We start from the raw sequence: 57,237 nt of genomic DNA, 5'->3' as shown, positions 1-57,237 counted from the left end.
CGAGGTCCTCACCTGGGACCACCTGCGCGAGGGCTACGGCAAGGTGGTCACCTGGTGGTGGCGGATGGTGAACGACCCCATGCTGGACGACCTGGTGGCGTTCTGCCGGGAGTGGGGACCCGACCTCGTCGTGTGGGAGCCGTCGACGTACGCGGCCCCCCTCGCCGCCGAGCTGTGCGGCGCCGCGCACGTGCGGCACCTGTGGAGCGTGGACCTGTTCGCCCGGGTCCGGGCGCGGTTCCTGGCGCGGATGGCCGAGCAGCCCGAGACAGACCGGGAGGACCCCCTGGCCGCCTGGCTGGGGGCGCGCGCCGCCCGGTACGGCGTCGAGTTCTCCGAGACCCTGGTCCACGGACAGGCCACCATCGAGCAGGTCCCCGCGTCCCTGAGGGTGGACACGCCCTCCCACCTGGACTACCTGCCGATGCGCTATGTGCCCTACAACGGCAGGGCCGTGGTCCCCGACTGGCTGCGCACCCCGCCGGAACGCCCCCGCGTCGGGCTCAGCCTCGGCACGAGCGCGAGCCTGAGGCTGGGCGGCTACACGGTCGACGTGGGCACCCTCCTGGAGGGGCTGGCCGCTCTGGACGTGGAGGTCGTGGCGACCCTGCCCGCCCACGAGCAGGCCAAGCTCGGCGCCGTCCCCGCCAACACGCGTCTGGTCGAGTACGTGCCCCTGCACGCACTCGCCCCCACCTGCGCCGCCATGGTCACCCACGGCGGCCCCGGTACCGTCCTGACCGCGCTGAGCAGCGGGATCCCGCAACTCCTGGCGCCGCACCCCCGGATGTTCGACATCCCGGTGCTGTCCGGCCTGGTGCGGGACCGGGGCGCCGCCCTGCTCCTGCCCCCCGACCGCGTCACCCCCGAGGCCGTCGCCGACGGCGTCGGCGCCCTCCTGCGCGACCCGTCCTTCACCCGCGCCGCACACACCCTGCGACACGACATCGCCGCCATGCCCACACCCGCCGACCTCGCCCACACCCTCACCGGCCTCGCCGACCGGCGCTGACCGGTCCGACCCCTCAGGCCCCGCCGGCGCCCCGGAGGGCGGCGATCCGCTCCAGGGCCGGGACCAGCTGGTCCGGGGCGGGGGCGGACAGGGTCTCGTCACGCATCCGCTCGGCCGCCTCCCTCACCCCGGGACCGTCGAGGACGGCGGCCAGGTGCTGGTCGACCCCCTCGGACAGGGCCGAGGCGAGGGACACAGAGCGCAGGGCGCCCCGGTCCTGGAGCGCGCGCGTGATCAGGCCCCCGTCGAACTGGTCGGCGTTGAGCACGACGAACTGCGGGAGCCCCTCCACCAGGGCGTTGCAGTACGAGTCGAAGCCCCCGCCGTGCACCAGCAGCGAGCACGACCCCATCAGCAGGTGGGCGGCCGCCGTGTCGGCGACCCGGACCTCCGGCGGGAGCGCCGGCAGCGCGTCCTCCCAGGAGCGCGGGGAGAGCACGACCGGCTCGGCCCCCAGCTCCATCAGCGCGTCGACCACGTCGACGAACGAGGCGGCGCCCTCCGGGGACTTGCTCCAGGAACCCCAGTCGACGAGCACGCGCCGGCCCTTGGGCTCCTCGCGGGCCCACGCCGGCAGGACCGCGCTCCCGCCGTAGGGCACCGGGCGCACGCTCAGGTGCGTCCCGGTCTCCAGCTCCCGCAGCCGCAGCGCCTCGGGGAGCTGGTGCACGGAGAACTGGCCCAGGACGAGGTCCTCGGAGAAGTCCACGCCGAACGCGGCCGCGGCCTCGGTGAGCCAGGCGGTGAGCGCGTCGGGTACGGCCGGGTCGGGGTCGGCCGCCCGGTAGAGGCCGCGCAGGCGCGCGAAGAGGTCGACGCTCCACAGGAACCGCCCGTGGGCCGCGCCGCACGCCTCGGCGGCGATCGCCCCGGAGTAGGTGCTCGGCTCCCACAGGACCAGGTCCGGCTTCCACTCGCGGCAGAACGCCACGAGGTCCTCCGCCATCGGCTCGTTGACGAGTTTCCACCACCAGGTGACGTGGTCCTCGTAGGCGTCGCGCAGGCTCTCCTCGCCCAGCCGCTCCGGGCGCTCCTCGGAGAGGTCGAAGATGGACTCGCCCGGCTCCTCGCGCCCGTGGGCCACGACCTCGGCGAGGGTGTGGTCGCCCCCGACCGGCACCACGGTCAGGCCCGTCTCGGCGGCCGCCTCGGTCATGGAGGGCTGGGTGGCGATCCGCACCTCGTGTCCGGCGGCACGCAGCGCCCACGCCGTCGGCACCATGCCAAAGAAATAAGCCTTGTCCGCGTATGCCGCGACGACGATTCGCAAGGTGTTCCCCACTTCCGGGATTTCGATGGTCCGATCGGTGAAAGCCGACACCGCTCCTTGACAAGCCCGGCCCGCTGCATGTTCATTGCGGGTGTTGCACTCCGAACCTGTTCTCCTCTTCCGAGCCGGCGTGGCGGTACGGTTGTGTCGATCCCTTCGGAAGAGGTTCTGGGAGCCTAGCACCGGTGCTGGATCCAGGCCGGTGGGCGTAGCGCAGCGGTATGTTCGCGCCGTACTTGCCCGGCAATATCGATGTTCGGACCTCTCTGGGAGTCACCATGAAAGGTATTGTGTTGGCGGGTGGCACTGGCAGCCGCCTGTTTCCCGCTGCCCGAAGTATTTCCAAACACCTTTTCCCGGTTTACGACAAGCCGATGTTCTACTACCCGATCTCCGTGCTGATGACGGCTGGAATCCGCGAGATCCTCCTGATCACCAATCCCGAGAGCCTTCCCCTCATCCGTCAGGTGCTCGGCACCGGGAGTTCGCTGGGGATCGAGATCCGGTACGCGACCCAGCCCGAGCCCAAGGGGATCGCCGAGGCGCTGATCATCGGCCGGGACCACATCCGGGGGAGCCGTAGCGCCCTCGTCCTGGGGGACAACATCTTTCACGGCGAGGGCTTCGGCGGACTGCTCGACCGGGCCGCGACCTCGACGTCCGGGTGCACGCTCTTCGGATCCAGGGTGAGCGACCCCCGGCAGTACGCGGTCGCGGGATTCGGGGACATGGGCAGGTTCGAGAGCCTGGAGGAGAAGCCGGCCGCCCCGCGCTCGGACTGCGCGGTCACGGGCCTCTACTTCTACGACCAGGACGTGGTGGACATCGCCGAGAGCATCGTCCCCTCCGCGCGGGGCGAATTGGAGATCACCGATGTCAACCGCGTCTACCTGGAAAGGGGCCGGGCCGAACTCGTGACCATGGGGAGCGAAATAACCTGGCTCGACCTCGGCACCGAGGAATCCCTGTTGGAGGGAAGCCGATACGTTTCCACCACGGCCCGGGGGACCGGTGTCCGGGTCGCCTGTCTTGAGGAGATCGCCTTGCACATGGGCTTCATCGGAGCGGACGAGTGCTATCGGCTCGGGGAAGAGATGCCCAATTCCCGCTATGGCGCGTACGTCATGGAGGCCGCCCGCAGGGCGGCGGGGGTGTGGCAGGGTGCGGGTGTATGAAGATCCTGGTCACCGGTGGCGCCGGATTCATCGGTTCCAATTTCGTCAGACGTGTCCTCGCCGGCTCCTATCCGCGGTACGCGGACGCCGAGATCGTGGTCCTGGACAAGCTGACCTACGCCGGCACGACGGAGAGCCTGGCCTCCGTGGCCGACGACCCGCGCCTGACCTTCGTCCGGGGTGACGTGTGCGACGAACAGCTCGTGCGCGAACTCATGGGCGGGGTGTCCCTCGTGGTGCACTGCGCCGCCGAGACCCACGTGGACCGTTCGATCTCGGACGCCGGCTGCTTCGTCCGCACCAACGTCATGGGCACCTTCCACCTGCTGGACTCGGCCCTGGCCGAGAACGTGGAGAACTTCGTCCTGGTCTCCACGGACGAGGTCTACGGGACGCTCGGCTCGGGGTCGTGGGTCGAGACCGACCCCCTGGAGCCCAACTCCCCGTACTCGGCCTCCAAGAGCGCCTCCGACCTCCTGGCGCGGTCCTTCCACCGGACCTACGGCATGCGGGTCTGCGTCACCCGGTGCGCCAACAACTACGGGCCGTTCCAGTTCCCGGAGAAGATGATCCCGCTCTTCGTGACCAACCTGCTGGACGGGACGCCGGTGCCCGTCTACGGGGACGGCGGCAACGTCCGCGAGTGGGTCCACGTGGACGACCACTGCGACGCCCTCGCCCTGGCGGCCGAGCACGGGGAGCCCGGCGAGGTCTACAACATCGGCGGATCGGTCGAGAAGCGGAACCTGGAGGTCACCGACGCGCTCCTGGAGCTGCTCGGGCACGACGCCTCGATGGTCCGCTTCGTCGCCGACCGCAAGGGCCACGACCGCCGCTACTCCGTGGACGGGACCAAGGCCGCCGAGCGGCTGGGCTACCGGCCCGCCGTCTCCTTCGAGGAGGGGTTGGCCCGCACCGTCGCCTGGTACACGGAGAACCGCGCGTGGTGGGAACCGCTGAAGAAGCGCCTCTCCCAAGCGGAGGACGGCGGCTGAGGCGTCCCCGCGCCCGGCCCGCCCGTCCCGCCGGCGGGACAGCAGACGACGCCGGCGCGGACCCGTATCCCCCGTCCCGGACCCCCGCCCGGGACCCGACCCCCGATCGGATCAGGACTCACGTGTCGGTTGACGAGCTCTCCCCCGGCGACCTCATCACACGGCTCCCCGCGGCGCCCGAACTCTCGGAACGGCCGTGGACGGTGCGCTGGGACGCGCTGGACGAACCGGCGGAACAGTTCCTCGGCCGCCTGCTGCCCCCCGAGACGGCGTTCACCACCTCGGGAAGCACCGGCCGTCCGACCGTCTGGCACCGCACCCGCGAGCAGCTCGTGTCGGAGGCGGGCCTGCTCGCCGCGCTGCTGGAGGACGCCCGCCCCGAGGCGGTCGTGTCCTTCGCGCCGCCGCGGCACCTCTACGGGATGCTCGCCAGCGTGCTCGTGCCCGCACTCCTCGGCGTGCCCGCCTGGTACGTGCCCCAGTTCGCCCAGCTGCCGCCCCCCGACCACCGCCGCTGGGCGGTGATGGCGATCCCCTGGACCTTCCGGATCCTCCTCGGCCGCACGAACTGGATCGACGCGGCCGAACGCCTCGCGTTCGTCCACAGCACGGCGGTGGTCCCGCGCAGCGCGAACGACCTGCTCTCCGCGGCGGGCGACCGCGCGAGCCTGACCGAGATCTTCGGATCCACGGAGACCGGCGGCGTCGCCCACCGCGAGTGGAACCCCCACAACCCGCCGTGGCACCTGTTCTCCGACGTCGAGTTCGGGCACGGCCCGGACCGCCCCGGGACGGAGGCCCCCCTGGTGGTCCGCAGCCCCCGCATCGCGCGGCCCGGGACGGGATCCCCGGTCGCGGAGTGCCGGATGGACGACCACGTGGTCCGGCTCGGCGACCGGACCTTCGGGTTCGCGGGACGCCGGACCCGGCTCGTCAACGTCAACGGGCGGCGCCTGGACCTCGACCTCATGGAGGAGAGGCTGGTCGACGTCCTCGACTGCGAGGACCTGGCGTGCGTCCCGGTGCTCGACCCGCTGACCGGGGAGCACTTCGACCTCCTGATCGTCCCGGCGTCGGCCGGGACCCCCGACGCGGAGGAGCTCCGGAGGGCACTCGACCGGATCGAGTACCGTCCCCGCAGCGTGCGGACGGTGGAGCGGATCGACCGCTCCGAGACAGGCAAACTTCGGCGCGTGCAGTCCGCGCGCGCCCGCCCCGAAGGAGTGGACAGATGACGCCAACGCCGACCAGCCTGGCCGAGGTCGTCCGCCGGGCCGCGTGGGACGCGAGCATCGGCTGGACCGACGACGACCTCTCGCGGATGCAGGCCAGCGCCACGACCATGGCCAAGCACCTGGCCGACGGCGCCGACGTCTACGGGGTCACGCGCGGCTTCGGCCCGCTCGTTGCCTTCCCCGCCTCGGAGTCCGCGGGCGAGCAGGGGGACGGGCTCATCGCCCACCTCGGCAGCGCGCAGGGGGAGCCGCTGTCGCCCGAGGTCAGCCGGCTCGTGGTCGCCCTCCGGCTCACGAGCATGCGCCGCGGCTACTCCGCGGTGTCGGTCGACTTCTGGCAGGAGCTCGTCGGGCTGTGGAACCGCGGTTTCACCCCCGTCATCCCGCGTGAGGGCACGGTGAGCGCCAGCGGTGACCTCCAGCCCCTGGCCAGCGCGGCTCTGGCGTTCGCGGGCCAGGGCGAGGCCTGGGTGCGCGAGGACTCCGGCGCCTGGTCGCGCAGATCCGCCGCCGAGGCCCTGGGCCGCCTGGGCGCGTCCCCGGTCCGGTGGAACGCACGCGAGGCCCTGTCCTTCGTCAACGGCAGCGGGGTCAGCCTCGCCGTCACCGTCGACAACCACCGCCAGGTCGAGGACGTGGTCCGCGCGTCGGCGCTGATGACCGCCCGGATGGTGGACCTGCTGGGGGCCAACCCCCAGGCGTACGCGGCGGGGATCGCGGAGGCCCGCGGACAGAACGGCCAGGCCGCCGCCGCCGCGTGGATCAGGTCCGGCATCCCCGCCGGAGCCGAGCGCGACGAGGCCAGGCCCCTCCAGGAGCCCTACAGCCTCAGGTGCGCGCCGCAGATCCTCGGCGCGGTGCTCGACCAGCTCGCCGCCGCGGAGCGCATCCTGCTGCGCGAGGCGGTGGGGACCACCGACAACCCCGTCAGCAGCGAGGGAGAGGTCCTGCACGGCGGCAACTTCCACGCGATGCCCGTGGGCCTGTGCTCGGACCAGCTCGGCCTGGCCCTCCAACAGGTGGCCTACATGGCCGACCGGCAGCTGTCCCTGCTCTGCGGCTCGGACACCAACGGCGGACTCCCGCCGATGCTCACCCCCCGGCCCGGGGCGGGGAGCGGCCTGGCCGGGGTCCAGGTCAGCGCCACCTCGTTCGTCTCGCGGATCCGCCAACTCGTGACCCCCGCCACCCTCACCGCCCTGCCCTGCAACAACGGGAACCAGGACCACGTGCCCATGGCGCTCAACGGCGCGAACTCCCTCGCCCAGGCCCTGGACCTGGCGTGGCTGGTCGTCGGCTCGCTCGGCGTGGGCCTGGCCCAGCTCGCCGCGCTCACCGGCAGGACCGGGGAGACGGGGCTGTGGGCCCGGATCGCGGAGCTGTCCCCGCCGCTGGACCGGGACCGCCCCCTCGCCGCCGAGGTGCGGGCCGTGCGCGACGCCCTCGCGGAGGAGGCCCGGGCCAGGTCCGGCGAGTGGGTGCACCGGGACGCCTGAGACCGGCCGCGCGGCGGACCGACCGTCCGCCGCCCGCCCGGCCCCACCCGCCCCGTCCGCGTCACGGACGGGGGGTTCGCATGACAGACGGGGCGTACCGCCAGGTCGCACCCCACAGGGAAGGGTTCGCCTTGCAGACGCCAGAACTATGGATCCGGGGCCTCGGTGTGTACCTCCCCGAGACCCGGGTGAGCGTGGAGACCGCCGTGGCCGAGGGACTCACCACGGCGGAGGAGGCGGCCGTCCACGACATGGCCGGCGCCGCCGTCGCTGGCGAGCTCCCCGCCCCGGAGATGGCGCTCCGCAGCGCCCGCGAGGCGTACGACCAGGCGGGGGCCGACCCCGACGACACGCGCGTCCTCCTCTACACGGACATCTGGCACCAGGGCCCCGACGTCTGGTTCCCGCAGTACCACCTCCAGCACCACCTCGTCCGGGGCGACGTCATCGCGGGGGAGCTGCGCCAGGGGTGCAATGCCCTGTTCACCGCGATGGAGCTGACCGAGCCGCACCTGCGCGGCGCCCCGGAGAGCGCCACCGCCCTCCTCGTCGCGGCCGACAACTTCAGCACCCCGAACGTCGACAGGTGGCGCTCGGGAGCCTTCGTGATGGGAGACGGCGCCTGCGCGGTCCTGCTGGGGCGGGCCCCCGGCCTGGCCCGGGTGCTCTCGGTGGGCTCGATGGTCGTCCCCGAGCTGGAGGAGCTGCACCGGGCGGGGGAGCCCGAGTTCCCCCCGGCGGCCACGACCGGCACCGCACTGGACCTTCGCGCCCGGGGGCGCGCCCTCACCAAGAAGGGGGAGGAGGACCCGGAGGTGGACCTCGCCTGGTTCACCCTCCAGCAGAAGATGATGCTGCTGGTCGGCCGCACCCTCGCGGAGGCCGGGGTGGGCTTCGGCGACATCGCCCGCGCCACCTTCAGCAACCTGGGCCCGGGAGCGGTGGAGCACCGCTGGATGGACGTCCTCAAGCTCCCCATGGAGAAGTCGACGTGGAGCCACGGCCGGACCATCGGCCACATCGGGGCCGCCGACCCCTTCATCGGGCTGCGCCACCTGCTGGACGAGGGCGGGGTCCGCCCCGGGGACCACGTGGTCCTGGGCGGACTGGGCTCGGGGGTCACGCTCTCCTGTGCCGTGGTGCGGATCGCCGACGCCCCGCCCGGCTCCTGAGACGCGGGAGGCGCCGGACGCGGACAGGCCCCGGGGCCCGCGTCCGGAGGACCGGCCGGCGGACGACCGCGTGAGGGGGACCGGGGGCCCGCCGGGCCCCCGGTCTCACCACGACCAGGCCTCGGGCGCGGGACCGCCCTTGCCCACCGGGGGGAACAGGGCGTCGATCCGTTCGGCGGTCTCCGCGTCGATCCCCGTCTCCAGGGCCCGGATCGCACCGTCGAGCTGGCCCAGGGTGCGCGGTCCGACGATGGTCGAGTTGACCCCCGGGCGCGAGAGCACCCACGCGATCGACAGCTCGGCCGGGTCGCGGCCCACGGAGTCGCAGAGGTCCTCGTAGGCGGCGATCGTGTCCCCGCGCTCGCGCAGCACCTCCATCGCCCGGCTCTTGGCCGTCTTGACGGCGGTGCCCTCGCGGAGCTTGCGGATGGCGCCGCCCAGCAGGCCGCCGTGCAGCGGCGACCAGGTCAGGATCCCGATGCCGTAGGACGCCGCCGCGGGCAGGACCTCCAGCTCCACGTGGCGCGTGACCAGGTTGTACGCGCACTGCTCCGAGACCAGGCCGAGGAAGTTGCGCCGGTTCGCGGCCTCCTGGGCGGAGGCCAGGTGCCAGCCCGCGAAGTTGGAGGAGCCCACGTAGCGCACCTTGCCCTGGTGGACGAGGATCTCCATCGCCTGCCAGACCTCCTCCCACGGCGCGTTGCGGTCCACGTGGTGCATCTGGAAGAGGTCGATCCAGTCCGTGCGCAGCCTGCGCAGCGACTCCTCGCACGAGGCGATGATGTGGCGGGCCGAGAGGCCGCGGTCGTTGGGCCAGTCGCTCATGGGGTTGAAGACCTTGGTCGCCACAATGGAACGGTCGCGGCGCCCCTCGCCCTTGTCGAACCATTCGCCGATGAGTTCCTCGGTCATTCCCTTGTGCACCTGCCACCCGTAGTGGTTGGCGGTGTCGAAGAAGTTGACGCCGTGTTCGAGCGCGCTGTCCATCATCGCGAAACTCTCGTCCCGCGGAGTGTTCACGCCGAAATTCAGCGTTCCCAGGCAGAGGCGGCTGACCTCCAGCGCGGTACGGCCAAGGCGTGTGTACTGCATTCTCTCCCCTGTTTCATGGTGTCTCGCAGAGAAAGCTGGACTCGGGGTCGAACGGAACTCGTGCGGGTGCGCCGGCCGCCGGATGCCGCCGTTATCGCTCCGGAAGGATCCGGAAAGGGCCTCGTGGAGAAGACTTCCACGTCCGGGCGGACCCCGCGCCGCTATGCTCGCGATCCGGCGGCGCCCGGCGGCGGAGAGGCCGCCCCGGCGCCCGCGGACGAAGGGCACCGTACCCCGCGACAACCGCGTCCCGCCGTGCCCGGAGCCCCTGCTCCCGCCGCCGCGCCGCACCCCACCGCCCGCCCCTCCCGGAACCGGCCTTCCGGCGGTTCCGGCTCCTGTCCGGAGATGCCCCCTTGCGTGTACTGCTCGCCTCCTACGCGGAGAAGACGCACTTCATCGGCATGGTGTCCCTCGCGTGGGCACTGCGTGCCGCCGGACACGAGGTCCGCGTCGCCAGCCAGCCGGAACTGACGGGGTTCCTGGCCCGGGCGGGGCTGTCCGCGGTCGCGGTCGGACGCGACCACCTCCTGAAGAAGCACTTCGAGGTGGTGACCCAGTGGGGTGAGGGAGAGGCCCCGGGGCTGTTCGACGTCGGCGAGGCCTGGGACGACGACCTGTCGTGGGACGAGCTGCGGTGGGGCGCGCGGGACACGGCGGCCTGGTGGTGGCGGATGGTCAACGACCCGATGCTGGACGACCTGGTGTCGTTCTGCCGCGCATGGAAGCCCGACCTGGTGGTGTGGGAGGCGACCACGTTCGCGGGGGCGATCGCGGCGCAGGCGTGCGGTGCGCCCCACGTGCGGTTCCTGTGGAGCCTGGACCTGTTCGCCGCCATGCGGGTGCAGTACCTGGAGCGCATGGGCGAGCAGCCCGAGGCCGACCGCGACGACCCCGTCCGCGCCTGGCTGGAGAACCGCGCCGCCCGCTACGGGGTGGAGTTCTCCGAGGACCTCGTCCGGGGACAGGCCACCCTGGACTACCTCCCCGACTCCCTGACCCTGTCCGCGCCCACCGGCGCCCGGCGCCTCCCCCTGCGCTACGTCCCCTACAACGGCAGGGCCGTGGTCCCCGACTGGCTGCGCACCCCGCCCGAACGCCCCCGCATCGCGCTGAGCGTGGGAAGCAGCACGACCGAGTGGTTCGGGGGGCACACGTTCTCGCTGGGCGAGGTCCTGCGGGGGTTGGGGGAGCTGGACGCGGAGATCGTCGCGACCCTGCCGCCGGAGGAGGAGGCCGGGCTCGGCCCGCTCCCCGACAACGTGCGGCTGGTGGGCTACGCGCCCCTGCACGTCCTGGCGCCGACCTGCGCGGCCATGATCACGCACTCCGGACCCGGCACCCTGTGCTCGGGGCTGTCCCACGGGGTGCCCCAACTGCTCGTGCCCGGGCCCCGGCTGGACGCGCCCCTGCTGTCGCGGCTGGTGGAGCGCCAGGGGGCGGGGCTGGTGGTGCTGCCGGAGGACGCCGGAGCCGTGAGCCTGCGGGACACCGCGCGCCGCCTGGTCGAGGACCCCCGGCACGCCGCGGCGGCGGGGCTGCTGCGCGAGGAGATGGCCGCCATGCCCTCCCCCGCCGAGACGGCGCGCGTCTTGGCCGACCTGGTGCGGGAGGGGTCCCTGGGGCCGACCTGAGCGGGGCGCCGCCGGCGGTTCGGGGGCGCCCCGCCGCACGCCGGAGGAGCCCCGGCCCCGTCCGGCCTCGCGCGACCCGCGCGGTGCCCCGTGGACCGGGGTTCGGTGCGGGGTCGGAGCCGGTCAGCGCCGGTCGGTGAGGGTGTGGGCGAGGTCGGCGGGGGAGGGCATGGCTGCCATCTCCTGGCGCAGGGCGTCGGCGGCTTCGGTGTGGCGGGGGTCGTCCAGGAGCGCTCGTATCCCGGCGGCCACGGCGTCGGGGGTGACCCGGTCGGGGTCCAGGACGAGGGCGGCGCCCCGGTCCCGCACCCGGCCCGACAGCAGCACGGTGTCGAACATGTTGACGTTGGGGGCCATGAGCTGGGGGGTGCCGCCGGTGAGGGCGGTCAGGACGGTGCCGGGTCCGCCGTGGGTGATCATCGCGTCGCAGGTGGGGGCGAGTGCGTGCAGGGGCACGTACTCGGTCAGGCGGGTGTTGGCGGGGACGGGGCCGAGGGCGTCCTGTTCGCGGGCGGGCAGGGTGGCGACGACCTCCGCGTCCAGGTCGGCCAGCCCCTCCAGTGCGTCCTTGGGCGAGAGCTGGTGCTCCCCGTACCACTCGGCCGCGCTGGTGCCGAGGGTGAGGGCGATGCGGGGGCGCTCGGGCGGGGTGCGCAGCCAGTCGGGGACCACGGCCCTGCCGTTGTAGGGGACGTAGCGCATGGGCAGGTAGTCCAGGTGGGAGGGTGTGTCCACCCTCAGGGACGCGGGGATCTGTTCGATGGTGGCCTGTCCGTGGACCAGGGTCTCGGAGTACTCGACGCCGTGGCGGGCGGCGCGGGCGCCCAGCCAGGCGGCCAGGGGGTCCTCCCGGTCTGTCTCGGGCTGCTCGGCCATCCGTGCCAGGAAGCGGCGGCGGGTGCGGGCGAAGATGTCGGCGCCCCACAGGTAGCGCACGTGGGCCGCCCCGCACGCCTGCGCCGCGATCGCGCCGGAGAAGGTGATGGGCTCCCACACGACCAGGTCGGGCCTCCACTCCCGGCACAGCGCCACCAGGTCCTGCTCCATGGGGTCGTTCACCATCCGCCACCACCACGGGACCATCAGGCGGTAGCCCTCCAGCAGGTACTCCCAGGTGAGGATCTCGTCCCGGTCCTCCGCCATGTCGAACTCGTCCTCCTCCCCGCCCGTCATCGCGTGGTACTGGCGCATGACCCGGCGCAGGAGGTGGTCCCGCCCCACGGGGACGAAGGGCAGACCCGTCGCCGCCACCGTCGGCCCCAGCGCGGGCTGGCTCGCCACCCGCACCTCGTGCCCGGCGGCCCGCAGGGCCCACGCCAGGGGCACCATCCCCAGGAAGTGGGTTCTCTCCGCCTGCGTCGCGATCAGCACGCGCACGGCCATCGCCTCCGTCCCTGTGTCGTCCGCCGGCCGCGGGAGCGGGCCGGGAGGCCCCCGGCGCCGCGGGTCCGCCCCGGCCGCGGCGTATTCTTTCCCGGCGGCCGAACCAATCGGCACGCGACCGGGTTTGCCAAGAGTTGCTTCCGCGCGCATATCATTGCCCACCTGAACCGGCCGGGGCCTCATTTATCTTCGGCAAGGGAGATTGTAGGGAAGTCGTTCGCCCCGCCTCCGACGAGGACTTCCCCGGTGCTGCCCCGTGCGCCCCGCGCGCATGAAGTAGATTCCCAGGCACCGGCCGATCCGCCGGACAGGTGAATGGCCGGATACTGGACCGATCCTTTCTCGTCAAGATCCCTCGGGACCTGTTTTCCCTGTGCCGCCGGGGTGAGAGTCGAATGGAGCTCATATGCGTTTCCTGCTGGATCGGGAGGACATCACCGTCTCGGTCGTCGGCCTGGGATACGTGGGATCGTGCGTCGCCGTCAGCCTGGCCGACAACGGGGTGGACGTCGTCGGCGTCGACGTCGACGCCTCCCTGATCGAGGAGATGGAGGCGGGCCGCTGTCGTCTCAAGGAGCCGGGGCTGCCCGAACTGGTGGCCAAGGGCCGGGGGTCCGGCCGCCTGCGCGTCACCACCGACTTCGCCGCGATCTCCGATACGGACGTGGTCGTGATCGCCGTCGGCACCCCGGTCCAGGAGGACGGCACGCTCGTCGAGACGCAGGTCGAGAGCGCCGCGACCGAGATCGGGCTGCACCTGCGGGCCGGACAGGTCGTCATCTTCAAGAGCACGGTCCCCCCGGGCACGACCCGCGCCCTCGTCGCACCGCTGCTGGAGGGCGGGGGCCTGACCTGCGGGGAGGACTTCGGGCTGGCCTTCTGCCCCGAACGCCTCTCCCAGGGCAGCGCGCTGGCCGAGATCCGCCGGCTCCCCGTGGTCGTCGGCGGCTGGGACGAGCGGTCCGGAGCCGCGGCCGAGCGGTTCTGGCGGGCCGGGCTCGGCGTCGAGACCGTCCCCTGCTCCTCCATCGAGGCCGCCGAGACGGTGAAACTCCTCAACAACTGGTGGATCGACCACAACATCGCCCTGGCCAACGAGCTCGCGCGCTACTGCGCGGCCATCGGGGTGGACGCCATGGAGGTCATCGCGGCGACCAACGAGGTGCCCAAGGGGAAGGGGAACATCAACGTCCTCTCGCCGGGCGTCGGCGTGGGCGGCTCCTGCCTGACCAAGGACCCCTGGATGCTCTGGCGCTCCGCCCGGGAACGGGGGGTCGACCTCAGCACCGTGGTCACCGCGCGCGAGGCCAACGAGGCGATGCCCGGCTACGTCGCCGGGCTCATCGTGGACGGCCTCGCCGCCCTGGGCACCCCCGCCGACCGGTCGCGGGTGGCCGTTCTGGGGTTGTCCTTCAAGAACAACACCGGCGACCTGAGGTCGACCCCCACCCTGCCCGTGGTCTCCGCGCTCCGCGAGGCCGGGGCCGACGTGGCGCTCTTCGACCCGCTCGCGGACCCCGACGAGATCCGCAAGGAGTTCGGCGTGGAGCCCTCGTCCGGTGTGGAAGGGGCGGCGTCCGGTGCCGACTGCCTCGCGGTTCTCGCGTGGCACGATGAGTTCGCCGAACTGGACATGGCCGCGCTCCGCGCGCTCACCGCCCCGGGATGCCTGTTCCTGGACGGCCGGGCCCACTTCGACGAGCAGACCGTCGAGTCCCTCACGGGGCTCGGATTCACCTACCGAGGGATAGGACGGTAGACGCCGTGGCGCGTGCCGTAGTGACCGGGGGAAACGGCTTCGTCGGAAGCCACCTCGTCGACCGCCTCCTGCGCAGGGGGGACGAGGTCGTCGTCTTCGACTCGAAGGGGGCGCGGCCCAAACCCGCGCCCTCCTGGACCGAGGTCGAGTACGTCCGGGGCAGTGTCAGCTCCGCGGACCAGCTCTCCGAGGCCATCACGAGCGGGGTGGACGTGGTGTACCACCTCGCCGCCGTCGTGGGGGTGGACCGCTACCTGGAATCCCCCCTCGACGTCATCGACGTCAACTTCACGGGGACCCGCAACGTGCTCGACCGGGCCCAGCGGGTCGGGGCCAAGGTGGTCTTCGCCAGCACCAGCGAGGTGTTCGGCAAGAACCCGGACGTCCCCTGGAAGGAGGACGCCGACCGGATCCTCGGGACGACGTCGGCCAACCGGTGGAGCTACTCCTCCAGCAAGGCGCTGGCCGAGCACCTGACGTTCGGCTACATGCGGGAGCGGGGCCTCAACGCCTCCATCGTCCGCTACTTCAACCTCTACGGGCCGCGCCAGCGCCCGGCCTTCCTCATCAGCCGCAGCGTCCACCGGGCGCTGCGCGGGGAGCCCCCGATCGTCTACGACGAGGGCAGCCAGACCCGGAGCTTCACCTACATCGACGACGCCGTCGACGCCACCATCGAGATCGGCACCCGGTCCGAGGCGGACGGGGAGTGCTTCAACGTCGGCAGCTCGGACGAGGTCACGATCCGCGAGGCGGTCGACCTCGTCGTGGAGCTCACCGGGGGGCGCGTCGGCCTCACGTCGATCGACACCCGGGACAGGTTCGGCGACTCCTACCAGGACCTCGACCGGCGCATCCCCGACGCCGGGAAGATCCTCTCCCTCCTGGGGTGGAAGAGCACCACCTCCCTGCGGGAGGGGGTGGCCCGCACCATCGAGTGGGCCGAGGAGAGCCCGTGGTGGCTCGAACAGCAGGAGAACACCACGGACTGACCCCCGCCCGTCGGGCGGCCGACCACCGGCCGCCCGACGATCCCGGGCCGCCGACCCCCGGCGTGCCCGTCCCACGACGCCCGCGAGGAGTTCAGGTTGGTCCCCACCACCACGTGCCGTGTCTGCCGAGGAACGGTCACCGAGTTCATGGACTTCGGCCGCCAGCCGCTGTCGGACGCCTTCCGCGAGCCCGACGACACCGGCGAGGAGTTCTTCTACCGCCTGGCCGTCGGCGCCTGTCCGGACTGTCAGATGGTGCAGTTGATGGAGGAGGTGCCCAGGGAGCGCATGTTCCACGAGGGCTACCCCTACTACTCCTCCGGCTCCACCGTCATGCGCGCCCACTTCGAGGCCACCGCGGAGAAGCTGCTCGCCGAGCACCTGACCGGGCCCGACCCCTTCGTGGTCGAGCTGGGCTGCAACGACGGCGTCATGCTGGAGACCGTGGCCCGGGCCGGGGTGCGCCACCTCGGGATGGAGCCGTCCGGAGCCGTCTCCGAGGTCGCCCGCTCCAAGGGCGTCCGCGTGCGCAACGCGTTCTTCGAGAAGGAGACCGCGCTGCGCGTCCGCGAGGAGGACGGCCCCGCCGACGTCGTCTACGCCGCCAACACGTTCTGCCACATCCCGTACGTGGACTCGGTCCTGGAGGGGATCGGGGAGCTGCTGGCCCCCGACGGGGTGTTCGTCTTCGAGGACCCCTACTTCGGCGACGTCAGCGCGAAGGCGTCCTTCGACCAGTTCTACGACGAGCACTTCTTCCTGTTCACCGCCACCTCCGTGCGCAACATGGCCCGGCGGTTCGGGCTGGACCTGGTCGACGTCGAGCGCCTGCCCACCCACGGCGGGGAGCTGCGCTACACGCTGGCCAAGGAGGGCGCCCGCACCCCCTCGCGGGCCGTGTCCGCGATCCTGGCCGAGGAGGAGGAGCGGGACCTGACCTCGCCGGAGGCGCTGCGCTCCTTCGGTGACCGGGTCAGGGGGAACTGCGAGAGCCTGACGAAGGAGCTGCGCTCCCTCCGCGACCAGGGCAGGCGCGTGGTGGGCTACGGCGCCACCGCCAAGAGCGCGACGGTGCTCAACTTCTGCGGGATCGACGCCGAACTCCTGGAGTTCGTCTGCGACACGACGCCCGCCAAGCAGGGGCGCCTCACCCCCGGCTCCGGCGTCAGGGTCCTCGGACACGAGGCCTTCACGGCCTCCTACCCCGACTACGCGCTCCTGCTGGCGTGGAACCACGCCGAGGAGATCATGGCCAAGGAGGTCGGCTTCCGCGAGGCCGGGGGCCGCTGGATCCAGTACGTCCCGGACGTCAGGATCGAGTGAGGGCCGGCCCAGCGCCCTCTCCCGCCGCGCCGGCCAGGTCCCGGGCGACGTCGGCGGGGGAGGGCATGGCGGCCATCTCCTCGCGCAGCCGCCCCGCCGCCCCCGCGTGGGCGGGATCGCCGAGCAGGCGCAGCACACTCTCACGGACCGTGTCCGGAGAGACCCGTGCCGGGTCCACGACCACCCCCGCCCCCTGCGCGGCCACCAGCGAGGCCAGGAGCGGCTCGTCGTACATGTGGTGCGGCACCGCGGCCTGGGGCACCCCGTGGGCCAGGCCCGTCAGGACCGTGCCCGCGCCACCGTGGGTGATCATGGCGTCGCAGGCGGGGGCGAGGGCGTGCAGCGGCACGTACTCGACCAGGCGCGCGTTGGGCGGCACGGCGCCGAGTTTGGCCTGCTCCGGCGCCGACAGCGTGGCGACGACCTCCACGTCCAGGTCGGCCAGCCCCTCCAGGAGGGTGCCCACGTCCACGGTGTGGCCGCCCAGGCGCCGTGTGGCCGTGATGCCGAGGCTGAGCGCGACGCGGGGCCGCGCAGGCGGGGTGCGCAGCCAGTCGGGGACCACGGCCCTGCCGTTGTAGGGGACGTAGCGCAGGGGGAGCCGACGTGTGCCGGTGGGCACGGGGACGCCCAGGGAGTCGGGGACGGGGTCGAGGGTGGCCCGCCCCCGGACGAGGTCCTCGGAGAAGCCGACGCCGTAGCGCGCGGCCCGGTTCTCCAGCCAGGCGCGGAGGGGGTCGTCGCGGTCGGCCCCGGGCTGCTCGCCCATGCGCTCCAGGTACTGCACCCGCATGGCGGCGAACAGGTCCAGGCTCCACAGGAACCGCGCGTGGGGCGCACCGCACGCCTGCGCCGCGATCGCCCCGGCGAAGGTCAGGGGTTCCCAGACGACCAGGTCGGGCCTCCATGCGCGACAGAACGACACCAGGTCGTCCAGCATCGGGTCGTTGACGACCTTCCACCACAGGGGGACGAGCACGTCGCGGTACCCCGCCCGGAGCGCCTCCCACGACGGCGGCTCCGCGGCGGCCACGCCCATCATGTCGAAGTCCGGCCGCATGTCCTCCCCCATCCGCCCCACCCAGCTGATGACCTGGGGAAGCAGGTGGTCCGTGCCCACGCCGACGAAGGGCAGGCCCGTCGCCGCCACGGTGGGGGCCAGTTCGGGCTGGCTGGCGACGCGCACCTCGTGCCCGGCCGCGCGCAGAGCCCACGCGAGGGGCACCATTCCGATGAAGTGAGCCTTCTCGGAGAACGTTGTGAACAAGATACGCATCGGCAATCCTCGCTGTTCTCGGGAAGGGTAGGGGAATCTAATCCGGGCGGCTATTTTTGTCGAGGACGCGCGTCCGCTTCCCTTGCAATGCCTTATGCGCCGGCGGTCCGGCGGCGAATCGGCGGGAGAAGTTTCGGCCAAAGAAAAGGAATCTGGTCCCACTTGCGTGACGCACCGTGAACAAATTATTGCTCAAGGTGTCTATTATTTGGGGGTTGCTGCTCGCTTGTCTATCTCATACGCTGTGTCCGCGGCCATGCTGGTGGATGTATCGGCGGCGGTGTGCAGGGTTGTTTCAAGCATGAATTCAACCGAGGGGGTACTCAGGTTCAGGCCTTGTTGTCGACCGCTTTGGTCTGGTTCAGGGTAATGCAAACGCGCTGCGCCCGCTGAGTTCCCTGTCGAGGGGTCGGTGTCTCCGCGCCGACAGCTCTCCGTTTCATGCGTGCTTTCTGCAATCCTGTTTTCGCCGCTTCTACGAGCTTTTGCCTCCGCGGTTCGAAAATCCCCCGCAGTGAGCCCTCTTACCGATGTCAGCCCAATTTTCCCTACGGGAGAATGATCCTGATCCGAGCGTTGATTTCTCTTGCCGAGCGGGAGGGTCGATGAGGGGACCACATGGAAACTATGACGAATCCGGGTCACACGAACGGAAGGACGAAGTCCCGGGGCGGGGTCGAGCACCGGCCCGCCGTGGACCTCGCCGGCCGGCGGACGGGGAGCAGGAACCCGACCCGGCGCACGAGCCTCCACCTTCCCGACGGCATGGCCATGGGCGACTGGGAGCGCTGGGGACAGCACATCTTCGTCATCTCCGACGCCTCCGCCTGGTGGCTGGGGGACTGGTTGATCTACGGCCAGGAGAACTACCCCCACCGGTACAAACAGGCCATAGAGAACACCTCCCTGGACTACCAGACCCTGCGCAACTACGCGTGGGTCGCCCGGAAGTTCATCCCCGGCCGCCGACGGGAGAAGCTGAGCTTCCAGCACCACGCAGAGGTGTGCGGGCTGCCCGAGAACGAACAGGAGAAGTGGCTCTCCGAGGCGGAGGCCGGCCGCTGGTCCCGAAACGAACTCCGCCGCCGGATCAAGCTCCACGCCCGGGGCGAGGACGCGGTTCCGGAGACGATGTATGTTCAGGTGGCCATTAACCCCGAACGCCGGAAACAATGGCAGGAAGCAGCGGAGAGCTCAGGTATGAGCCTTCCGGAGTGGGCTTCGGCGACGTTGGACATGGCGGCCAAGAAAATGGTCGAGGTCGGTTGATCCGGGGGCTCTGAACCTGCTCCCCCTCTGCTATGTATGTACCTCGCCCCGGTCGGGACCCCCCTCCCCACCGCACCTGCCGGCGGATTGCCCGCCGTACGCGCGGGGCGACACCTTGTGCCCACGACCCGGGTTCCCGGTTCTTTCGGCCGTGGAAGACCTGAAAACGGAGGAACACATGACGACCTATGTCTGGGGATACCTGGAGGAGTACGAGAAGGAGAGAGAGGACATCCTCGACGCGGTGGACACCGTGTTCAAGTCGGGGAAGCTCATCTGGGGCCCCTCCCTCGTCGCCTTCGAGCAGGAGTTCGCCGAGTACCACGGGGTCGCGCACTGCGCCGGCGTCGACAACGGCACCAACGCGATCGTCCTCGGCCTGCGCGCCCTCGGGGTGGGCGCGGGCGACGAGGTGATCACCGTGTCGAACACGGCGGCCCCCACGGTCCTGGCCATCGACCTGGTGGGCGCCAAGCCCGTCTTCGTCGACATCGACCCGGACACCTACCTGATGCGGACCGACCAGGTCGCCGCCGCCATCACCGAGCGCACCCGCTGCCTCCTGCCGGTCCACCTCTACGGCCAGTGTGTGGACATGGCCCCGCTGGAGGCCCTCGCCGCCGAGCACGGGCTCGTCGTGCTGGAGGACTGCGCCCAGGCGCACGGCGCCACCCACCACGGGCGGGTCGCCGGATCCATGGGCCACGCCGCGGCGTTCTCCTTCTACCCCACGAAGATCCTGGGGGCCTACGGCCACGCGGGCGCCACCATCACCTCCGACCCCGAGGTCGACGCCAGCCTGCGGCGCCTGCGCTACTACGGCATGGACCAGGAGCGCTACTACGTCGTCACCCCCAACGGCCAGAACAGCAGGCTGGACGAGGTGCACGCCGAGATCCTGCGCCGCAAGCTCGGCCGCCTGGACGAGTACGTCGCGGGCCGCAGGGAGGTCGCGCGGATCTACGACGAGGCGCTCGCCGACACGGACCTGGTCCTGCCCGCGACCGCGCCCGGCAACGAGCACGCCTACTACCTCTACGTGGTCCGCCACCCCGAGCGCGACCGGATCATCGAGGAGATGAAGGCGCACGACATCGCCCTCAACATCAGCTACCCCTGGCCCGTCCACACGATGTCCGGCTTCTCCCACCTCGGCTACGAGAAGGGCAGCCTGCCGGTGACCGAGCAGCTGGCCGGCGAGATCTTCTCGCTGCCGATGTACCCCTCCCTGCCGCGCGAGGAGCAGCGGCGGATCATCGAGGCGCTGACCAAGACCCTGGCCAGGCTGTGACCCACGCGGCCGACGAGGTCCGGTTCCCGCTCGCGGCGCCGGCCCCGGAAGTGCCCCTGGAGTCCGACGCCGATCTGGCCCGGTGGTGGGAGAGCAGGCCGCGGCACCGGATGCTCTCCGTCGGGCGGGTCGGCTTCGACCGCGGCGGACCCTGGTCCTTCGCCGAGGGGACAGGCGACCTCGTCCACGCCAGCGGGGGCTTCTTCTCGGTCCGGGGCCTGCGGGCCTCCGCCGGGGGGAGCGCCTTCCACCAGCCGGTCATCGACCAGCCGGAGATCGGCATCCTGGGCATCCTCGTCAAGGAGTTCGACGGGGTGCCCCACTTCCTGATGCAGGCCAAGTTCGAGCCCGGCAACGTCAACCTCCGCCAGATCTCCCCGACAGTGCAGGCCACGCGCAGCAACTACACGGGGGTTCACGGCGGCCGTCCCACCCCCTACGTGGAGTACTTCCGCGCCCCGCGCGGCGGGCGGGTGCTCGTGGACGTCCTCCAGTCCGAGCAGGGCGAGTGGTTCTGGCGCAAGCACAACCGGAACATCATCGTCCAGGTGGACGGGGACGTCCCCGAGCACGAGGACTACCGGTGGTTCACGCTGCGCCAGATCCAGGACGCGCTGCGCCGGGACAACCTGGTCAACATGGACGCCCGGACCGTGCTGTCCTGCCTCCCCGTGACCCGGGACGGGCAGCCGGAACCGGACGACCGCTTCGGCCGGGCGCTCCGGCGCTCCTACGGTGAGGAGTCCCGGCACACGATGACCGCGGTCGTCAGCTGGTTCACCGAGGAGAAGACGGTCGTCGACTACCGGTCGCAGATCCTGCCGCTCTCCGGCGCCGAGGGCTGGCACCGGACCGACGACGAGATCACCGCCGGCGACGGCGCCGGGTTCAGGATCATCATGGTCTCCGTCGAGGCCCGCATCCGCGAGGTCTCCTCCTGGGTCCAACCCCTGCTGGCGCCGACCCGGAACGGGTTCGCCGCCTTCCTGGTGCGCGAGATCGACGGTGTCCTCCACGTCCTGGTCCGCGCCCGCGCCGAACCCGGCACCCTCGACCGGGTGGAGATCACGCCCACCGTGCAGTACTCGGCCTCCGCCGCGGCGCTCGGGCGCCCCGAGCCCTTCGCCGACGAGACGGTCTCGCCGCCGGCCCACCGGGTGCGCTACGACGCGCTGCTCTCGGAGGAGGGGGGCCGCTTCCACCACGCCCAGACCAGGTACCGCATCGTCGAGGCGGACCCCGCTCTGCCCGTCGAGGCGCCGCCGGACTTCCTGTGGGTGACCGCCTCCCAGCTCATGCGGCTGGTGCGGCACAGCCACTACCTCAACATCGAGGCGAGAACCCTCCTGGTCTGCCTGCACTCCCTGACCTGAGCCGCGGGCGGCGCCCACCCGTTCGACACTTCCGCACCAAGGGGTCCACAGCCATGCGCGTCCTGATCGTCAGCCAGGCGGAGAAGACCCACCTGCTGGGCCTGATCCCCCAGGCGTGGGCTCTGCGCGCGGCCGGGCACGAGGTGCGGGCGGCCAGTCAGCCGGCGCTGGTCCCGACCATCGCGCGCACCGGGCTGCCCGCGGTCTCCGTGGGCCGCGACCACCTGTTCCACCAGCTGCTGGTCACGCTGAAGGGCCTGGGCTTCGGGGACACCGCGGGCTTCGACATGGCCAGGAGCGACGCGGAGGCAGAGGGGCTGGAGTACCTGTCGGAGGGGTACCGCGAGTTCGTGCGCCTCTGGTGGCACCCGGTCAGCGCGCCGATGCTCGACGACCTGACCGACTTCTGCCGCTGGTGGCGTCCGGACCTCGTCCTGTGGGAGCCGACCACCTTCGCGGCCCCTGTCGCCGCCCGCGCCTCGGGGGCCGCGCACGCCCGGGTGCTGTGGGGGCTGGACGTCTTCTCCCGCACGCGGAGCCGGTTCCTGGGCCGTCTGGCAGAACTACCCGCCGGCGACCGCGAGGACCCCCTCGCGGAGTGGCTGCAGAGTTGTGCCGAGCGTGTGGGAACCGACTTCTCGGAGGAGCTGGTCTCCGGCCAGGCGACCCTGGACCCCTATCCCGCGGGGCTGCGGCTGCCGCCCGCCCCGGGGACGCGCCACATCCCCCTCAGATACGTCCCCTACAACGGCACCGCGGTGGTGCCCGACTGGCTGCGCGCCCCGGGAAGGCGCCGGAGGGTCTGCCTGACCCTCGGCTCCGGGACGCCGGAGAGGTTCGACGACCGGTACCGCCTGCCCTTGGGCGAACTCCTGGAGGCGATCGCCGAACTGGACGTGGAGGTCGTCGCCACGCTCTCGGCGGAGCAGACCGCCGGCCTCGGGAGCATCCCCGGCAACGTCCGCGTGGTGGAGCACGTCCCCCTGCACGCCCTCATGCCCCGCTGCTCCGCCGTGGTCCACCACGGGGGAGCGGGGACCTTCTGCACCGCGGTCGCCCACGGCGTCCCGCAGCTCATCCTCCCCGAGTTCGCCATGGCCCAGTACGCGTTCGACGAGTCGCTGCTCGCCGCCAACGTCACGGAGCTGGAGGGCGGGCTGACGCTGGAGGGCACGGACCTCACGGGCAAGGAGGTCACCCGCCAGGTGGGGCGGCTGCTGGACGAGCCCCGCTTCGCCGAGGGCGCCCGGCGCCTGTCGGAGAAGTCCCGGGAGATGCCGAGCCCCGCCGACCTCGTGCCCGTCCTGGAGGACCTGGCGGCCCGGCGCCGGGGAAACTGAGGCGTCGACGGGACCGGTGGTCCTGCCGGGGTCCACGTGATTCCAGGGGCTCAGGTGACGGTGTCCGCGGTCTCCCCGGCGCCCGCGCGAGCGGGACGCGCCCCCACACGGAGGACGGGCGGACGGAGAACCCCCGTCCGCCCGCGCCCCGCTGCGGTCACACCTGCTTCGGCGCCACCGCCTGCTCCTGGATCCGCTCCGCGATGAACTGGGTCAGGTCCTCGAAGCTCTCACCGGAGAACTCCGACATGTCCTCCAGGACGGACACGTTGTAGACGTCCTCCAGGGCCAGGACCAGCTGCACGATCGAGAACGAGTCCAGGTCGCTCATCTGCGAGGGCTCGGGGAGGTCGAACTGGGGCTCGTTCGACGTGAACATCAGGACGGTCATCGCCTGGACCTTGATCTGGGCCAGGATCTCGTTCCGGTCAACTGCGGCCATCGGTGCCGAACCTCTTCTCTGGGGTGGTGGGGGCGGGCGCTCTCAGTTGCTGCTCGGCGCCTGGGAGAGCCGCTGGACGAACTTGGCGCCGTAGCGCTCCCAGCGCGCGCGCTGGATGACGAAGTGCGAGGCGTCCTCCAAGCCGGGGGAGCGCGGAAGGCCGGCCGCGGGAGGGTTCTCCTCCATGACCATGGTCGGGTGGTTCCGCAGGCCGGTGGCCCTGTCCCCGGCGGACCAGAAGCGCACCTCGTCCACCGGCCAGGCCCTGAACGCGCGGTCCACGGTCAGCACGGTCGCCTCCAGGGCGATGCCGACCGCGTTCGACCCCTCGTCCACGACCACGTCCACCTGGATCCACCGCCTCTCGGTGTCCAGACGGGACAGCGAGCAGAACCCCAGGACGGTACCGTCGGCCGGGGAGACGGCGAAGAACTGCTCCGTGACGTCCGCCGTGTCGCGGGGGAGCGGCCGGACCAGGTCCTCCATTCCGGGGAATTCCCCGACGCCCTTCTCGGCCAGGGCCCGGACGACGCCCTCCGTTTCCAGACTCCGGGTGGGGGACAACCGGATCCTGCGCGTTTCCACGGGTTTTTCTGTCACGCTCTCCTACCTCGACTCTTTATCGGTTCGCGTCGGCGCCCTTCCCGGCGCACGGTGGGGAAAACCCATTCCCGGAACCCGGGGGCAAAGGGTGACGGGGCGCTCGCCGCGTGTCCCGCCAGCGGGACACGCGGGCTCGGTCCACGTACCTTAGTCGCCCTTTCCGTCCCGTTTCCGGACCGGACGCCCCGGGCCTCGGCACGGAGCGTCCGCGGTGGCGTCCCGCCCCGCGGGGCGGCCCCGGGGCGTGCCGGGCGGAGGGGCCGGCAAGACCCGGATCACCAGGCATCCGTCGCCCTCACGGTCCGGGGTGTCCTGCGTCCGGGAGGCCGGGGGAGCGGCGCCGGAAGGACCGGCGGCACACCGCGGCGGCATCGGCCGGGCAGGCCCTCCGTCCAGGCCGGCGCCGGGGAGGAGAGGGCTCCCGCCGGGCTTGTCGGCGACGGCGGGGGTCATTGGCGGAACCGGCGCCGTGCGGGGAATGGGCGGCTCGGAGGAATCGCCCCCGGGAAAATCGGCACAGATTCCCGGCGAGTGCGCTGTTATCGTGATGCAGTCCTGGCCACAAAGGTCGGACGGAGTCGCGGCGGGGTCACGGTTTGTTCCGAGGCCCCGGCCGGGATTCCTTTCTCCTGAAAGGTGAAAAAATGGCCGTGAGCGAAGTTCTCGACCTGCAGGTCCTCGAGTCGGAGTCCCTCCTGGAGGAAGGCGTCCTCCTCAACAGCGGCCTCAGCCTCGTGAGCTGCAGCTGACGTCGTCCCCCCGGGCGGTGACGGGCCCCGGTAGGGGGTCCGCCACCGCCGCCTGAGGAGAGAAGGGTTGCCGCGGCCGGTCCTCCGGTCGCGGCAACCCGCCGCTTCGGGCCCGTCCCCTACGCGGTGACGGCGCCGCGGAAGCGCCAGACGCCCAGCGTCAGCAGGACCGCCGCGTACCCCAGGAGCACGCCGATGTGCGGCAGCACGTCCGTGAGGGTCGCCTGGTTGCGGATCAGCTCGCTGAAGGCGTCGTAACCCCACGCGTGCGGGGTGAGGAACGCGATCGTCGTCATCGTCTCGTCGAACGACTCCAGCGGGAGCATGGTCCCCCCGAGCGCCCCGGCGCCGAGGCTGATCCCCACGGCCGCGGCCAACGCGCCCCCCTCGGTCCGGGCGAGGCTGCCGAGCAGGAGCGAGGCTCCGCTGCTGACGAGGCAGAAGGCCGTGACCACCAGAGAGGTCGCCGGCAGGTCGCCCCAGTCCACGCCGAACATCAGGGCCGATCCGAACAGGATCAGCAGCGCCTGGGTCAGGGCGATGAGGAACCGGCCCAGGGCCTCGCCCAGCACGATGGACCCCGCCGAAGTGGGCGACGCGTACATGCGCCGCAGCACCCCCGAGCGTCTCGCCTGCACGATGCCCAGGGACGTGGTCAGCGCCGTGATGAAGGTGTAGAGCAGCAGCAGGGGCGGCGCCGCGAGGCTGTGGGAGGAGAGGCCCTCGGGGAAGGTGGCGTCCCCTGAGGTCGTCACCTCCACCTCGATGCCGGACACCTCGGTCTCCGAGGCGTTCTCCAACCGCTCGTCGAACCCGTCGTCCCGGACGGACCCCGTCACCTGCGCGGTGCTCAGGAGGGAGGACTCCCGGGTCACGACCGAGCGCACCCAGATGCCCACGTCCGCGGCGGCCAGATCGTCACTGCGAGTGACGAGTTCCAGCTCGGCGCGCTCGCCGTCCCGGATCCGGTCCTCGTAGTCGTCGGGGATGACGAGCCCGGCCTGGACGTCGCCGCCCTCGACGAGGTCGCGCATCTCGCCCTCGTCCATGTGCAGGACGTCGATCCGCTCGTCCTCCTCCAGCGCGTCGACCAGGCGGTCGGCGAGCCCTGCCTGCGACGGGGAGGAGACCGCGAGCACGGGCTGACCCCCTCCGTACATCAGGCCCATCATGAAGACCATGAGGAAGGGGAGCAGCAGGACGAAGAAGATGTTCGTCCGGTCCCGGAACACGCGACGGAGGTTGAGGACCCCGATGATCAGCGGCTTCATGCGTTCACCATCCGTCCCATACGAAACAGCGCGACGGTGGTGCCCACGAGGCCGAGGGCGAGGAGCACCGCGCACGGAAGGAGGACCACGTCGAGACCTCCCGCGGAGAGTTCGCCCAGTCCGAGGAGGAACCACCGGTGGGGCGTCAGGTAGCTGACGATCGCCAGGCCGTTGAGCTGCGAGATGGGGAACAGCGCTCCGCCGAACACCCCGAGCAGCATCGCCAGGACCGACAGCCAGTTGGCGGCCTGCTCCGAGCTCCGGGCGAAGCTCGCCACGGCCGCGGTGAGGCCGATGACGGCCGTCACGCCCGTGAGGATCAGCGCGCCGGCGCCCAGGGGGTCGCCCCAGTCGGCGCCGAAGAAGACCGAGGTCGCGACGGCCAGCACGGCCATGTTCGCGAGGCCGATGACCAGGCCGCTGGTGAGCTTGGCGATCAGGATCGCCCCGCGCGGGATCGGACTGGCCAGCAGGCGGGCCAGGGTCCCGCCGGCCTTTTCGTCGAAGATGCTCGTGACGCTGAACATCGCCGCGAAGAAGACGAAGAAGAACGCCATCGAGGCGGAGTAGTAGGTGGCGTTGCCCAGCTCCCGCCACTCCAGATCCGCGTCCTCGGACAGGACGAGAGGCGCCTCGGCGGCCTCGGCCTCCTCCAGGAGGAGGGCCGCGTCCTCGGGGCTCGGCTCAGAGTCGAAGCCCGACGCGACAGCGAGGCGGATGCGCAGGTGCTCGGTCGCGAAGGCGCGGCCGATCTCCCGGGCGATGTGGGTCGCGACGGGGGCGTCGGCGTCCCCGACGACGGTGAGCACCGCGTCGTCGCCGTTCTCCAGGGACTCGGTGAAGTCCTCCGGGACGAGGAACGCGGCGTCCACGCCGCCGTCCTCGACCAGTGCGCGCGCCTCGTCCTCGGTGTCCGCCGTGGTCAGTTCCAGGACCCCGTCGTCGGCCAGGGGCCGCAGGGCCGCGTCGACGAACTCCTGGCCGAGGGAGCCGGCGTCGCTGTCGACGACGACGTACTCGGAGCCCGTCTGCCGGGAGGTGTCGTCGCCGAGCAGCATGTTGAAGAAGAAGGCCACGCCGAGGGGCAGCAGGAGCCCGAAGACCAGCAGGCTGCCGTCCCGGAGCCGCTGGCGTACGTCCTTGGCCACGATGGCCGCGATCATGGTGAGCGTGTTGGGTCCGTTCGACATCGCTACTCCCGGAGTCCCTTCCCGGTGAGGCTGAGGAAGACGGCCTCGAGGTCCGGTTCCTGGACCTCGACCGACCGGATCCCGGCGCCGGCCCTGGTGAGCGTGTCCAGGATGAGGGGGAGGGCGTCCCTGGCGTTGGAGGTGAGGAGCCGGACCTGTGTCCCCTCGGAGGACACCTCGTCGATCGGCTCCAGCGCGCGCAGGACGTCCAGCACCCTCTCGCCGGGGGCGTCCAGGGTGATCAGGACCGTGTCGTCCTCACCGACCTGCGAGACCAGCTCACGCTGCGTGCCCTCGGCCCGGATCTTCCCGGCCTCGATGATGCCGACGCGGTCGCACAGGCGCTCCGCTTCCTCCATGTAGTGCGTCGTGTAGAGCACCGAGACCCCGCCCCGGGTCAGCGTGTGGACGCTCTCCAGGATGGAGTTTCGGCTCTGCGGGTCCACGCCGACCGTCGGCTCGTCCAGAATGAGGAGTCGGGGGCTGTTGAGCAGGCCGAGACCGATATTGAGACGGCGTGCCATTCCGCCCGAGAATTGGGATACGGCCTCACCGGCGCGGTCGGAAAGGCCGACCGTTTCCAGGACCTCTTCGGTCTTGGTGCGCGCCTCGGATTTCGACAACCCGTAGAGTCGGGCGAAGAAGCGGAGATTGTCGCGCGCGCTGAGGTCGTGGTAGAGGGCGAGCTCCTGCGGGACGAAGCCGATCAGGGACTTGCTTTTCCTGTTCGTCACGCTGTGCTCGATGCCGTCGACCGTGATCGACCCCGAGTCGCGCTCCAGGATGCCGGTGATCATGCCGATCGTGGTGGACTTGCCCGCCCCGTTCGGCCCCAGGAGGCCGTAGGTCTCACCTTCCTCGATAAAGAAGCTGACATCGTCCACCGCCTGGTTCTTGCCATATCTCTTGCTCACTCCCCTGACTTCCAGAATGGGCACGGGTGCTCCTCAAATTCTCGGTGCCTGCGTAGATCCGCCGGGGCGTGCTGAGTCGGAATCGTGCTTCTCCCCCACCGTCTCCGGGAGATTGTTCATGGAGAGCTTTCCCGTGCTGCGCCCGGTGCCGGGTCAGTGAACCATAGGAAGGGGCGCGGAGTGATACCGGCGCCATTTCCGCAGGTATTCGCCCCGGGGTTCGGTGCGGGGTCGGAGCCGGTCAGCGCCGGTCGGTGAGGGTGTGGGCGAGGTCGGCGGGGGAGGGCATGGCTGCCATCTCCTGGCGCAGGGCCTCGGCGGCTTCGGTGTGGCGGGGGTCGTCCAGGAGCGCTCGTACCCCGGCGGCCACGGCGTCGGGGGTGACCCGGTCGGGGTCCAGCACCCGGGCCGCACCGAGACCGGCCACGGACGAGGCCAGCAGGGACTCGTCGAACGTGGGCCGGGGGGAGACCAGCTGGGGCACCCCGTGCGCCAGCCCGGTCAGGACGGTGCCCGTCCCCCCGTGGGTGATCATCGCGGCGCAGGTGGGGGCGAGTGCGTGCAGGGGCACGTACTCGACCAGACGCGTGTTGGCGGGGACGGCGCCGAGCTTGGCCTGCTCGTGGGCGGGCAGGGTGGCGACGACCTCCGCGTCCAGGTCCGCCAGCCCCTCCAGGACCATGGGCACGTCCACCCCGAACCTGCCCAGCCACGCCGCCGTGCTCGTCCCGAGGCAGAGCCCGACACGGGGGCGTTCCGGCGGGGTGCGCAGCCAGTCGGGGACCACGGCCCTGCCGTTGTAGGGCACATAGCGCACGGGCAGGTAGTCCAGGTGGGAGGGCGTGTCCACCCTCAGGGACGCGGGGACCTGCTCGATGGTGGCCTGTCCGTGGACCAGCTCCTCGGAGTACTCGACGCCGTACCGGGCGGCGCGCGCCCCCAGCCAGGCGGCCAGGGGGTCCTCCCGGTCTGTCTCGGGCTGCTCGGCCATCCGCGCCAGGAACCGCGCGCGCACGGCGCCGAAGACGTCCGCACCCCAGGGATGGCGCACGTGGGCCGCCCCGCACGCCTGCGCCGCGATCGCGCCGGAGAAGGTGATGGGCTCCCACACGACCAGGTCGGGCCTCCACTCCCGGCAGAACGCCACCAGGTCGTCCAGCATGGGGTCGTTCACCATCCGCCACCACCAGGTGACGACCTGCCTGTAGTCCTCCAGCTCCTCCGCCCAGGGGCGCTGCCCGCGCCCGCTGCCGAAGGCGGAGAAGAGGGGCACCCCTCCGCGCAGCCCGTCGAAGGAGGAGCGCGCGGTCAGGTGCCGCCAGAAGCCGTGGTCCCGGCCGACCGGGACGAACGGCAGACCGGTGTGCCGGACGACGGATCCCAGGGCGGGCTGGCTCGCCACCCGCACCTCGTGCCCGGCCGCGCGCAGGGCCCAGGCCACGGGGACCAGGCTCAGGAAGTTCGTCTTCTCTGCCAGGGACGCCACGACGACGCGCACGGTGGGCTCTCCTCGGGTCGCGGCCGACGTCGGCGCTGGGGGGGGTTCGGACGACGCGCGGGGCATCCCGCGGCGCGGCGCCATGTCTACCAGTTCCGGCCGGGGCGCCACCCGCCCCGAACCGACCGCCCGGGTGGACGCGCCGGGTCCCCTCCCCTAGTCTGCCGAAGCGCTTCGAGGAGGTGCGGGACGTTGCGTGTGCTGTTGACGGTGGCTGCGGAGAAGCCGCACTTCCTGGGGATGGTGCCCCTGGCGTGGGCCCTGCGCGCGGCCGGGCACGAGGTGCGGGTGGCGAGCCAGCCCGCCCTGGGGCCGACGGTGGCGGCGACGGGTCTGCCCTTCGTCCCGGTCGGCCGGGACCACGGCTTCTGGCGGACGATGAAGGTCTTCGACCTCCACGACACCCTGAACGACGCCCCGCTGTTCGGGCGGGTGACCGCTCCCGACGACGAGGTCTCCTGGGAGTACCTGCTGGAGGGCTACCGCACGGTCGTCCCGTGGTGGTGGCGGATGGTGAACGACCCCATGGAGCAGGACCTGGTGGCGCTGTGCCGGGAGTGGAGGCCCGACCTGGTCGTCTGGGGATCGGTGAGCTTCGCGGGGGCGATCGCGGCGCAGGCGTGCGGGGCGGCCCACGTGCGCTACCTGTGGGGCGCCGACATCTTCGCCCGCACCCGCCGCCGCTTCCTGGCACGGATGGCCGAGCAGCCCCCGGCCGAGCGGGAAGACCCCCTGGCCGCCTGGCTGGGCGCCCGCGCCGCCCGCCACGGCGTCGAGTACTCCGAGACCCTGGTCCACGGACAGGCCACCATCGAACAGATCCCCGCCTCCCTCAGGGTCCCCACCCCCCACGACCTCACCTACCTGCCGATGCGCTACGTCCCCTACAACGGCAGGGCCGTCGTCCCCCACTGGCTGCGCACCCCGCCCGAGCGCCCCCGCATCGCCCTCACCCTCGGCACGACCCTCATGGGCCAGGACAGCGGGGGCAGGGCCCTGTTCCGCGCGCTGCTGGAGGGGTTGGCCGGCCTGGACGCGGAGGTCGTGGCGACCCTGCCCGCCCGCGAACAGGACGCCCTCGGCCCCGTCCCCGCCAACACCCGCCTGACCGAGTACGTGCCCCTGCACGCACTCGCCCCCACCTGCGACGCCATGGTCGACCACGGAGGATGGGGGACGGTCCTGACCGGGCTGGCACACGGCGTTCCGCAGGTGATCGTCCCCAGCTGGTTCGACGACCCGATGCTCGCCGACATGCTCGCCGACGGGGGAGCGGCCATCACCGTCCCCCACCGGGCGATGACCGCGGAGACGATCAGCCGGTCGGCCTCCCGGCTCCTGGACGACCCGTCCTTCGCCCGGGGGGCCGCGGGCGTGCGCGAGGCGATGGCGGCCCTGCCGTCCCCGGCCGAACTCGCGGACGCGCTCGTGGGACTCACCCGCGGCTGAACACCGGGCCGGTCAGCCGGTGACGGCCTCCGCCGCGCTCCGGCGGACGCGGTCGACGAGGTCGGCCAGCTCCAGGACCGGCGCCGCGTCCACCGGCGCCACCCCGCGGACACCGTCGGCGAAGGCGTCCAGGAGGTTGCGGAACTGGTGGTCCGGCTCCGACACCAGGTCCTCGGTGCCCGCCCCGGTCCGCAGCTCCAGGGTCGGCCGCAGTGTCTCCGGCGGGGTGAAGGCGCGGTCCAGCCGGACGGCGCCCGCCTCCCCCCAGACCGTGTACTCGTTGCGGTAGTGCAGCCCGAACCCGAACCCCACCTGCGCCGTCCCGCCGTCCGGGGCACGCAGCAGCACCGAGCCGCGCACGTCCACCCCCGTGTCGGCGCCGCGCTCCAGGACCGCGCCGCCCACCCGGAGCCCGTCGCCCCACAGGAACTGCGCCAGCGCCAGCGGGTACACGCCCACGTCCAGGAGCGCCCCACCGCCCAGCGAGGGGTCGTGCCGGATGTCCCCGGGAGCGCGCTCGGGCACCCCGAACTCGCACATGAGCGCGCGCGGGCGCCCGATCGCGCCCTCCGAGACCAGCCGCCTCAGCTCGTGGTGCTGCCGGTGGTACCGGAAGGCGAAGTTCTCCATGACGGTCAGGCCGCGCCGCCCGGCCTCGGCCAGCAGTTCGGCCGACGTGTCGGGGCCGACCGTGAGGGGTTTCTCGGAGAGGACGTGCAGACCCGCCGCCAGGGCGCGCCCGACCCACTCGTGCCTCAGGCCGACGGGCAGCGGCACGTACACGGCGTCGAGGTCGTCCCGCGCGAGGAGATCCGCGTAACCCGTGACCGCCTCGCCGCCGAAGCGGTCCGCGAACCGGCGCGCCTTGGCGGCGTCCCGGCTGGCGACCGCGACGAGCCGCACCGAGGGCGTCGCCGCGACGGACGGCAGGACGCGCCGCCACGCGATGTCGGCGCAGCCGAGCACCCCGAGCCGCACCGGTGCTCCCGTGCTTCCGAGCGTCGAGGACACACGACCTCCCTCGTGTCGGCCGGCTCCCGAGCGCCGGCTGCCGCGGCCCACTCCGGTCGCGCCGCCGCACATACTGCCAGAGCGCGACGGAGGGGGACACCGCCGTACCCGGGCCCGGCCCGCCGGGGGCCGGGCGGTCCCCGTTCCGCCGGAGCGCGCGGGCACCGGCCCCCGCGCGGCGGGGGCTTTCGCGGAACATGCCCTAGTGTGTCCGGCGCCGTGCCGGGGCGCACAGACCCCGGACGGCCGAGATCCGGTGTCCACGGGGGCGGTCGGCGGCGCTTGCGCCCTCCCGCACCGCCCGCCCAGGAGGGGAGAACCACGCATGGAGACGAGTGACGAGGCCGCGGCCGTGCTCGACGCGGTCCGCGCCTACCACCGGTCCAGGCGGACCGAGCGCGAGTTCGTGCCGGGCGTGACGGAGATCTGGCCGTCCGGCGCCGTCCTGGACGAGGACGACCGGGTGGCGCTCGCCGAGGCCGCCCTCGACATGCGCATCGCGGCGGGCCGGAGCGCGCGCCGATTCGAGTCGGTGTTCGCCCGGAGGCTCGGGCGCCGCAAGGCCCACCTGACGAACTCGGGGTCCTCCGCCAACCTGCTGGCGCTGTCGTCCCTGACCTCCCACCTGCTGGAGGACGAGCGCCTGCGCCCCGGCGACGAGGTCGTCACGGTGGCGGCGGGATTCCCCACGACCGTCAACCCCATCCTCCAGAACGGGCTCGTGCCCGTGTTCGTGGACATCGACCTGCGCACGTACAACACGACGGCGGAGCGCGTGGAGAGGGCGATCGGCCCCCGCACCCGGGCGATCATGATCGCCCACGCCCTGGGCAACCCCTTCCAGGCCCGGGAGATCGCGCAGATCGCGGAGGACCGGGGCCTGTTCCTCGTCGAGGACAACTGCGACGCGGTGGGCTCGTACTACGACGGGCAGGTGACGGGGTCCTTCGGCGACCTCTCCACGGTCAGCTTCTACCCGGCCCACCACATCACCATGGGCGAGGGCGGGTGCGTGCTCACGTCCAACCTCCTGCTGGCGCGCGTCGTGGAGTCCATGCGCGACTGGGGCCGCGACTGCTGGTGCGAGCCGGGGGAGAGCGACACCTGCCGGAAGCGCTTCAGTTACCAGCTGGGCACCCTGCCGCAGGGGTACGACCACAAGTACACGTTCTCGCACGTGGGCTACAACCTGAAGGGAACCGACCTCCAGGCCGCGCTCGGCCTCACCCAGCTGGAGAAGCTGGACTCCTTCGGGGAGGCCCGGCGGCGCAACTGGCGCCGGATGCGGGAGGGCCTGGACGGGGTGCCCGGCCTGATCCTCCCGGAGGCCACGCCGGGCAGCGATCCGAGCTGGTTCGGGTTCGTCGTCACCGTCGATCCGGAGGCGCCGTTCGGCAGGGCGGAGCTGGTCCGGTTCCTGGAGTCCCGCAGGATCGGCACCCGGCTGCTCTTCGCGGGAAACCTCACCCGCCACCCCGCCTACCTCGACCGCCCGCACCGGGTGGCGGAGAACCTGGACAACAGCGACATCGCCACCGACCAGACGTTCTGGACCGGGGTCTACCCGGGCCTCACGGACGAGATGATCGACTACGTGGTCTCCTCCATCACCGAGTTCGTCAAGGAGCGGGGCGCTGTCGCCCCCTGACCGGGGCCCCGCCCGCGGTCGCCGAGGGGGCGGCCGGGCGCAGACCCCGACGGGACGCCCCTGCGCGAAGGGCGCGCCGCGCGGTCGGCGGAAGCCCGGCGGCCCCGGCGCGTCCCGCGCCCGGAACGCGCCGGGGCGCGGCTCACGCGGACGGCAGGTGCTCGGGCATCCGGAAGTAGATCATCGGGTTGTCCCTGCTGGTGCGCACCGGCTCTCCCAGGCCCAGCTCCTCCTTGAGCTCCAGGAGCGCCGTGTACGGGGCGGGCGCCCTCCTGCGGGACGGCGTGAAGAAGTCCGTGCCCGTCCTCCGCAGCCACGCCAGCACGACCGCCCCCTCGGTCAGCGGCAGGGCCCGCCTGCCGTGGAAGACGTCGTGGACGCTGACCGGGGTCCCGGGCGCGACCCGGGGGAACAGCTCCGACAGGTACCACCGCGCGAACCGGCCGTTGTGGGCCGCGTCCACGAACAGGTAGCCGATCCCCTCCGGAACCCGGGACATGTTCTCCCGGATGTCGCCCTTGTGGAACTCCCAGCGGCCCAGCGACAGCTCGGAGGGCACGTTCGCCACCACGTTGTCCACGATGTCGAAGGAGTGCAGCGTCCCCGTCCCGTTGTCGCGCAGCGCCGACAGGATCCAGGTCGTGGACCAGCCGTGGAACGTGCCCAGCTCCATCACCGTGTCCGGACGGGTCTCGCGCAGGAGCAGGTAGGTGATCTCCGCTTCCAGGTCGTCGAGCTGCGGGGTCATGCGGTCCCGCGTGGCGCGGTGGAACGCGCGCTGCGCGTCGCGCACCTTCGCCAGCGGGTCGCGGTACTTGCGGTACAGGTCCCCGATCAACGACAGGCCGATGTCCCCCATACCGCTCCCCGGTTCGCTCCGTGTGGGTCCGGTCCTCACCGTATCGACCCGGGGGGCGTCGGGCACCGGAAACAGGGCGCCTTCCCTCCCGGCGGGTCGCGGTCGGCGCCGGCGGGGCCGCACGGCCGACCGACCCGTCCGCGCCCCCGGCGGCCGGGGCCGGGAGCCGTGCCCGGCGGAACTACACGCCGTCCGCGGAGGAGGACCGGGAGTCCACCAGGACCTGGATCCCGTCCAGGACGCGCTCCAGCCCGAACGCGAAGTCGTGCTCGGCCGGGTAGACGGTCCGGTGCTCCCGCCCGACGGAGCTTCCGACGCGGGAGGCCGTCGGATAGTCGCTGTCCCTGATCAGGGAGGCGAGGACCGGGCCGTGGGCGCGCCACCACTGGCCGTCGGTCATGCCCGACGCCCGCTCGGTCTCGCCGACCGCGACGGCCTGGGCGGCGGCGCCCTCCGCATAGCTGTTGACCAGGCTGACCGTGGAGTCCATCTCCCCGTCGGTCAGGCCGAGGCCGTCGACCGCGGAGAGCTCGTACTCGTACTTGGCGACGAGGTTGGGGCCCAGCAGGCGCCCCCGGGAGGCCTGGAGCATCCACGGGTGGCGCAGGAACAGGCGCCAGTTCGCGTGCGCGATGGCGCCCAGCCGGTCCCGCCAGCCGTCGGGCCGTCCGCCGTCCGCGTGCAGGCCCGCGTAGGCGGCGTCGAGCATCAGGTCGATCAGCTCGCCCCGGCCCGGGACGTAGGTGTACAGGGACATCGTGCCGACGCCGAGGCGCTCGGCGACCTTGCGCATGGACAGCGCGGCGAGCCCGTCGGCGTCGGCGAGCCCGGAGGCCACGGACACGATCCGGTCCACGCTCAGGTCGGGCTTGTTGCGCCTGCTGGTGGGCTCCTGGGTACGCCACAGCAAGGCCAGGCTGCGCGCGGGGTCGCCGCTCGTGGTGTGCTGAGTGGACATTGACCGCCCTGCTCTTCCGGTCCGGTGCCCGGTCAGTGTACGGCAGGGCGGTCACGCCGGGTGGCCGCCGGTTGCGGGCAGCCCCCGGGCCCGCGGCACGGGGGGACGGGCTCCCGGTGCGCGGTCCCCGCGAGGGCGGTCAGTCCCGGCCGAGGAAGGCGTCCCTGTGCTCCTCGGCCCACGCCGCGAACCCGCGGGCGGGCCGCCCGGTGACCTCCTCGACGGTGGGCAGGGGCCGGGTTCCCACCTCCGGGGGGTCCGCGGCCAGCCGGGCGGCGAAGCCGATGTACTCCTCGTCGTGGCCCAGGGCGCGCAGCCGCCCGGCCTCCTCCTCGGGGCTGGTCCGGACCAGCGCGATCTCCCGGCCGACCGCCCGGGAGAGCACCGCCACCCGCTCCCCGGGGGTCAGCGCCTCGGGGCCGGTGAGGGGGTAGGCGCGGCCGCCGTGTCCGTCCTCGGTGAGGGCGGTGACCGCCACGGAGGCGATGTCCGCCTCGTGCACCAGGGCGCTGGGGTGGGTGCGGACCTCCCTGACCACGCCCTCCTCCGCGACGGACCCGGCCCAGTCGAGGGTGTTGGCCATGAACTCGACCGGGTGCAGGAGCGTCCAGGAGAGGGGGCTCGCGGCCAGGGCCTCCTCGACGGGACCCGGGTGGAAGTCGCACAGGACCGTCACCCGGCGGACCCCCGCCCGTTCGGCGAACTCGACGATCTGCGGCGCCGTGACGAGGGGCGCGTAGTCGTCCCCGCCGAACGTGATCAGGTGCAGGCCGACCACCCCCTCCAGATGGGGGACGAGGCTGTCGGGGTCGGTGAGGTCGCCGCGCACCGCCCGCGCTCCCTCCGGGAGACGGGCACGACCGGGATCGCGGGTGAGCGCGCGGACCGGGAACCCGGAGCCGAGCAGCTGGTCGACGACGTGGCGGCCGACGGTTCCGGTGGCGCCCGCGACGAGGAACGTCATGGCTCTCTCTCCTCCAGTGGGGGGCGGCGGGGGCATGCCCGCCTGTCTCGTATGGCGTACAGTACACCGTACGGAACAGGGTGCGGGAGAGCGGCGGACCACTGGGGCGCGCGGCGGCTCAGGCGGAGGCGGCGGGGCACCCGGCCAGGTGGTCGTCGACCACCCCGACGGCCTGGAGGTAGGAGTACACGATCGTGGTGCCGACGAAGTTGAAGCCGCGCGCCTTGAGGTCCTTGCTGACACGGTCGGACAGCGGGGTGCTCACCGGGACCTGTGACGGCTCGGTGAAGCGGTTGACCACGGGCTCGCCGTCCACCCAGCCCCACAGGTAGGCGGCGAAGCTGCCGTGCTCCTCGCGCACCCGCTCGAAGGAGCGGGCGTTGCGCACCACCGAGGCCACCTTGAGCCGGTTGCGGACGATGCCGGGGTCCGCGAGGAGCCGGTCGGTGTCCTCCTGGCCGTACCCCGCGATCCGGGAGCGGTCGAAGCCGTGCAGCGCGCGGCGGTAGTTCTCGCGCTTGCCGAGCACCGTGGACCAGGAGAGCCCGGCCTGGGCGCCCTCCAGCACGAGCAGCTCGAACAGGTACGCGTCGTCCCGGGACGGCCTGCCCCACTCCTCGTCGTGGTAGGCCTTCATCAGGTCCGGCGCGTTCCGGGCCCAGGCGCAGCGCTGGTCCTGGTCGGGCATGGGTGCTCCTCGGTGTCGACTGCGGTCACCGCATTGTCGCGGAGACCGCCGACCGTCCGGGGCGGGGTCCTTCCCGCCCCGGGCGCGCGGGAGCTCCGCCCGCGGGGAGGCGCGCCGGGGCGTCCGGCGTCCGCGGGCGGCCCCGGAGGGAACCGGCCCGGCGGGTCTATCGTGGAGCGCGGCCACGGCCTTCCCGTGGCCGTCCCCCCCGGTGCGCGCGGGAGCGCGCGGGAAACGGAGTCCGAACCCCATGGACGTCATCGCCGTACCGGACGAGGCCGCCCGGCTCCTGGCCGACGTCGGGGCGCCGCCCCGCCTGGTGGCGCACGGTGACCTCGTCCACGGAGCGGCGGTCGCGCTGCTCGCGTGGCTGGCCGACCGCCACCCCGGCCTGCCGGTGGACGCCGGGGCCGTCCGCTTCGGCGCCGCCGTGCACGACATCGGCAAGACCGGGCATCCCGGGGAGCTGACCGGGCCGGGGCGCCTGCACGAGGCGGCGGGGGAGCGGCTGCTGCTGTCCCGCGGCGTGCCCGCGCGTCTGGCCGGGTTCTGCGCCACCCACGGGGACTGGTCCGCCGAGGGCCGGACGCTGGAGGACCTGCTGGTCAGCCTCTCCGACAAGATCTGGAAGGGCGCTCGCGTCGAGGGGCTGGAGCTCCTCGTCACCCGACGGTTGGCGGAGGCTGCGGAGTTGCCCGCCTGGGAGGTCTTCGCGTCCCTGGACGACGTGCTCCGGGAACTGGCCGACGGCGCGGACGCCCGGCTGGCACACCAGGCCCGCCACGCGGTGGCCCCGCCCGGCACCGGGGGATAGGGCACTCCGGCGCGCTCCGCCCGCCGCCGACCACGCCGCGGCGGCGGGGGCCGGGCACCTCCGGCGGGCGGCTCCCGCCCCTTCGGCGGGTGTCCGCCCGCCCGTGCCCGGGGGCGCGGGGCCCGGAGAACCGGCCGGCCGGGAGGGGCGGCCGAGGCCGCCCGCCGTGCGCCTCACCCCGTGAGGAATGATCTCCGGCGCCCTTGTGTTCTCTGGACCGTAGTACGTACAGTACGGCGTACGGTAAAGGGGATCGGCTGTCGGAGAGGAGATCACCGTGGAGACGACCGGGGGCGCGGTCACCGCGCGGGGCCTGGGGAAGCGCTACGGACGGAGCTGGGCGCTGAGGGGGTTCGACCTCCATGTGCCCGTCGGCAGCGTGTGCGGGCTGCTCGGCCCCAACGGGGCGGGCAAGACCACCGCCGTGCGCGTGCTCACCACGCTGCTGCGCGCCGACGAGGGCACGGCGAGCGTCGCCGGACACGACGTGGCCGCCCACGGGGACCGGGTGCGCCGGAGTATCGGGCTGGTGGGACAGAACGCGGCCGTCGACGAGGTGTTGAGCGGGCGCCAGAACCTGGAGATGTTCGGCCGCCTCCACCACCTGGGCTCCCGGCGGGCCGCCGCGCGCGCGGACGAGCTGCTGGAGCGGTTCCGCCTGGCCGACACGGGGAGGAAGCCGGTCGGCGCCTACTCCGGCGGCATGAGGCGCCGCCTCGACCTGGCCGCGAGCATGATCCTGGCACCGCCCGTGCTGTTCCTGGACGAGCCCACCACCGGACTCGACCCGCGCAGCCGCGACGAGGTGTGGGGCGCGGTCCGCGAGCTGGTCGCGGGCGGCACGACCGTCCTGCTCACGACCCAGTACCTGGAGGAGGCGGACCGGCTCGCCGACCGGATCTCCGTGGTCTCCTCCGGCCGGGTCGTCGCCGAGGGCACCCCCGGGGAGCTCAAGTCCCGGCTCGGCGGCGACCGCCTCGACCTGGTGGTCCGCGACCCGGCGGCGCTCGCCGGGGCGGCCGGCATCGTGCGGCGGGTCGTCGGCGCGGAGCCGGACACCGACGTGGAGAACCGCCGGGTCGGCGTCGGCGTGGAGGACCGGGTCGCGGCGCTCACCGAGGTGGTGCGGGCCCTGGAGGAACAGCGGATCGGCGTGGAGGACGTCGTCCTGCGCCGCCCCACCCTGGACGAGGTGTTCCTGCACCTCACGGAGGCCGAGGAGGAGACCACACGATGAACGCGACCGCCGCTCCGTCCGCTCCGTCCGCCGCAGGCCCCGCCCACGGGGAGGCCGGCGGATTCGCCGCCCGCGTCCGCTGGGCGGTCGCGGACGGGTGGACCATCACCCGGCGCGACGTCCTCCACTGGCTGCGCCGTCCCGGACAGCTCGTCGCGGGGCTGCTCTTCCCCGTCATGATGCTGCTGATGTTCGGGTTCCTGTTCGGCGGGGCGATGACCGTGCCCGGCGGCGGGGACTACCGCGAGTTCCTGATGCCCGGCATGTTCGCCATGACCATGGTCTTCGGCGTGGGTGAGACGGTCACCGCCGTCTCCCACGACATGGCGCGCGGCGTCACCGACCGTTTCCGCTCCATGCCCATGGCGCCGTCCGCCGTCGTGGTGGGGCGCTGCGCGGCCGACATGCTCAGGTCCGCGATCACGCTGGCGATCCTCCTCGGCTGCGGCCTGCTGGCGGGGTGGCAGTGGAACGGCACCGGGGGCGAGGCCGCGGCGGCGGTCGGCCTGCTCCTGCTGCTGCGCTTCTCCCTGGTGTGGCTCGGCATCTACGTGGGCCTGGCCGTCCGGGGGGAGGGGGCGGTCACGGCCGTGCACACCCTGGAGTTCCCGCTGGGGTTCCTGTCCAACGCGTTCGCGGCCACCGCGACCATGCCCCTGTGGCTGGGGACGGTCGCGGACTGGAATCCGCTGTCCTCCACCGTCACCGCCACCCGCGAACTGTTCGGCAACCCGGGCTGGGGCGGTGAGACCTGGATCGCGCAGAACGCGCTGCTCATGGCGGTGGTGTGGCCGCTGGCCATCGTCGCGGTCTTCTTCCCGCTCTGCGTCCGGCGGTACCGCGACATGGCCGGGTAGCCGGGGCCGCGCCACGGCGGGGAGGCCCGGCGGCCGGACACCGGATCGGCCGCCGGGTCACCCGTACCGGCCCGCCCGCCGGTGGGCCGCGTCGTACAGGGCGAGGTACCGGCGTGCCCTCGCCTGCCCGGCACTCGCGAGGGGGTGCAGGCACAGGAAGCCGATGAACATGAGGACGGTGTGCACACCGGTCGCGAGGCCGTTCAGGTCCTCCTCCAGGAGGGACCGGACGGTCCCGTAGAGACCGACCGAGACCACGAGCGCGCCGCACACGACCGACACGGTGACGACGGCGGACCGGAACGGCGGAGGCAGGAAGGCGGCTTGTGCGAGAAGCGCGTCCGACACCGCCCGTGCGACCTGGTCGGTGCGGGCGTCGGAGCCGATCAGCCCGTGCCGGACGAGGGCCTGTGCGGCGCGCAGGTCCTCCGGCGTCGTCCACGGGGGGATCCGATCCGGTGGCGGCCAATGGTTCACCATGGTGTACACCAGGGCCGACCCCATGAGCGGCGGGACGGCCACCAGGGCGAGGACGCCGACCGTGTCGGCCCAGGCCTGGACGGTCCGGGCCCAGGCCATGCCTCTGAACAGGCCGAAGGGACCCTCCGCCTCGGCGGCGACGATCATCGTCGCGCCGTTCCCCACCATGACGGCGAGGGCCGCACCCAACAGGACGAACCCGATGACGCGCCGCCGCCGGTACGCCCGGGCGTAGCTCCCGGCGGTCCGGGGCGGGACCCGGCCCGGCTGCGCGGACGGCGGGGGGTGTGGGGGATGGTGCACAGGGGCCTCCGGGGGCGTCTGCGGGGGAGTGCGGCCGGTCCGGAGCCGCGCGTGCCCGGGGCTCGGGAGGGGGAACGGGAGCCGTCCCTCCCCGCCTCGGACGTCCGGGCGGGGACCCCGGTTCCCGGAAACCCCGACGGGACAGCGGTTCCAGGCGGGAGCGTGCGCGCCCCGGGCGGAACCGGTGTGACAGCGCGGGCAGGCCGCGATAGAACGGCACCGGCATTCCCGGCACACGTGTCCATTCCAGGCACACGGACCGCCAGGCCGACGCGCACGAATCACGAGGAGCCCGAGCCTTGACCGACAACCCGTTCTTCGCTCCCAGTGGTCTGCCCTACCAGCTGCCCGACTTCGCGAGCATCCGCGAGGAGCACTTCCTCCCGGCGTTCGAGCGGGGCATGGCCGAACACCTGGCCGAGGTCGACGCGATCGCGAACGATCCCGAGCCCCCGACCTTCGACAACACGCTCGCGGCCCTGGAGCGGTCCGGCAGGACCCTCCGCCGCGTCGAGGCCGTGTTCCGCACCCTGGCCGGCTCGGACGCGACCGACGGCATCAGGGAGATCGAGAAGGAGATCGCCCCGAGGGCCGCCAACCACCGGGACGCGATCTCCCTCCACCGCGCCCTGTGGCGGCGGATCGAGCAGGTCACCGCCTCGGGGCCGGAGGAGACCCGCCTCCTGGAGCGGTACAGGACCGACTTCACCGCCGCGGGGGCCGACCTCACGGAGGAGCAGCAGGCCGGGCTGCGGCAGCTCAACGAGGAGCTCGCCGGCCTCGCCACGGAGTTCGCGCAGAACGTGCTCCGCGCCTCCTCGGAGTCCGCGCTCGTCGTACACGACCCCGCACTGCTCGACGGTCTGGACGAGGCCCAGATCAGGGCGGTCGAGAAGGACGGGGAGTACGTGCTCCCCCTGCTCAACTTCACCGTGCAGCCCGCGCTCGCCCAGCTCACCGACCGCGCCACCCGCGAGCGGCTGTACACCCTCAGCACGGAGCGCGCCCCGGAGAACCTCGGTCCCGCCGCGCGGATCGCCGCGCTGCGGGCCGAGCGGGCCGACCTCCTCGGCCACCCCGACCACGCCTCCCTCAAGGTCTCCGACCAGACGGCGAGGACCGTCGGGGCGGTCGAGGAACGGCTCGGTCAGCTGGTCGGACCCGCCGTCCGCAACGCCGAGAAGGAGGCCGAGGCGCTCGCCGAGCACGCCGGACACCCCGTCGAACCGTGGGACTGGCCCTTCTACGCCGAGAAGGTCCGACTGGCGCGCCACGATTTCGACAAGGGCGCCCTGCGGCCCTACTTCGAGCTGGACCGGGTCTACCGGGACGGGGTCCTCCACGCCGCCACCCTCCTCTACGGCGTCACCTTCGCCGAGCGCACGGACCTGCGCGGCTACCACCCCGACGTGCGCGTGTGGGAGGTGTTCGAGGAGGACGGGACCGGGCTCGGGCTGTTCCTGCTCGACCCCTACGCCCGCCCCACCAAGCGCGGCGGGGCCTGGATGCACAACCTGGTCGACCAGTCGTTCCTCCTGGACGAACGGCCCGTGGTGGTCAACAACCTCAACATCACCAAGCCCGCGTCCGGGCCGACGCTGCTCACCCTCGACGAGGTCCGCACGGCCTTCCACGAGTTCGGCCACACCCTGCACGGCCTGTTCTCGGCGGTGCGCTTCCCCCGCTTCTCGGGCACCGGCGTCCCCCGCGACTTCGTCGAGTTCCCCTCCCAGGCCAACGAGATGTGGGCGCACCGGCCGGAGGTCCTCGCCAATTACGCCAGGCACCACGAGACCGGCGAACCCGTGCCCGCCGAGCTCGTCGAGAGGATGGCCGCGGCCACGCGGTTCAACCAGGGCTTCGCGACCGTCGAGTACCTCGCGGCGGCGCTGCTCGACTGGTCCTGGCACCGCATCGGCGCCGGAGAGGCCGTGGACCCGGCCGCCTTCGAGGAGCGGGCCCTGGAGGCCTGGGGCCTCGGCCTGGCGCAGGTGCGCCCCCGCTACCGCACCGCCTACTTCATGCACGTGTTCTCCAACGACTACAGCGCCGGCTACTACTCGTACGTGTGGAGCGAGGTCCTCGCCGCGGAGGCCGTGGAGTGGTTCACCGCCAACGGCGGCCCCACCCGGGAGAACGGTGAGCGCTTCCGGGAGCGGGTGCTCTCGGTCGGCGGGAGCACCGACCCGATGGAGGCCTTCCGCGGCTTCCTCGGCCGCGAGCCGCGGATGGAGCCCCTGCTGCGCCGCCGCGGCCTGGAATAGGCGGAGGGGACCGGGACCCCCGCCGCGGGGGCCGGAGGCGCCGGGCCGGGGGCTCAGGACGCCGACGGCCCCGGCGGCTCCGGCCGGTCCGGAGGGCCTGCCGAGGGCAGGCGCACCGTGAAGACGGTCCCCTCGCCCCGCACGCTCTCCACCGAGACCGACCCGCCGTGCAGCTCCACCAGGCCGCGCACGATGGCCAGCCCCAGGCCGCTGCCGCCGGTGCGCCTGTTGCGCGACTTGTCCGCGCGCCAGAACCGGTCGAACACGTGCGGGAGGTCCTCCCGTGCGATGCCGACCCCCGTGTCCTCCACCTCCACGACGACGTCGCCGCCGGAGCCGTCCCGGGGCGGCCCGCCCGCCGGGCCCGCGATCCCGTCCGCGCGCCGCACCCGGACGGCGACCGTCCCGGGGGCCGGGGTGTGCCGCAGCGCGTTGCCCACCAGGTTCCCGACCATCTGGCGCAGCCGGGTCCGGTCGACCACGGCCACCGCGTCCTCCACCTCCACGACCAGCCGCAGCCCCGCCGTCTCCGCCCGCAGGCGCTGGCCGTCCACCACCTGCGCCGCCAGGGCGCCCACGTCGACCGGCTCCGGGGACAGCCGCAGCTTCCCCGCGTCCGCCAGCGCCAGGTCCTGGAGGTCGTCGATGATGTCCTGGAGCAGGAGCGTCTCGCCGACCAGCATCCCCATGCGCTCCCGGTCCAGGTCCGCGACCCCGTCCTGGGCGGCCTCCAGCCAGCCCCGCAGGTTGCTCAGCGGTGTCCGCAGCTCGTGGGAGACGTCGCTGACCATCGCCTTGCGCTGGTCCTCCAACCGCGCCAGGTGCTCCGACATCTCGTTGAACGCGGCCGCGAGCTGCCCGATCTCCCCCGAGTCGCTCACCTCGACCCGCGCCGTCCCCTGCCCGGCGCGCATGCGCCGCACGGCGTCGGTCAGCGCGCGGACCGGGCGGACGAGGCGGGTCGACACGGCCACGCTCACCACCACCGTCAGCACCAGTACCAGCAGCACCACCCCGGCGACGCGCAGGAGGCCCTCGCGGGACAGGGACAGGCCGGTCTCCGGCTCCTCCGACGGGTCGTCGATGAACAGCAGCGCGGCGGGGGCCACGTAGGGATCGAGCTGTTCGCGGACACCGGAGTCGAGGCAGGCGGAGGTGCGCGCGTCGAACCTCGGGGGCGCGGGAGGGGACGGCTCCTCGGACGGCGGCGAGGCCACGGGGTCGGGGGCAGGGGAGGGCGCCGGGGCCTCCTGGCCCGGGGCGATCGGCGCCTCCGGGAGCCCGGGCGGAGCCGGCTCCTCCACGGGCGCCTCGACCGATTCGCCGTCGGCGGGCTCCTCGCTCGGAACGGCGGGCACGCCCGGGTCGGTCCCGGAGTCCCCGGGCCGCTCCTCCACCGGTTCCCGGGGGGCGCGCGCCTCGTCCGCCGCCGGCGGGGCCCCGTCCCCCACGGGCTCGGCCACCGGGACCCCGGCGGCGCCGTCCATGCGGAACTCCGCCCCGGGCAGCCCGCCCTCCCCGAGGTCGAGGCAGGAGGCGACCAGGCGGTTCAACTCCGCCAGGGCCTCCCGCTCGCTCCCGGTCGGCTCGTCCAGCGCGTCGAGCCCGCAGTCGGACCACACGGCGTCGTCCACCGGGTCCCCGGTCACGGCGGGCCGACCGCTCGGGCCGGCCTCCACCTCCGCGGCCAGCCCGTACACCCCGCTCAGGCAGGCCGCGCCCGACTCCGCGACCTCCAGCAGCCGGGACCGGTCCTCCCGGGGCAGGGCGAACGGTCCCACCGCGCGCGGGTCGATGCGCCCCGCGAGGTCGGACGCCAGCGTGACGTCCACCGCCAGCGGGTCGATCACCGAGGACGTGCGGTGGGGGAGCGGCCGTTCACCGCCCGCCGAATCCGCCAGCAGGCCGTGGCTCTCGGTCGTCAGGGCGATCCGCCGCCCCGTCTCGTCCGCCAGCTCCTCCACCGTCGACCCCACCCCGTCCCACGCGGGGTGGGTGGCCGCGTACGCGACGAGGGTGTCGTGGATGCGGGTGTCCACCGCCAGGGTCTCGCCCTGCTGGACGCTGATCGACTCCGACGTCCCCTGCACCGCCAGCCAGGCCGTCGCGGTGATCGAGCAGACCGCCACCAGCACCGAACTGGCCAGGAGGCGCGCCAGCAGGCTGTGCCGCAGGGCTCCCCCGGCCCGGGGACGCGCCCGGCGGCCGCGGGCCCGCGGGGCGTCCCTATCCCGGCGACGTGCCATCGCCGGCCCCGACGAGCTTGTAGCCGACGCCGTAGACCGTGACCAGCCGCACCGGCTTGCGGGGGTTCGGCTCCAGCTTCTTCCTCAGGTTCTTCACGTGGACGTCGATCGTGCGCTCGGTGATGAACCGGCTCATGCCGTGGATGTACTCCAGCAGCTGGGCCCGGGTGAGGACCCGCCCCGGCCGGGCGGCCAGCGCGGCGAGCAGTTGGAACTCGGCCGGCGTGCACTCCACCGGCTCGCCGTCCACCCGCACGGCGTGCCGTGACGGGTCCACCGCGACCGGGCCCGCGCGCAGCACCCGGTCCGGACCGTCGGGGTCCCGCCGCGACCGGCGCAGCAGCGTGCGCACCCGCGCCATCAGCTCACGCGGGCTGTAGGGCTTGGTCACGTAGTCGTCCGCGCCCAGGTCCAGGCCGGTCAGCAGGTCCTCCTCGGTGGAGCGCGCGGTGAGCATCAGCACCGCGACGTCCGACTCCGCGCGGAGCGTGCGGCACGCCTCGAGGCCGCTCATGACCGGCATCATCACGTCCAGGACGACCAGGTCGGGCCGCTCGCGGTGGTGCTCCTCGACCGCGGCGCGCCCGTCGTGCACCACGCGGACGAAGTGGCCCTCGTGCTCCAGGTAGCGACGGATCAGGTCGGCCTGGTTCACGTCGTCCTCCGCGACCAGCACATGCGCGCACACGGCGACCTCCGCTCGGCTCGGTTGGCGGCCGGTCCCGGGGCCGGCCGCGGCTCGATCGTACGTGTCCCCCACCGGCCCCGGACCGGCGGTTCCGGGCCGCCCCAGGTCACCACACAGGAGACACACGACGGGCACACGGGTTCTTCACATCCGTCCGCGATTCTTCGATTCCGTCCGGCAGGGAAACGGTCCGCCGGACGTCTCCCCGAACGAAGCCGGACGGATTCCATGCGTCGATCCACGCCGCCCCGACGAACCACCGGGGCCCTGCCGTCACTCGCGGCCGCCGCGGCCCTGGCCGCTCTCACGGCCTGCTCGTCCGCACCCGCGTCCGAGGACGCACCCGGGACCGGGGAACCGGCCGCCGGGGCGAGCGGGGACGCCGGCGCCGAGGCGGTCGAGATCGCCACGGTCGTCGGCGGGGAGGTCGACGTCCACGCCGAGAAGGAGGACGCGGAGGCGTCGCAGACCCTCACGAGCCCCAACGACTTCGGGGTGGACCGCACGTTCCTCGTCGAACGGAACGAGGGCGAGTGGCTGGAGGTGCTCCTCCCGGTCCGGCCCAACGGTTCCACGGGCTGGATCAGGAGCGACGAGGTGGAGCTGTCCACCACCGCGTTCCGCGTCGAGATCGACACGGAGGCCTTCGAGTTCACCGTCCACGACGGAGAGGAGGAGGTGCGCGCCGGGGTGATCGGCACGGGGGCGAACGAGACCCCCACCCCGCCCGGCCGCTACTACTTCACCGAACTGCTCCGGCCCCCGGACCCGGACGGCGACTACGGCGTCTACGCCTTCGGGCTGAGCGGCTTCTCCGAGACGCTGGAGACCTTCGCGGGCGGCCCCGGCCAGCTCGCGGTGCACGGCACCGACGACGAGGACGCCCTGGGACGCCAGGTCAGCCACGGGTGCATCCGGGTCTCCAACGACGACATCACGTGGATGGCGGAGAACCTGCCGATCGGCACGCCGGTCGAGATCTCCGGCTGACCCCCGGCCCCGGACCGCCGCGCGGGGCGGTACCCCGCACACACCGAACGACCAGAAGGACCCACCATGCGTCTGAAGACCAGCCTGTTCGCCGCCGGCATCGCGGCGTTCGCCCTGTTCGGCGCCGCCCCGGCGTTCGCCGCCGACGAGCCGGCCGTCCCGCCCTCCCAGAGCGACTGCCCGGCGGTGCCCGTCCCGGCCGATCCCGCCGAGGGCGTGGTCGCCCCCGAGGAGGGCGTGGTCGCCCCCGAGGAGGGCGGGGCCGGCCTGCCGGGGGAGTGCGCCGAGCCCGAGCCCGGTGTGGAGGCCCCCTCCGAGGAGCCGAGCCCGGGCGAGGGGGCCTCCGTCGAGCCGGACCCGGTCGCGCCCGAGGCCGCCCCCGCGCCCCCGGTCGAGCAGGACCCGAACTACACGGGCTGACCCCCGTCGGGGCCGCGGGGCGCGAGCCCCGCGGCCCCGCGGAACACGGTGCCGGGGTGCCGCGGCCGTCGCGCGGTGGTCCCGCACGGGAGCGGCGGACCGGGGGCGCGCCTTCCGTTCCGCCGCTCCACCCGCGTGCGGCGCGCCCCCGTGCCGCGATCCGGGCCCTCGTTTTGCGCAACGGTCCGTGGTGTCTGTAGTCTTGTCACAGCCAGGAGGATTCGCCTAGTCAGGTCTATGGCGCCGCACTGCTAATGCGGTTAGGTGGCAACGCCTTCCGGGGTTCAAATCCCCGATCCTCCGCAGATCACGAGGGGTCCCGCGCTTCGGCGCGGGGCCCCTCGTGCGTGCCCGGTCTCAGTCTTGGTCTCAGTTGCACGCCGTGGCATGCGGTCTCACCCCGTCTCAGGGGATCAGCCGAACGGTGGAGACGGCCCACACCGCGCCCACGCTGCTCCGGCTCCACGCCGGGGAGCCCGCGCCGTCCCCCCCGGGCGCCGCTCCTCGACTCCGGGCACCGCTCCCCCCGCCGCCGCGCGCAGCCGCCCCCGGCCGCCTCATGCCAGGAGCGCGACCGACCCCCGCTCCACCAGGCGCACGGGCAGCCGCACGGCGGTGCCGGGGCCCTCCACGAGCAGGTCCATGATCTGCTCCCCCAGGGCCTCGCGCTCCACGGCGATCGTGGTCAGGCCCGGGTCCAGCAGGGCGGAGGTGGGCAGGTCGTCGTGGCCCACGACGCTGACGTCCCGGCCCACGCGCAGGCCCCGGGAGCGGGCGGCGTCGTAGACGGCGGCGCTCAGGTGGTCGGAGTTGACGACGAGGGCGCGGTGACCCGGACGCGCCATCATCTCCGACGACCTGCGGGCCACCGCCTCGTGGTCCAGCGGGCCGCGCACCACGTCTCCGGCCATCCCGTGCTCCGCGCAGCGGCGCAGGAAGGACTCCTCGCGTCCCCAGTCGGCGGCCAGGGCCTCGGGCGCCGTCAGCAGCGCGGCCTCGCGGTGCCCGCGCTCCGCCAGGTGCGCCACGGCCAGGGAGACGGCGGCGTCGTCGTCGGGGCCGACCGTGGACAGGCGGCTCGCGGCCCCCTCGCGGTCGGGCTCCGGTGTGCAGTTGAAGGCCACCACCGGGATATGGGTGTGGCGGTCCATCCACTCCAGGAGGCGGCCGCGCCGGCCGATGGGGGCGATGGCGATCCCGGCGACCGCCTCGGCGGCGAGCCTGCGCAGCGCGGCTCCCTCCCGCTCCTGGTCGTAGTCCGAGCTCATGATCAGCAGGAGCGCCCCCTTGCGGTGCGCGACGGTCTCCATGCCGCGCAGCACGTCCAGGAAGAAGGGGTTGCGCATGTTCCGGATCACCACGCCGTAGGCGGAGCGCCGTCCGGTGCGCAGCGCCCGGGCCCGGCCGTCGGGCTGGTAGTCCAGTTCCGCGGCGACGCGGCGGACCCGCTCCGCGGTCGCCGGGGCCACGCGGCCGGTGCCGTTGAGGGCGAAGCTGGCCTGGGCGACCGAGACGCCCGCCCCGGCCGCGACGTCCCGCAGGGTCGCGCGCTTGGTCGGTTCGGGCATGGCACTCCTCGGGGACGGCGGCCGTGGACTCGAAAAGTACCGTGTGCCCGCAGGGACCGGAACCGGCGCGGGCCTGGTAGCGCCGAGCGCTGTTCCTCGGGAGTTCAAGCCGTGGACACCGTTTGCGTCATGGCAGGTCACAGTGCTGATTAATCGTTTAATCACACGATCCGGAACAGCGGTGTCCGACGGGCGCCGCGCCGACCACGGAGATCCCCATGACCCTCGCCCACGGCCGCGGCGTCCTGAGTGCGGCCGCGATCACCGCCGTCCTCGCCCTGACCGCCTGCGGCAACGCCGACCTCCCCCCGGCCTCGGCCACCGGCGACGGCGGCACCGTCATCACCTACAACTCTCCCGCCGAGTGGGGGAACTACGGCGAGGTCCTGGCCGCCTTCACCGAGGAGACCGGGATCCAGGCCCCCAACGACCCGAAGAACTCCGGGCAGGCCCTGGCCGCGCTCCAGGCGGAGAAGGGGGCTCCCGTGGCCGACGTCGCCTACACCGGGATCGCCTTCGCCGGACAGCTCGTGGAGGCCGGCGTCCTCCAGGCCCACGTGCCGGAGGGGGCGGAGGAGGTCCCCGAGGACCTGCGCGACCCCGACGGGAACTGGACGGCCGTCCACACCGGCACGATCGCCTTCATCGTCAACGAGGACCACCTGGACGGCGCGCCCGTGCCGGAAGGCTGGGAGGACCTCCTCGACCCCGCCTACGAGGGCAAGGTCGGCTACCTCGACCCCACCCAGGCGGCCGTGGGCTACTCCGCCGCGACGGCGGTCAACCACGCGCTCGGCGGCGACCTGTCCGACTGGGGGCCGGGCCTGGACTACCTGGCCGAGCTGAAGGACAACGGCGCCTCCACCTCGGCCCAGACCGCCACCGCCAAGGTCGCCCAGGGCGAGATCCCCATCCTCATCGACACCGACTTCAACGGCTACAAGCTCCGGGACGAGGGCGCGAACGTCAGCGTCGTCATCCCCGAGGAGGGGTCGCTGCAGATCCCCTACATCGTCGGCCTGGTCGAGGGCGCCCCCAACGCCGAGAACGGCAGGGAGCTCCTGGACTTCTACTTCTCCGAGCGGGGCCAGGGCCTCTTCGCGGACGGGTACATGCGCCCGGTGGTCGGCGGGATGCCGGAGGAGCTCGAGGACAAGGTCCTGCCCGAGGCCGACTACGAGCGCGCGATCACCATCGACTACCTCGAACAGGGCGAGCGGCAGCAGGAGTTCATCGACATGTACCAGAGCGAGGTCGGCTTCTAGTGGCCCCCGGCACCGCGCGCGTGCGCCTTCGCACGCCGCCCCCGTGGACCGCCGCGCTCCCGGCCCTCGCGGTCATCGGCCTGTTCAGCGCCTACCCGGTCGCGGTGCTGGTGGGCAACTCCCTCGGCCTGGGCAGCGCCCCGGCCGACGGGGGACCCACCCTGGAGCACTACGCCGACGCCCTGGCCTCGGCGTCCGTCCGCGAGTCCCTGGCCGCGTCGGCGCTGGTCGCCGGGGTGGCCGTCCTGGCCACGCTCGTGATCGCCGTCCCCGTCGTGCTGCACCAGGCACGGCAGGACCGCGCCGGGGCCGGAGGCGCCTCCACCGACGCCCTGCTCACCCTGCCGATCGCCCTCCCCGGCATCATCATCGGGTTCTTCGCGATCGTGCTCAACGGCAGGACCGGGCTGCTCGCACCGCTGTGGGAGGGGTTCGCCGGCCTGGCCTACACCCTGCCCGGCCTCCTCGTCGCCTACGTCTACTTCTCGCTGCCCCGCGTCCTGGGGCCGCTGCGCGCCGCCGCGGCCGGGCTGCCGCACTCGCTCACCGAGAGCGCCCGCACCCTGGGCGCCTCCAAGGCGCGTGTACTGGCCACGGTCACCCTGCCCCTGCTGCTTCCCGCGCTCATCGAGACCGGGGGCACCGCGGCGGCGATCGCCCTGGGCGGGTACGGCACGGTCGCCACGCTCTCCGAGGGCATCCGCCTGCTCCCGCTCGACGTGGCCAACGCACTGACCACCGGCTACCGTCTGGCCGCCTCCTCCACCCTGGCGGTGCTGCTGGCGGCCATGGCCGTCGCGGCGCTGGTCCTCGGACGCGGCCTGGGGCGCCTGGTCGGTCGGGCGGTGGCCTCGTGAACCGCGCCGTCACCCGGGCCGTCTGCGCCTTCGTCCTCATCCCGATCCTGGCGACCCTGGTGGTCGCCACCAGCGTCGACTTCTCGCAGGGGCCCTGGGGCGGAGGGTTCACGCTCGACTGGTTCGCCCACGCCTGGCCCCCGCTCGCCCCCGTCATCGTCCGCAGCCTCGCCGTGGCGGCGCTGGTGGTGGCGGTCAACCTCGTCCTCTCCGGACCCCTGGCCTGGTGGGTGGCCCGCCACCCCTCGCCGCTGACCCGGCTGACGGGATACCTCGTCAACGTCCCCCTGGCCGTGCCGGGCATCGCGCTGAGCGTCGCCCTGGTGAGCGCCTACGCGGCACTGCGCCCCAGCGGGCTGCTGCTGGTCATGGGACACGTGGTGTTCACGCTGCCCTTCACCCTGGCCGCCCTGGTCCCCGCGCTGGCGGACGAGGAACTGCGCCTCCACGAAGGGGTGGCGCGCAGCCTGGGGGCCGGTTCGGCCAGGGTCCTGGCCACGGTCACCGTTCCCGGCTGCCTCACCGCCCTCACCCAGGCGGTGACGATGGTGTTCGCCCTCTCCTTCGGCGAGTTCAACATCTCCTTCTTCGTCAACCCGCCCGCCACGCCCACCGTGCCGTTCGCCCTGTTCGACTCCTACTCCACACAGAGGCTCGAACCCGCGTCCGCGCAGTCGATCATCTTCATCGCCTTCGTCGCCCCGGTGCTGACGGCCATCGTGCTGGCCCGGCGGCGCGCCCTGAGGAGCACTCCGTGACCGATCTCCGTGAACCCGAGACCGGGGCGCCCGGTCTCACCGTGTCCGACCTGACCATCCGCTACGGCGACACCGAGGCCGTGCGCGGGGTGTCCGTGCAGGTGCGGCCCGACGAGACCGTGGCCGTCGTCGGCCCCTCCGGCTGCGGCAAGAGCAGCACCCTGCGCGCGGTGGCGGGGCTCACCCCGGTCGCGGGGGGAGCCATCGGCCTGGGCGGGCGCGACATCACGCACCTGGACCCGGCCCGCCGGGGCGTGGGCCTGGTCCCGCAGGACTACGCGGTGTTCCCGCACATGAGCGTGGCGGGCAACATCGCCTACGGCCTGCGCGCCCGACGGCTCCCGGCGGACCGCAGGCGCCGACGGGTCGCCGAGATGCTGGAGCTGACCCGGCTCACCGAGCTGGCGGGACGCCGGCCCGGCCAGCTGTCCGGCGGCCAGCGCCAGCGCGTGGCGCTGGCCCGGGCCCTGGCCGTCGAACCGGACGTCCTCCTCCTGGACGAGCCCCTGGCGGCCCTGGACCCCCAGCTGCGGGGCGGCCTGCGCAGGGAGCTGTCCGCCATGCTCTCCTCCTCGGGGTGCGCCACGCTGATCGTCACGCACGACCAGCGCGAGGCCCTCTCCCTGGGGACGCGGATCGCCCTGATGCGCGAGGGGACCCTGGTGCAGTTCGGGACCCCCCGAGAACTCTGGGAGGACCCCGCCGACGCCTTCGTCGCGGACTTCCTGGCCGGCGCGGTCCTGCTGGAGGCGGAGCGCTCCCCGGACGGGGCCGCGGTGCTCGACGGGCGGTGGAGGATCCCGGCGGAGGACCTGGGGACGGGACCGACCGGCCACGGCCGCACACGCCTCCTCCTGCGCGACGACAGCCTCACCGTCACCGACCGCGACGACGGGGCCGCGGTGACCGCGCGGGTGGTGCACGCCGAGTTCGTCGGCGACGCCGTCCGCCTCACGGTCGACGCGCACGGCCACGTGTTCGGGGTCCGGGTCCCGCCCGACGCCCGGATCGGCCGCTCCGTGTCGCTGGCGGTCGTCCCCGGCCGCGCCACCCTGCTCGTTCCCGCCCCCTGAGACCGCCAGGCCACCGTACGAAGGAGCAACCGTGCTCGAACTCGAAATCCTCGGATCCAACGCCACGGCGCCCACTGCGGAGGGCCCCGCCTCCTGCTACCTGCTGCACACCGGCGACGGCGTCCTGCTGGTCGACGCCGGTCCGGGGTCCCTGCTGGCCTACTGCGCGCGCTACGGGCTCGACCGGTTGCGCGGGATCGTGGTGACGCACCTGCACGCCGACCACAGCCTGGACCTCATGGCCTGGGCCTACCGGTGGACCTTCCCCGAGGTCCTGCCGCGCATCCCCCTGTACTACCCGGCGGGGGAGGCCCCGCGTCTGGCCGCCTTCGACGCGGTCTTCGGCATCCCGACGCTGCCCACGATGAACAGCCCGATCGCCCAGTCCTTCGAGCCCCGGGAGATGGCCATGGACGGGACGACCCGCTACGAGGCGGCCGGGACGTCCTTCCGCTCCTTCCGGGCCCACCACAGCGTCCCCTCGGCCGCGCTCCGCTTCGAGGACCCCGACGGCAGGGTGGTCTCCTTCTCCTCCGACACGGGGTACTGCGAGGCCGTCGTGCGCGCGGCCGGGGGCGCCGACCTGTTCGTGTGCGAGGCGACCTACCTGGAGGCCGACGACCAGGCACTGAACGGCCACGGCCACCTCACCGCCGCGATGGCCGGGGAGCTGGCCGCCGAGGCAGGGGCCGGGCACCTGGTTCTCACCCACTTCGCCGACCCCGGCATGTGGGAGGAGGGCAGGAGGCACGCGGCCCGCGGTTTCACCGGAGAGGTGAGCGTGGCCAGGCCCGGCAGCCGCTTCTGAGGGGGCCGGCCCGCCCCGGCCCCCGCCCGCCCCCGACGATCGTCGGGGGCGGCCCCCGTCGGTCGGCACTGTCGGCGCGACACCGCGTCTTCCTAGCGTGGGACCCCGAAGGTCCGACGAGGGAAGGCTCCATGAACAAGCAGACCATTACAGTGGATGACACCGCTCTCGAAGCGGTCGACCTCGTCAAGAGGTTCGGCGGGGGCGAGACGGCGGTGACCGCGGTGGCCGGGGTGAGCCTCGGTTTCTCCCGCGGCGAGTTCGTCGCCGTCATGGGGCCCTCCGGCTCCGGAAAATCCACCCTCATGAACCTGCTGGCCGGGCTGGACACGCCCACCTCGGGGAGGGTGCTGGTCGAGGGGACGGACCTCGCTGGCCTGGACGACCGGCGGCTGACCCGGCTCCGGCGCGAGCGCATCGGTTTCGTCTTCCAGGCGTTCAACCTGCTGCCGGCCCTGACGGCGGAGCAGAACATCCTGCTCCCGCTCAAGCTCTCCGGCCGCACCCCGGACCGGGCGTTCTTCGACGAGATCGTGGGCTCCCTGCGCATCCGGGACCGGCTCGGGCACCGCCCCTCCGAGATGTCGGGAGGCCAGCAGCAGCGCGTCGCGATCGCCCGAGCCCTGCTGACCGGGCCCGCGGTGGTCTTCGCGGACGAGCCGACCGGCGCCCTCGACGTCTCCACCGGCCACGAACTCCTCGGCCGGCTGCGCGAGGCGGGCACCCGGCTCGGACAGACGATCGTCATGGTCACCCACGACCCGGTCGCCGCCACCTACGCCGACCGGGTGCTGCTGCTGTCCGACGGTGCCCTCCACGGCACGCTCGAACGGCCGACCACCGACGAGGTACTGGCCGCCATGGCCCGGACGGAGGCCTGATGCCCGGCTACGCCTGGGCGCAGACCGCCGCCCACCCCGCCCGGCTCGCCTCGGTCCTGTCGGCGATCGTGCTCGGCACGCTGTTCCTGGCGGCCACCGCCGTGTTCGCCGCGACCTCGTCCGCCGGCCTGCGCATCGTCGCCGCGGCCCCGCTGTCGGCTGCCGACGTGATCGTGGACCGCGATCCGGAGGCGGCCGATCCCGGTGCCGGATGGCCCGAGCAGGTGGCCGAGCACCCCGACGTCACGGCCACGGCCCCCCTCCACGCGGGCACCGTCCAGCTCGTCACGGACGAGATCCGCGCCACCGCCAACCTCTACAGCATCTCCGACCGGGACGAACTCCGGTGGTTCGAGCTGGCGGAGGGGGAGTGGCCCGCGAACGCCGCCGAGATGGTGGCCGACGCACCGACCCTCGACTCCGCGGGGCTCGCGGTGGGCGACACCGTGAGCCTTCTCGTAGGCGACGGGGAAACGACCGACATGACCGTCGTCGGCGCGGCCGACATCGGATTCCGGCCGCTGACCGGGGTCCAGTACCAGTTCTACACGTCGGAGGGCTTCTTCGCCGGGGAGAGCCCGCTGAGCGTCACGGCCGACATCGCCGACGGGACTTCTCCGGAGGCGGTGGTCGAGAGCATGGGAGCCGACCTGCCCGACGATCTCCACCCGATGACGGCGGAGGAACAGTCCCGGCTGGCGGCGGACCGGTTCGCGGGCGGCGCCCAGCAGCTGGAACTCATCCTGCTCGTGTTCGCCCTCATCGCCCTGCTCGCGGCCGCCCTGGTCATCGCCAACACGTTCACCATCCTGCTCTCCCAGCGGCGCCGCGACACCGCGCTCCTCAGGCTGGTGGGCGCGGAGAGGTCCCAGGTGCGCAACCTGGTTCTCGCCGAGGCGCTGATCATCGGTTCCATCGGTTCGGCGATCGGTGTGGCCGCGGGCGTGGGCGCGGGGTACGCGGGCGCTTCGCTGATGGAACTGACCGGGGGCGGCCTGCACGTCGGTGTTCCGGCCCTGGCCGGGGCGTTCCTGACGGGTGTGGCCACCACCGTGTGCGCCGCGTGGTTCCCCGCCCGCAAGGCCGCCGGGACCGCGCCGGTCGAGGCACTGCGTTCGGCTCCGCTCCAGAACGGGGTCCGCTTCCGGTCCGTCCACGCGGTGGGGCTCGCCGCGGCCGCCACCGGTGCGGCGGTGATGGTGTTCGGCATGCTCGCCGAGAACCTGCCCGTGTCCATCGCAGGCGGTTCCGTGGGCGCCGTCGGCCTGCTCATGGCCCTGCGCTACGCGATCTCCCGTCTCGTCGGAGGGGCCGACCGCCTGCTGCGTCTCCGGGGAGGTATCGCCGAGCTGGCGGGGGCCAACCTCCGGCGCAACACGGGCAGGGCGGCCACGGCCACCCTCACCCTGGTGCTCGGGCTCGGGCTGATCGCGGCCCTGGCCACGGCCGCGAGCACAGGGCGGGCCACCATCGACGGTGATCTGGACGACCGGTTCCCCGTGGACGTGAGCGCGCGGGTGGACACCGGCTCGGTGCCCGCGGCGACCGTGGACATGGTCCGCGACATCGACGACCTGGTGCTGGTGGAGACGCCGCGCACCGAACAGGTGACCGTCGAGGGTCTGGGCGAGACCACCCTGGTGGGGGTCTCCCCCGAGCTGGCGCGGGCCGTCGGGGCCGAGGACCTGGCCGCGGACGGCACCGGAGCTCCGGCCATGCTGGTGTCCGAGGACCAGCTGAACGCGCTCGGCGCCGCGCAGGGGGAGACCGTCGACCTGTCCGTCGACGGCGAGGCGCACCGCTTCACGCTGTACGCGTCCGAACTCGCCACCTCCTCCGGGGCCGCGAGCCCCGTGGTGCGGGAGGAGGCCCTGGACGCGGTCGCCCCGGGTGACGAGCGGGGCATGGTCTGGGGCACGGCCGCCGCCGGGGCCGACTACGACGCCCTTGCCGAGCAGATGAGCCGGGTGGCCGGGGCGGACCCCGCGATCACGCTGAGCGGAGCCCTCGCCGAACGGACCGGCCTCACCGACGTCCTCGACGTTCTCGTCAACCTGTCGCTGGCGATGCTCCTGGTCACGATGGTCATCTCCAGCCTCGGAGTGGCGAACACCCTGAGCCTGTCCGTCCTGGAGAGGACGCGGGAACTGGCCCTGTTGCGGGCACTGGGACTGACCAGAGGGGGGCTGAGGAGCACACTCGCGGTGGAGGCTGCGGTCATCGCCGTCCTGGGAGCACTGCTGGGGCTCGTGATCGGCATTCCCTACGGGTTGGTCGGGGTGAACGCGGTCATCGGGGGGACCGCACCCCTCGTCGTCGCTGTTCCCTGGGCGGAGCTGGCACTCGTCCTCGTGTCCGCCCTGGTCATCGCGGCGGCGGCCACCGTGCTCCCCTCCC

Annotated in this window: 49 protein-coding genes and 1 tRNA gene (2 of these 50 cut by a window edge); 31 read left to right on the top strand and 19 right to left on the bottom strand. The window is 73.0% G+C overall.

All coding sequences use genetic code 11. The annotated features are described in order from the left end of the window. Positions 1-1,012 carry the 3' portion of an activator-dependent family glycosyltransferase gene (locus tag OUQ99_RS30615; protein WP_267947223.1) on the top strand. The gene continues 242 nt to the left of window position 1, outside the view, so the window shows 1,012 of its 1,254 coding nt (coding positions 243-1,254); its start codon lies off the left edge, out of view; its stop codon occupies positions 1,010-1,012. A 13-nt stretch (positions 1,013-1,025) separates the two neighbouring features. On the opposite strand, the gene OUQ99_RS30610 is transcribed toward OUQ99_RS30615, so the two are convergent. Further along, positions 1,026-2,234, bottom strand: coding sequence for a nucleotide disphospho-sugar-binding domain-containing protein (locus tag OUQ99_RS30610; protein ID WP_267947222.1), 1,209 nt, complete (start codon positions 2,232-2,234; stop codon positions 1,026-1,028). 326 nt (positions 2,235-2,560) lie between these two features. Here OUQ99_RS30610 and rfbA point away from each other — a divergent pair, with 326 nt between their 5' ends. The 5 genes from rfbA to OUQ99_RS30585 all read left to right on the top strand — a co-directional run bounded on the left by rfbA (position 2,561) and on the right by OUQ99_RS30585 (position 8,355). Then, the gene (rfbA, locus tag OUQ99_RS30605; RefSeq protein WP_267950572.1) at positions 2,561-3,457 is read left to right on the top strand and encodes a glucose-1-phosphate thymidylyltransferase RfbA; all 897 of its coding nucleotides are present in this window, start codon (positions 2,561-2,563) and stop codon (positions 3,455-3,457) included. Continuing rightward, complete coding sequence (rfbB, locus tag OUQ99_RS30600) at positions 3,454-4,452, top strand: dTDP-glucose 4,6-dehydratase (protein WP_267947221.1); 999 nt, start codon at positions 3,454-3,456, stop codon at positions 4,450-4,452. Before rfbA ends, rfbB begins: the two co-directional genes overlap by 4 nt. Positions 4,453-4,574: 122 nt before the next feature. After that, the gene (locus OUQ99_RS30595) at positions 4,575-5,687 is read left to right on the top strand and encodes an AMP-binding protein (protein WP_267947220.1); all 1,113 of its coding nucleotides are present in this window, start codon (positions 4,575-4,577) and stop codon (positions 5,685-5,687) included. Next, on the top strand, positions 5,684-7,183 hold the full coding sequence (locus OUQ99_RS30590) for an aromatic amino acid ammonia-lyase (RefSeq protein WP_267947219.1): 1,500 nt from the start codon (positions 5,684-5,686) through the stop codon (positions 7,181-7,183). Before OUQ99_RS30595 ends, OUQ99_RS30590 begins: the two co-directional genes overlap by 4 nt. 131 nt (positions 7,184-7,314) lie before the next feature. Continuing rightward, the gene (locus OUQ99_RS30585; RefSeq protein ID WP_267947218.1) at positions 7,315-8,355 is read left to right on the top strand and encodes a ketoacyl-ACP synthase III family protein; all 1,041 of its coding nucleotides are present in this window, start codon (positions 7,315-7,317) and stop codon (positions 8,353-8,355) included. A 105-nt stretch (positions 8,356-8,460) separates the two neighbouring features. Here the strand turns inward: OUQ99_RS30585 and OUQ99_RS30580 are convergent, their stop codons facing one another. Next, positions 8,461-9,447: an aldo/keto reductase gene (locus OUQ99_RS30580; protein ID WP_267947217.1), complete on the bottom strand. Its 987-nt coding sequence runs from the start codon at positions 9,445-9,447 to the stop codon at positions 8,461-8,463. A 356-nt stretch (positions 9,448-9,803) separates the two neighbouring features. Here OUQ99_RS30580 and OUQ99_RS30575 point away from each other — a divergent pair, with 356 nt between their 5' ends. After that, entirely contained in the window at positions 9,804-11,081 is a 1,278-nt protein-coding gene (locus tag OUQ99_RS30575) for an activator-dependent family glycosyltransferase (protein ID WP_267947216.1), read from the top strand. A 123-nt stretch (positions 11,082-11,204) separates the two neighbouring features. On the opposite strand, the gene OUQ99_RS30570 is transcribed toward OUQ99_RS30575, so the two are convergent. Next, positions 11,205-12,458, bottom strand: a complete 1,254-nt coding sequence (locus OUQ99_RS30570; protein ID WP_267950571.1) for an activator-dependent family glycosyltransferase — start codon at positions 12,456-12,458, stop codon at positions 11,205-11,207. 412 nt (positions 12,459-12,870) lie between these two features. Between OUQ99_RS30570 and OUQ99_RS30565 the strand changes: the two genes are divergently transcribed. The 3 genes from OUQ99_RS30565 to OUQ99_RS30555 all read left to right on the top strand — a co-directional run bounded on the left by OUQ99_RS30565 (position 12,871) and on the right by OUQ99_RS30555 (position 16,538). Then, the gene (locus OUQ99_RS30565; RefSeq protein WP_267947215.1) at positions 12,871-14,223 is read left to right on the top strand and encodes a nucleotide sugar dehydrogenase; all 1,353 of its coding nucleotides are present in this window, start codon (positions 12,871-12,873) and stop codon (positions 14,221-14,223) included. Between the two features lie 5 nt (positions 14,224-14,228). Then, entirely contained in the window at positions 14,229-15,215 is a 987-nt protein-coding gene (locus OUQ99_RS30560) for an NAD-dependent epimerase/dehydratase family protein (RefSeq protein WP_267947214.1), read from the top strand. Positions 15,216-15,362: 147 nt separating this feature from the next. Next, positions 15,363-16,538: a methyltransferase domain-containing protein gene (locus tag OUQ99_RS30555; RefSeq protein ID WP_378554963.1), complete on the top strand. Its 1,176-nt coding sequence runs from the start codon at positions 15,363-15,365 to the stop codon at positions 16,536-16,538. Here the strand turns inward: OUQ99_RS30555 and OUQ99_RS30550 are convergent. Continuing rightward, on the bottom strand, positions 16,525-17,814 hold the full coding sequence (locus OUQ99_RS30550) for an activator-dependent family glycosyltransferase (RefSeq protein WP_267947212.1): 1,290 nt from the start codon (positions 17,812-17,814) through the stop codon (positions 16,525-16,527). The two genes, OUQ99_RS30555 and OUQ99_RS30550, sit on opposite strands and share 14 nt — an antisense overlap. 627 nt (positions 17,815-18,441) lie before the next feature. Between OUQ99_RS30550 and OUQ99_RS30545 the strand changes: the two genes are divergently transcribed. The 4 genes from OUQ99_RS30545 to OUQ99_RS30530 all read left to right on the top strand — a co-directional run bounded on the left by OUQ99_RS30545 (position 18,442) and on the right by OUQ99_RS30530 (position 23,087). After that, complete coding sequence (locus OUQ99_RS30545; RefSeq protein ID WP_267947211.1) at positions 18,442-19,083, top strand: LmbU family transcriptional regulator; 642 nt, start codon at positions 18,442-18,444, stop codon at positions 19,081-19,083. 178 nt (positions 19,084-19,261) lie between these two features. Next, positions 19,262-20,374, top strand: a complete 1,113-nt coding sequence (locus OUQ99_RS30540; RefSeq protein WP_267947210.1) for a DegT/DnrJ/EryC1/StrS family aminotransferase — start codon at positions 19,262-19,264, stop codon at positions 20,372-20,374. After that, positions 20,371-21,747, top strand: coding sequence for an NDP-hexose 2,3-dehydratase family protein (locus tag OUQ99_RS30535; protein WP_267947209.1), 1,377 nt, complete (start codon positions 20,371-20,373; stop codon positions 21,745-21,747). The genes OUQ99_RS30540 and OUQ99_RS30535 overlap by 4 nt, the downstream gene beginning before the upstream one ends. Before the next feature lie 53 nt (positions 21,748-21,800). Beyond that, positions 21,801-23,087: an activator-dependent family glycosyltransferase gene (locus tag OUQ99_RS30530; RefSeq protein WP_267947208.1), complete on the top strand. Its 1,287-nt coding sequence runs from the start codon at positions 21,801-21,803 to the stop codon at positions 23,085-23,087. 157 nt (positions 23,088-23,244) lie between these two features. On the opposite strand, the gene OUQ99_RS30525 is transcribed toward OUQ99_RS30530, so the two are convergent. Together OUQ99_RS30525 and OUQ99_RS30520 are read right to left on the bottom strand one after the other, a co-directional pair. Next, positions 23,245-23,529, bottom strand: a complete 285-nt coding sequence (locus tag OUQ99_RS30525) for a hypothetical protein (RefSeq protein WP_267947207.1) — start codon at positions 23,527-23,529, stop codon at positions 23,245-23,247. A 42-nt stretch (positions 23,530-23,571) separates the two neighbouring features. Continuing rightward, a complete protein-coding gene (locus OUQ99_RS30520) occupies positions 23,572-24,129 on the bottom strand; it encodes a GNAT family N-acetyltransferase (RefSeq protein ID WP_267947206.1) in 558 nt (185 codons plus the stop codon). A gap of 647 nt (positions 24,130-24,776) precedes the next feature. On the opposite strand from OUQ99_RS30520, the gene OUQ99_RS30515 reads away from it, so the two are divergent. Then, positions 24,777-24,881 carry a SapB/AmfS family lantipeptide gene (locus OUQ99_RS30515; protein ID WP_267947205.1) on the top strand — a complete coding sequence of 35 codons (105 nt, stop codon included), beginning with the start codon at positions 24,777-24,779 and terminating at the stop codon, positions 24,879-24,881. Between the two features lie 119 nt (positions 24,882-25,000). Here OUQ99_RS30515 and OUQ99_RS30510 read toward each other — a convergent pair whose 3' ends face one another. The 4 genes from OUQ99_RS30510 to OUQ99_RS30495 all read right to left on the bottom strand — a co-directional run bounded on the left by OUQ99_RS30510 (position 25,001) and on the right by OUQ99_RS30495 (position 29,754). Then, entirely contained in the window at positions 25,001-26,152 is a 1,152-nt protein-coding gene (locus OUQ99_RS30510) for an ABC transporter permease (protein WP_267947204.1), read from the bottom strand. Further along, positions 26,149-27,342 (bottom strand): ABC transporter permease, encoded by a 1,194-nt coding sequence (locus tag OUQ99_RS30505; RefSeq protein WP_267947203.1) that lies wholly within the window; start codon positions 27,340-27,342, stop codon positions 26,149-26,151. Before OUQ99_RS30505 ends, OUQ99_RS30510 begins: the two co-directional genes overlap by 4 nt. 2 nt (positions 27,343-27,344) lie before the next feature. Continuing rightward, the gene (locus tag OUQ99_RS30500; RefSeq protein WP_267947202.1) at positions 27,345-28,280 is read right to left on the bottom strand and encodes an ABC transporter ATP-binding protein; all 936 of its coding nucleotides are present in this window, start codon (positions 28,278-28,280) and stop codon (positions 27,345-27,347) included. 217 nt (positions 28,281-28,497) lie between these two features. After that, positions 28,498-29,754, bottom strand: coding sequence for an activator-dependent family glycosyltransferase (locus tag OUQ99_RS30495; protein WP_267947201.1), 1,257 nt, complete (start codon positions 29,752-29,754; stop codon positions 28,498-28,500). 192 nt (positions 29,755-29,946) lie between these two features. Between OUQ99_RS30495 and OUQ99_RS30490 the strand changes: the two genes are divergently transcribed. Then, positions 29,947-31,203 carry an activator-dependent family glycosyltransferase gene (locus OUQ99_RS30490; protein ID WP_267947200.1) on the top strand — a complete coding sequence of 419 codons (1,257 nt, stop codon included), beginning with the start codon at positions 29,947-29,949 and terminating at the stop codon, positions 31,201-31,203. 12 nt (positions 31,204-31,215) lie between these two features. Here OUQ99_RS30490 and OUQ99_RS30485 read toward each other — a convergent pair whose 3' ends face one another. Next, positions 31,216-32,214 (bottom strand): Gfo/Idh/MocA family protein, encoded by a 999-nt coding sequence (locus OUQ99_RS30485; protein WP_267947199.1) that lies wholly within the window; start codon positions 32,212-32,214, stop codon positions 31,216-31,218. A gap of 325 nt (positions 32,215-32,539) precedes the next feature. Between OUQ99_RS30485 and rfbH the strand changes: the two genes are divergently transcribed. Next, on the top strand, positions 32,540-33,862 hold the full coding sequence (gene rfbH, locus OUQ99_RS30480; protein ID WP_267947198.1) for a lipopolysaccharide biosynthesis protein RfbH: 1,323 nt from the start codon (positions 32,540-32,542) through the stop codon (positions 33,860-33,862). Positions 33,863-34,004: 142 nt separating this feature from the next. Here rfbH and OUQ99_RS30475 read toward each other — a convergent pair whose 3' ends face one another. The 4 genes from OUQ99_RS30475 to OUQ99_RS30460 all read right to left on the bottom strand — a co-directional run bounded on the left by OUQ99_RS30475 (position 34,005) and on the right by OUQ99_RS30460 (position 37,331). Continuing rightward, positions 34,005-34,721, bottom strand: coding sequence for a class I SAM-dependent methyltransferase (locus tag OUQ99_RS30475; RefSeq protein WP_267947197.1), 717 nt, complete (start codon positions 34,719-34,721; stop codon positions 34,005-34,007). 181 nt (positions 34,722-34,902) lie between these two features. Further along, positions 34,903-35,679, bottom strand: coding sequence for a TetR/AcrR family transcriptional regulator (locus tag OUQ99_RS30470; RefSeq protein ID WP_267947196.1), 777 nt, complete (start codon positions 35,677-35,679; stop codon positions 34,903-34,905). 139 nt (positions 35,680-35,818) lie between these two features. Beyond that, entirely contained in the window at positions 35,819-36,643 is an 825-nt protein-coding gene (locus OUQ99_RS30465; protein ID WP_267947195.1) for an SDR family oxidoreductase, read from the bottom strand. 118 nt (positions 36,644-36,761) lie between these two features. After that, the gene (locus OUQ99_RS30460) at positions 36,762-37,331 is read right to left on the bottom strand and encodes a DNA-3-methyladenine glycosylase I (protein ID WP_267947194.1); all 570 of its coding nucleotides are present in this window, start codon (positions 37,329-37,331) and stop codon (positions 36,762-36,764) included. Between the two features lie 250 nt (positions 37,332-37,581). Between OUQ99_RS30460 and OUQ99_RS30455 the strand changes: the two genes are divergently transcribed. The 3 genes from OUQ99_RS30455 (at position 37,582) to OUQ99_RS30445 (ending at position 40,239) form a co-directional block, all read left to right on the top strand. Continuing rightward, positions 37,582-38,145, top strand: a complete 564-nt coding sequence (locus OUQ99_RS30455; protein ID WP_267947193.1) for an HD domain-containing protein — start codon at positions 37,582-37,584, stop codon at positions 38,143-38,145. 277 nt (positions 38,146-38,422) lie between these two features. Beyond that, a complete protein-coding gene (locus OUQ99_RS30450) occupies positions 38,423-39,382 on the top strand; it encodes an ATP-binding cassette domain-containing protein (RefSeq protein ID WP_267947192.1) in 960 nt (319 codons plus the stop codon). Next, positions 39,379-40,239, top strand: a complete 861-nt coding sequence (locus OUQ99_RS30445; RefSeq protein ID WP_267947191.1) for an ABC transporter permease — start codon at positions 39,379-39,381, stop codon at positions 40,237-40,239. Before OUQ99_RS30450 ends, OUQ99_RS30445 begins: the two co-directional genes overlap by 4 nt. A gap of 57 nt (positions 40,240-40,296) precedes the next feature. On the opposite strand, the gene OUQ99_RS30440 is transcribed toward OUQ99_RS30445, so the two are convergent. Next, complete coding sequence (locus OUQ99_RS30440; protein ID WP_267947190.1) at positions 40,297-41,022, bottom strand: hypothetical protein; 726 nt, start codon at positions 41,020-41,022, stop codon at positions 40,297-40,299. A 299-nt stretch (positions 41,023-41,321) separates the two neighbouring features. On the opposite strand from OUQ99_RS30440, the gene OUQ99_RS30435 reads away from it, so the two are divergent. Then, a complete protein-coding gene (locus OUQ99_RS30435) occupies positions 41,322-43,286 on the top strand; it encodes a M3 family metallopeptidase (protein ID WP_267947189.1) in 1,965 nt (654 codons plus the stop codon). A 53-nt stretch (positions 43,287-43,339) separates the two neighbouring features. On the opposite strand, the gene OUQ99_RS30430 is transcribed toward OUQ99_RS30435, so the two are convergent. Together OUQ99_RS30430 and OUQ99_RS30425 are read right to left on the bottom strand one after the other, a co-directional pair. After that, a complete protein-coding gene (locus OUQ99_RS30430; protein ID WP_267947188.1) occupies positions 43,340-45,532 on the bottom strand; it encodes an ATP-binding protein in 2,193 nt (730 codons plus the stop codon). Beyond that, positions 45,513-46,220 carry a response regulator transcription factor gene (locus OUQ99_RS30425; protein ID WP_267947187.1) on the bottom strand — a complete coding sequence of 236 codons (708 nt, stop codon included), beginning with the start codon at positions 46,218-46,220 and terminating at the stop codon, positions 45,513-45,515. The genes OUQ99_RS30430 and OUQ99_RS30425 overlap by 20 nt, the downstream gene beginning before the upstream one ends. A 228-nt stretch (positions 46,221-46,448) precedes the next feature. Between OUQ99_RS30425 and OUQ99_RS30420 the strand changes: the two genes are divergently transcribed. From OUQ99_RS30420 to OUQ99_RS30410, 3 genes are all read left to right on the top strand, one after another. Further along, a complete protein-coding gene (locus OUQ99_RS30420; RefSeq protein WP_267947186.1) occupies positions 46,449-47,210 on the top strand; it encodes a L,D-transpeptidase in 762 nt (253 codons plus the stop codon). Positions 47,211-47,276: 66 nt separating this feature from the next. Then, on the top strand, positions 47,277-47,630 hold the full coding sequence (locus OUQ99_RS30415) for a hypothetical protein (protein WP_267947185.1): 354 nt from the start codon (positions 47,277-47,279) through the stop codon (positions 47,628-47,630). A 214-nt stretch (positions 47,631-47,844) separates the two neighbouring features. Then, positions 47,845-47,933, top strand: a tRNA-Ser gene (locus tag OUQ99_RS30410). Between the two features lie 254 nt (positions 47,934-48,187). On the opposite strand, the gene OUQ99_RS30405 is transcribed toward OUQ99_RS30410, so the two are convergent. Continuing rightward, positions 48,188-49,198: a LacI family DNA-binding transcriptional regulator gene (locus OUQ99_RS30405; protein WP_267947184.1), complete on the bottom strand. Its 1,011-nt coding sequence runs from the start codon at positions 49,196-49,198 to the stop codon at positions 48,188-48,190. Between the two features lie 218 nt (positions 49,199-49,416). Here OUQ99_RS30405 and OUQ99_RS30400 point away from each other — a divergent pair, with 218 nt between their 5' ends. The 7 genes from OUQ99_RS30400 to OUQ99_RS30370 form a co-directional block, all read left to right on the top strand. After that, a complete protein-coding gene (locus tag OUQ99_RS30400) occupies positions 49,417-50,463 on the top strand; it encodes an ABC transporter substrate-binding protein (RefSeq protein ID WP_267947183.1) in 1,047 nt (348 codons plus the stop codon). Further along, the gene (locus OUQ99_RS30395; RefSeq protein WP_346660225.1) at positions 50,463-51,320 is read left to right on the top strand and encodes an ABC transporter permease subunit; all 858 of its coding nucleotides are present in this window, start codon (positions 50,463-50,465) and stop codon (positions 51,318-51,320) included. The genes OUQ99_RS30400 and OUQ99_RS30395 overlap by 1 nt, the downstream gene beginning before the upstream one ends. Beyond that, a complete protein-coding gene (locus OUQ99_RS30390; RefSeq protein ID WP_267947181.1) occupies positions 51,317-52,078 on the top strand; it encodes an ABC transporter permease in 762 nt (253 codons plus the stop codon). Before OUQ99_RS30395 ends, OUQ99_RS30390 begins: the two co-directional genes overlap by 4 nt. Then, positions 52,075-53,151 carry an ABC transporter ATP-binding protein gene (locus tag OUQ99_RS30385; RefSeq protein WP_267947180.1) on the top strand — a complete coding sequence of 359 codons (1,077 nt, stop codon included), beginning with the start codon at positions 52,075-52,077 and terminating at the stop codon, positions 53,149-53,151. Before OUQ99_RS30390 ends, OUQ99_RS30385 begins: the two co-directional genes overlap by 4 nt. 31 nt (positions 53,152-53,182) lie before the next feature. After that, positions 53,183-53,959: an MBL fold metallo-hydrolase gene (locus tag OUQ99_RS30380; RefSeq protein WP_267947179.1), complete on the top strand. Its 777-nt coding sequence runs from the start codon at positions 53,183-53,185 to the stop codon at positions 53,957-53,959. Between the two features lie 131 nt (positions 53,960-54,090). Beyond that, positions 54,091-54,840, top strand: coding sequence for an ABC transporter ATP-binding protein (locus OUQ99_RS30375; protein WP_267947178.1), 750 nt, complete (start codon positions 54,091-54,093; stop codon positions 54,838-54,840). Further along, positions 54,840-57,237: the 5' portion of an FtsX-like permease family protein gene (locus OUQ99_RS30370; RefSeq protein WP_267947177.1), read on the top strand. Its footprint extends 47 nt past the window's final position; 2,398 of the gene's 2,445 nt are visible here — the first part of the coding sequence; it begins with the start codon at positions 54,840-54,842; the stop codon falls past the right edge of the window. Before OUQ99_RS30375 ends, OUQ99_RS30370 begins: the two co-directional genes overlap by 1 nt.

The sequence above is a fragment of the Streptomonospora nanhaiensis genome (genome assembly GCF_026642255.1).
Lineage (GTDB): Bacteria > Actinomycetota > Actinomycetes > Streptosporangiales > Streptosporangiaceae > Nocardiopsis > Nocardiopsis tropica.
This window is presented reverse-complemented; position numbering and strand designations above follow the sequence as displayed.

Bases quoted from the DNA above. Each gene is read 5' to 3' on its own strand.
- OUQ99_RS30610 (WP_267947222.1), bottom strand. From the start codon at position 2,234: ATGGTGCCGACGGCGTGGGCGCTGCGTGCCGCCGGACACGAGGTGCGG.
- rfbA (WP_267950572.1), top strand. From the start codon at position 2,561: ATGAAAGGTATTGTGTTGGCGGGTGGCACTGGCAGCCGCCTGTTTCCC.
- rfbB (WP_267947221.1), top strand. From the start codon at position 3,454: ATGAAGATCCTGGTCACCGGTGGCGCCGGATTCATCGGTTCCAATTTC.
- OUQ99_RS30590 (WP_267947219.1), top strand. From the start codon at position 5,684: ATGACGCCAACGCCGACCAGCCTGGCCGAGGTCGTCCGCCGGGCCGCG.
- OUQ99_RS30580 (WP_267947217.1), bottom strand. From the start codon at position 9,447: ATGCAGTACACACGCCTTGGCCGTACCGCGCTGGAGGTCAGCCGCCTC.
- OUQ99_RS30565 (WP_267947215.1), top strand. From the start codon at position 12,871: ATGCGTTTCCTGCTGGATCGGGAGGACATCACCGTCTCGGTCGTCGGC.
- OUQ99_RS30555 (WP_378554963.1), top strand. From the start codon at position 15,363: ATGGACTTCGGCCGCCAGCCGCTGTCGGACGCCTTCCGCGAGCCCGAC.
- OUQ99_RS30550 (WP_267947212.1), bottom strand. From the start codon at position 17,814: ATGCGTATCTTGTTCACAACGTTCTCCGAGAAGGCTCACTTCATCGGA.
- OUQ99_RS30545 (WP_267947211.1), top strand. From the start codon at position 18,442: ATGACGAATCCGGGTCACACGAACGGAAGGACGAAGTCCCGGGGCGGG.
- OUQ99_RS30540 (WP_267947210.1), top strand. From the start codon at position 19,262: ATGACGACCTATGTCTGGGGATACCTGGAGGAGTACGAGAAGGAGAGA.
- OUQ99_RS30530 (WP_267947208.1), top strand. From the start codon at position 21,801: ATGCGCGTCCTGATCGTCAGCCAGGCGGAGAAGACCCACCTGCTGGGC.
- OUQ99_RS30525 (WP_267947207.1), bottom strand. From the start codon at position 23,529: ATGGCCGCAGTTGACCGGAACGAGATCCTGGCCCAGATCAAGGTCCAG.
- OUQ99_RS30515 (WP_267947205.1), top strand. From the start codon at position 24,777: ATGGCCGTGAGCGAAGTTCTCGACCTGCAGGTCCTCGAGTCGGAGTCC.
- OUQ99_RS30510 (WP_267947204.1), bottom strand. From the start codon at position 26,152: ATGAAGCCGCTGATCATCGGGGTCCTCAACCTCCGTCGCGTGTTCCGG.
- OUQ99_RS30505 (WP_267947203.1), bottom strand. From the start codon at position 27,342: ATGTCGAACGGACCCAACACGCTCACCATGATCGCGGCCATCGTGGCC.
- rfbH (WP_267947198.1), top strand. From the start codon at position 32,540: ATGGAGACGAGTGACGAGGCCGCGGCCGTGCTCGACGCGGTCCGCGCC.
- OUQ99_RS30475 (WP_267947197.1), bottom strand. From the start codon at position 34,721: ATGGGGGACATCGGCCTGTCGTTGATCGGGGACCTGTACCGCAAGTAC.
- OUQ99_RS30470 (WP_267947196.1), bottom strand. From the start codon at position 35,679: ATGTCCACTCAGCACACCACGAGCGGCGACCCCGCGCGCAGCCTGGCC.
- OUQ99_RS30465 (WP_267947195.1), bottom strand. From the start codon at position 36,643: ATGACGTTCCTCGTCGCGGGCGCCACCGGAACCGTCGGCCGCCACGTC.
- OUQ99_RS30460 (WP_267947194.1), bottom strand. From the start codon at position 37,331: ATGCCCGACCAGGACCAGCGCTGCGCCTGGGCCCGGAACGCGCCGGAC.
- OUQ99_RS30455 (WP_267947193.1), top strand. From the start codon at position 37,582: ATGGACGTCATCGCCGTACCGGACGAGGCCGCCCGGCTCCTGGCCGAC.
- OUQ99_RS30445 (WP_267947191.1), top strand. From the start codon at position 39,379: ATGAACGCGACCGCCGCTCCGTCCGCTCCGTCCGCCGCAGGCCCCGCC.
- OUQ99_RS30430 (WP_267947188.1), bottom strand. From the start codon at position 45,532: ATGGCACGTCGCCGGGATAGGGACGCCCCGCGGGCCCGCGGCCGCCGG.
- OUQ99_RS30420 (WP_267947186.1), top strand. From the start codon at position 46,449: ATGCGTCGATCCACGCCGCCCCGACGAACCACCGGGGCCCTGCCGTCA.
- OUQ99_RS30415 (WP_267947185.1), top strand. From the start codon at position 47,277: ATGCGTCTGAAGACCAGCCTGTTCGCCGCCGGCATCGCGGCGTTCGCC.
- OUQ99_RS30405 (WP_267947184.1), bottom strand. From the start codon at position 49,198: ATGCCCGAACCGACCAAGCGCGCGACCCTGCGGGACGTCGCGGCCGGG.
- OUQ99_RS30400 (WP_267947183.1), top strand. From the start codon at position 49,417: ATGACCCTCGCCCACGGCCGCGGCGTCCTGAGTGCGGCCGCGATCACC.
- OUQ99_RS30375 (WP_267947178.1), top strand. From the start codon at position 54,091: ATGAACAAGCAGACCATTACAGTGGATGACACCGCTCTCGAAGCGGTC.